Here is a 57,671-nt window from a genome sequence, read left to right as displayed (position 1 = left end):
TATTGCTAGGGTTCTGCGGACACCGCTGGAGAGGGAATACATGTTGAAGAAGTTCATGCTCGTCGCCGTGGCTGCTGCCGCTGTTGCTGCGAGCTTCGGCGTCGGAACTGCGTCAGCTGCGGCTCCGGCGGTGCTGGGGGGCGGATCCGGAATCATCGTCGACGATGCTGCCGAGTGCACTCTGACGACCATCGGCAACGACCGCGAAGGCCGCCTCGTCGGTATCACCGCCGGTCACTGCGGTGGAGCAGGCGCCACGATCGTGCCGGAGTACGACCCGTCGGCAGGCGTCGTCGGACGCATCGCGTTCTCCAACCCCGAGTACGACTACGCGGTGATCGAGTTCGATCGCGCCAAGGTCGTTCCGGTCAACCGGGTGGGCAACGTGACCATCACGCAGGTCGGTCCTCCCGCCTCGTTCCCCAACATCGTCTGCAAGGAAGGCCGCACCACCGGTAACACGTGCGGCGTCGCCTACGGGGACGTTCTGCAGTCGCAGGAGACCTGGTCGCAGCTGTGTGTCGTCGAAGGTGACTCCGGTAGCCCGGTCGTCGTCGGCACCACGCTCGTCGGCATGGTGAACGCGTACCTCGGTGTGGCGTGCTTCGGACCGCAGGTCGGTACCAACATCGACGCGATTCTGCGCCACATCGACGCAGGCAACGCCGTCGGAGCAGGTTTCGCCCCCATCCCCTGATCGGACTCTCCGAGTCGCCGATCGGGTCATCAGCGTTACAGATCATGCCACCGTGTCAGTTCGATTGACACGGTGGCATTTTCGTTCGTTGGGATCTCTCCCAGTCACTTGTGTAACGGCCGCCACAAAGAATTGCGTACTCTAACGCATCCTTCCTAGGCTGCACAGCACTGCGCGCGGTGTGTCGCGTGTGGTGCCTAGGGGGGGAACACACATGACATTGCTTGCGATGACTCCTGTTCAGGAGATGGAAAAGCCGTACGCGAAACGTTGGGCAGCGCTGGGGGTGCTGTGCCTGAGCCTGCTCGTCGTCGTCATGGCGAACACGTCGCTGTTGGTGGCGGCGCCTGCGATGACGCTGGATCTGAACCTGTCGAGCAGCGACCTTCAGTGGGTCATCGACGGATACACCGTGCCGTACGCGGCCTTGATGCTTCTGTTCGGCGTCATCGGCGATCGGTATTCTCGCAGAGGCGCACTCATCATCGGCCTGCTGATCTTCACGGCGGGTTCTCTCGCCGGCGCGCTGACCGGCGCCACGACAGGCGTGATTCTCGCTCGCATCGTCATGGGCGTCGCCGCTGCCATCGTCATGCCTGCCACGCTGTCGCTCCTGGTGGCGACGTTCCCCAAACGCGAACGGGCCACGGCCGTCACCATCTGGGCCGCCACGTCGGGTCTCGCCATCGCGATGGGTCCGCTGCTCGCCGGCTGGCTGCTCGAAAGCTATTGGTGGGGTTCGAGTTTCCTGATCAACATCCCGTTCACGATCATCGGGATCGCAGGCGCCGTCGCTTTGGTGCCGCCGTCACGTGCGGTGAACCCGGGCAGGATCGACTGGCTCGGAGGGCTGCTCTCCGTGCTCGCAGTGTCCACGGTGGTCTACGCGATCATCGAGGGCATGCACTTCGGTTGGAGCGTCGGACCCACGTACTTCGCGGTGGTGGGCGCGCTCAGTACCGCGGCGTTCGTCGCCTGGGAGCTTCGCCACCCGAGCCCACTTCTCGACGTCCGAGCGTTCTCGTCCCGCATCCTCAGCGGTGCCGTACTGGCCGTCCTGCTGTTCTTCCTCGTCACCTTCGGCGCGATCTACTATGTGGCCCAATATCTTCAGTTCGTACTCGACATGGGCCCGGTCTCGACCGGGGTGCACCTGCTCCCTCTGGCGGTCGCCGTGTTCGTCGGCTCGGGCATCACACAATGGCTGACGCCGCGAGTGGGCATGAAGTACACCGTCACGGCCGGCATGGTCGTCGGCACGCTGGCCGTGGTCTCGATGCTCGGAATCGACACCACCGCAACCTATGTCGACTTCGTTCCGGTTCTGGCACTACTGGGCCTCGGTATCGGCCTCAGCGTGTCGCCGTGCACCGACGCCATCATGGCCGAATTCCCCGAGAGCAAGCTCGGCGTCGCCGGCGGGCTCAACGACACTGCGCTGGAACTGGGCGGATCTCTCGGAATCGCCGTTCTCGGTTCGGTTCTCGCAACGACGTACCGCGGCGGCATCGTCGACTACCTCGCGGACTTCCCCGGCAAAGGAACCGACGGCCAGCCGACCGCGCAAGCCGCACAAGCGATCGAAGCGTCCGGCGACTCGGTGGCCGGGGCCGTGATCGTCGCAGACATCATGCGCGAGAACACCTTTCTCACCGGATACGCCGACAACCTGGTGATCACCGCGGTGAGCTCGTTCGCGAACGCCGTCGTGCACACATCTTTGATCGCAGCCGTGGTCTTCGCCATCGGGACCGTCGTGGTCGGCGTGTTGCTGCCCGGCCGCACCCCGCGCGTCGTGCCTACCGTCCGCACTGCATTCGATCCCGACGCAGCCAAGGAAGTTGCCGAGCTGGAGCATCTCCTCGAGCAACCGTCGGCCCCGGACGCCGTGGTGAAGAAACCTCGGAAAGAGGTTGCGCCCGAGGCGTCGACGCAGGATCCGGTGGCAATCGAAGTGGTCGACGACGAACTCACCCGACCCAGCATCTACCAGCTCGCCGCCAAGGTCTACGAGGTCCAGGCCGCCACCGAGGAGGAAGCTGCCCTCGCAGCGTCGGACCATCTCACCATCCACCACCTCGCCCTGGCCGACATCGCTCGCAAGCGCCGCGAAACCGCAGAAGAAGAACTGGACGCGGCGCTGGACCTCGCGGAACTTCCGGTCATGAAACGGGCACCCAAGCCCGTCGTCCGGGAAGATCAGCTGAACATCTACCAGTACGGCGACTCCGTCCGCCGCAAGTGCACCGACCTGAAAGAGCGCTCGAGCTCCGTCTGGTCCATGCCGCTCTAGTACAGGGATTGCGTCCCACCCCCATCGCTCGAAAACGCCTCACACGCTGTCTGTTCGTGTGAACGGACGATTCGAGCGATGGGGTCACGCGCTAGATCAGTACCGCACCATCGGATGCGGAACCGACGAGCTTGGCGTACTTGGCCAGGACACCGCGGGTGTAGCGGGGCGGTAGAGGTGCCCAACCTTCCTTGCGGGATTCGAGTTCAGCGTCGTCGACGAGGAGGTCGAGGGTTCCCTTTCCGACGTCGAGGCGAATCCGGTCACCGTCGCGAACGAAGGCGATGGGTCCGGCGTCGACGGCTTCCGGCGCGACATGTCCGACGCACAGTCCCGTTGTACCGCCGGAGAATCGGCCGTCGGTCAGCAACAGGACGTCCTTACCGAGTCCCGCGCCCTTGATGGCACCGGTGATCGCGAGCATTTCTCGCATTCCCGGTCCGCCCTTGGGGCCTTCGTATCGGATGACGACGACATCGCCCGCGGAGATCGTGCCGTCCTCCAACGCATCCATCGCGGCGCGTTCGCGCTCGAAAACTCGTGCAGTGCCGACGAACACGTCCGAGTCGAAACCTGCCGACTTGACGACGGCGCCGCCCGGGGCCAGTGAACCTTCGAGGATGGTGATGCCGCCGGTCGGGTGAATCGGCTCTTCCAGCGCACGCAGCACCTTGCCGTCGGGGTCCGGCGGCGCAATGTGAGCGAGGTTCTCGGCCACGGTCTTTCCGGTGACCGTCAGGCAGTCGCCGTGCATGAGCCCGGCGTCGAGCAGCGCCTTCATGACGACGGGAACTCCGCCGATGGCGTCGACATCGGTCATGACGTGCTTGCCGAACGGCTTGACGTCCGCGAGGTGCGGCACCTTGGAGCCGATGCGCCGGAAGTCGTCGAGCGTCAGTTCCACTTCGGCCTCGTGGGCGATGGCGAGAAGGTGGAGCACGGCGTTGGTCGATCCGCCGAAGGCCATGACGACGGCGATCGCGTTCTCGAATGCCTTCTTCGTCATGATGTCTCGCGCAGTGATACCGCGTCGGAGAAGTTCGACGACGGCTTCGCCGCTGGCACGGGCGTACCCGTCGCGTCGACGATCGGGTGCAGGCGGAGAAGCGCTGCCGGGCAACGACATTCCCAAAGCTTCAGCGGCACTGGCCATGGTGTTGGCCGTGTACATGCCGCCGCAGGCGCCTTCGCCCGGACAGATTGCGCGTTCGATGGTGTCGACATCCTCGCGGGACATCAGGCCACGAGAGCACGCACCGACAGCCTCGAACGCGTCGATGATGGTCACCTGGTGCTCACTGCCGTCGGACAGCGTCGCGAAACCCGGAAGCGTCGAACCGGCGTACAGGAACACACTCGCGAGATTCAATCGCGCTGCGGCCATCAACATTCCGGGAAGCGACTTGTCACACCCGGCCAGAAGCACCGAGCCGTCGAGGCGCTCCGCGCTGACCACCGTCTCCACACTGTCCGCAATGACCTCACGCGAGACCAACGAGAAATGCATTCCCTCGTGACCCATCGAGATACCGTCGGAGACGGAGATGGTGCCGAACTCGAGCGGATACCCGCCCGCCGTGTGGACCCCCTCCTTGACCGCCTTCGCGAGGCGCTCCAAGGACAAATTGCACGGAGTGATCTCGTTCCACGACGACGCGACGCCGATCTGGGACTTCCCCCAGTCCTCGTCACCCATCCCCACCGCGCGCAACATTCCTCGCGCAGCGGTCTTCTCCAAACCATCGGTGACGTCGCGGCTCCGCGGTTTGACGTCCGGCGAATCGTTCTCGGTCGACATAGCTCTCCTGACCTGATCTCGGATATGGGCTGTATCCGTAACGGTCAGCCTAATCCGGGTCGTTCCGCAGGCTCCACTCCTGGCCTAATCCGGGTCGTTCCGCAGGCTCCACTCCTGGCCTAATCCGGGTCGTTCCGCAGGCTCCACTCCTGGCCTAATCCGGGTCGTTCCGCAGGCTCCACTCCTGGCCTAATCCGGGTCGTTCCGCAGGCTCCACTCCTGCCTCCAATGGGTCGTTCCGCAGGCTCCACTCCTGGCCTAATCGGGGTCGTTCCGCAGGCTCCACTCCTGCCCCCTAAATCTGCTCCCTCGGGCTCAGCGCCGGGGACGACGGGTCGCAGCTGTAGGTGGGGTTCTTTCGAGACGGACTCCTGACCATGACTGCGGCGATGAGGGAACCCACGACGAGCAGGCCGGCGCAGACGATCATGGCCGTGTGGAAGCCGTCGGAGAAGGTCTGGGGCCGGTCGTAGTCGGCGCCCGCGATTCCGACGAGGCCAGGTAGAGCGGCCACGGCCAGGAGCTGGCTGGTTCTGGCGACGGCATTGTTGACACCGGATGCTGTTCCTGCGCGGTCGGTGGACACGGCTCCCAGGACGGCGCCGGTGAGCGGCGCGACCAGGATCGACAAGCCGAGGCCGAAGACGACGACGGCAGGAAGCACGTCGACGAGGTATGTCGATGCCGGCCTAACTCCCGCCGCCGATCCAGTCGTTCCTGCAGCCTCCACTCCCGCCGCGGCCGGCGAGATACGGAGCATCAGCAGCAGTCCGGCGGCGGCGACCAACGGCCCGACAGTCATCGGCACACGGGGCCCGATGCGCTGCGCCACCCGTCCGGCCCGCGCGGAGAGCACGAGCATCAGAGCGGTGATCGGCAGAGTCGCCACACCTGCGGCGATCGGCGAATAGTCGAGCGCCAACTGAAGTTGCAGGATCAGCAGGAAGAACACTCCGCCGAGCGCCGCATACACGGCGAACGTCACCAGGTTGGCCGCCAGGAAGACACGGGACGCGAACAACGACGGCGGAATCAGCGGATTGGATGTCCGCAACTCGACGACGACGAACGCTCCGACCGCGAGTACGCCCGCCGCCACGACCCACCACGATGCGTCGATGAAGCCGTAGGTGAGCAGGCCGAGCGCGAGGGCGACGACACCTGCACCGGGGAGATCGAGTTTCCCCTCCGCGTGAGGGTCGCGGCTCTCGGGCACGTGCTTGACGGCCACCAGGACGACGGCGACAGCCAGCGGAATGTTCAGCAGGAAGACCGATCGCCACCCGGCCACGTCGACCAACCACCCGCCCAGCAGAGGCCCGACGGCGGACGCGACACCGCCGAGACCGGACCACACGCCGATGGCGGCGCCCCGGTCGTCGGGATGAATGGACGCGGAGATCAACGCGAGGCTTCCCGGCGTCAGCAACGCCGCGCCGACGCCCTGCAGCAATCGCGCGGCGACGAGTACCTCGATGTTCGGCGCCAGACCGCACAGGACCGAGGCGACGGCGAACCAGATCGTGCCCCAGACGAAGACCGTCCGTCTGCCGAGGCGATCGCCGAGCGCACCGCCGAGCAGGATGAACGACGCCAACGTCAGGGTGTAGGCGCTGACGGTCCACTGCAGTCCCGAGACGCCGGATCCGAGATCCCGGCCGATGTCGGGCAGCGCCACGTTCACGACGGTCGCGTCGAGCATCGCCAGCGAGGACCCCAGAACCGTCGCGGCGACGATCCAGCGTCCCCTCGGAGTCTTCAATCGGACCGAATCGGACCCCGTCATGGAAGCACCGTCATGAAAGCACCGTCATGACGGAAGTCTTGCACCGATCTACAGATCTTCGACGCAGACGACGAAGTTGCGTTCCGGATAACGGAAACCGCTCGTCGCCTGGAGATCGCAGGAGTCGACGTCGGTGGTTCCACTGAGGATCTCCACGACGCGGACGGAATCGAACCCGGGCGATCCGCAGTCGATACGCTCGGGATCGTCGTCCATCGGAATGTCCATGCAGCCGCCGATGACCCAGTCGATGTCCAGGCACAGTGCGCCCTGCTCGATGTCCGCGTACGTCTCGTAGTAGTACTGGTCTGCGTCGGAGATGCACTCGGCGTTTGTGGGAGCCTTGCCGATCACCTTGTAGTTCGAGTCGGCGCTTCCGCACGCGGCATTGTCGATGGTGGCGTCGTCGACAGTTCCCCCGAGGTCGACGCATTCACCGATCTCGACGTCGATGTCGACGTCACCGCCCATGTCCTCACCTTCCTGCGCCGGCGCTTCGCCCGTCGTGGGCGCAGACGAGCTGGTCTGGGTGGTCGAGGTGACGAGTTCGTCGGCGGCCGGGATCGCCCGCGGAGTGACGGTGCTGCTACAGCCTGCGAGCACGACAGCGCTACATGCCAGCACAGCAATCGCTGCGCCGCGAAACTTCTCACTGAGGGAGAGCATTGACCGTTCCTTAGTTCTATGAAGGTGAGGACCCGAGCACGACAAGAATCGGATCAAAAATATCCCGTCCGTCCCGATTTCGTGAGACCAGGTGTGGCTCGAGTGAACGCTGAGGCGGACATTCACGATTACCTGCAGCGAAAGAAGGTACTCCTCGGCGGTTCCACTAGGGCAGTATTGCTCTCGTGGACCTCCCGATCGCGTGGCCGCTGCAACCGATGCTGGCCAAAGCCGCCAAGACCGTCCCCGCACAGCCCGAGGGCGGAGAGCCCGCATGGTCGTACGAGCCCAAGTGGGACGGCTTCCGTGCCATCGTCTTCCGCGACGGCGACGAGGTGATCCTCGGGTCGCGTGGCGGCAAGGACCTCGCCCGCTACTTCCCCGAGCTGGTCTCGGCCGTCCTGGCGGAACTGCCGGACAAGATCGTCGTCGACGGTGAGATCGTCGTGCCGCGGGAGCGGGACGGGCGTACGAGGCTGGACTGGGACGCGTTGTCCGAGCGCATCCACCCCGCCGATTCGCGAGTGCGCATGCTCGCGGAGAAGACACCGTCGATGTTCGTCGCGTTCGATCTTCTGGCGATCGGTTCGACCGACCTGACGGGTGAGCCGTTCTCCGTCCGTCGGGCAAAGCTGCTCGAGGTGATGGCAGGCGGTGATCGCTGCCAGGTCACCAGCACGACGGACGACGCGGCGACCGCGCAGGATTGGTTCGAGCGTTTCGAAGGCGCTGGGCTGGATGGAGTCGTTGCCAAGAAACTGGACGGGCTGTACCTGCCGAACAAGCGCGAGATGATCAAGATCAAACACGCCAGAACGGCCGACTGCGCGTTGATCGGATACCGAGTGCACAAATCCGGCAACGGAATCGGATCGTTGCTGCTCGGCCTGTACGACAACGGCGAGCTTCGGATGATCGGCGGCGCGTCGGCGTTCACCGACAAGCGGCGCGTCGAAATCCTCGAAGAACTGCAGCCGTTGCGCACCGGGGAAGAACCGAAATCGGCCGAAGCCAACCGGTGGACGTCGAACAAGGACCGCAGTTGGGTGCCGCTGCGCATCGAGCGGGTCATCGAGGTCGCCTACGACCAGATGGAAGGCGAGCGTCTGCGGCACGCCGCACGCTTCCTACGGTGGCGACCGGACCGGGATCCGAAGTCCTGCACCTACGAACAGCTGGAAGTGCCCGTCAGCTACGACGTGGCCGACGTGATCGCCGGGGGCAAATAAGATGGCAGCGAAGACACCGCCCGCGTTCGTGCAGGCAGGTGACCGCGAGGTACGAGTCTCGAGCCCCGACCGCGTGATCTACGAGGCAACGGACATCACGCCGGAGATCACGAAACTGCAGGTGTGCGAGTACTTCGCCGCCGTCGGTGAACCACTGTTGAGAGCGATCGGCACTCGACCGACCGCGATGGAACGGTGGCCCGACGGTTTCCGCGACGGGATGCGTCTCGCCCTCGGCCCGCAGGACAAGGAGGGCGACGGCTTCTATCAGAAGCGGCTGCCCAAGGGCGCTCCCGACTGGATCGAGACCGTGAAGATCGCCTTCCCCAGCCGCCGGACCGCGGAGGAACTGTGCCCCGGTGAACCGGCGTCCGCAGTGTGGGCCGCGCAGATGGGCACGTTGACGTTCCATCCCTGGCCGGTGCGACGCCCGGACGTCGACCATCCCGACGAGTTGCGGCTCGATCTCGACCCGCAGCCCGGGACGACGTTCGCCGACGCGCAGCGCGTGGCCGAGGTGACCCGTGAACTGCTGGAGGAGTTGGGGCTGAAGGGATACCCCAAGACCAGCGGCAACCGCGGCATCCACATCTACGTCAGGATCACGCCGTCGTACACGTTCGAGCAGGTGCGGCACGCCGCCATCGGGCTGGGACGTGAGCTGGAGCGCCGCGACGACGGGGTCACGACCAACTGGTGGAAGGAAGAGCGCGGGGAACGGATCTTCCTGGACTTCAACCAGAACAACCGGGATCGGACCATCGCGAGCGCGTGGAGCCTACGGGCGAAGACCGGTGCGCCCGTGAGCACGCCGATGACGTGGGCGCACCTGGCCGGGATCTCCGACCCTCGCGAGTACAACCTGGTGACGATCCCCGACTACCTGTCCGACGGCGATCCGTGGGCGGACATGGACGAGCAGGCCTACTCGCTGGACCCGCTGCTGGAACTCTGGGAGACCCTGCCGGGCGGCGAACTCAACTTCCCGCCCGACTACCCCAAGATGCCCGGCGAACCTCCTCGCGTTCAACCGTCGAAAAAAGTTGCCGAGCACTGGGACGACGACGGCAACCGTCTGTGAGTGGAGCCGCGTCACGTCGAGGAGGTGCGGAGCTGCGTCAGTTCCCGGATGAGCGAGGCGGCATCGTAGGGCCCGGTGTGCCGGATCAAGTCGGTGTCCCCGCGGCCGAGATAGAACGTCGGCGTGCCCTCGACGTCGCTCGACGCGGCGTCGAGCTCGTCGTCCTCCACTCGAACCACGTAATCGCCGGTACGTAGGTCCTCGGAGAACCGGTCCATGTCGAGACCGAGATCCTCGGCGTAGTCGTCGATGTCGTCGGGAGTGAGTGCGTCGCTGTTCGCGAACAGGACGTCCGCCATCTCCCAGAACTTCCCCTGCGCCGACGCGGCTTCGCTGGCGTGGGCTGCGTAGCGCGCGTGCGGGTGGTAATCGTCGAGGGGCAAGTGCCGGAAGATGTATCGGACGTCGTCACCGAAGTGGGCTCGGACCTCCTTGATGCTTCCGGTGGCCTTGCTGCAGAACGGGCATTCGAAATCGCCGTACTCGACGATGGTCAAGGGTGCATCGACGGGACCACGGATGTGATCGCGCTTGGCGTTCACCGGTCGCAGGATCCGATGCGACACCTCCTGCTTGGGCGGATGGATGCGCGCGTCGATACGGAACAGCAGCCAGCCGAGCAGCGCCGCCACCACGGACGCGGCCAGCACGCCGACGCGTGCCTGGTCGGCGAGGAATTCGTCGTCGAGCGCGAGGTCGACGATGAACAGCGAGATCGTGAATCCGATTCCGGACAGTGCAGCACCGCCCGCGATGTGCGAGATCGTCAGACCGGGCGCCAGCGCCGACGGTTTCATCCTGGCGAAAATGGCTGCTGCACCCGTGATTCCGATGAGCTTGCCGACGACGAGTCCGACGACGATGCCCCACGTCAACGGCGACGTGGCGGCGGCACGCAGGGTCTCGCCGCTGAGGACGACGCCCGCATTGGCGAGCGCGAAGATCGGCACGATCAGGAACGCGGTGTAGGGCTGATACAACCGCATCAGACGCTCGTTGACGGACACGGCCTGGTCCAGGCCCAGCCTCGCGGCGCGGGCGTACTCGGGATTGGGTGACTGGCGGAACGCTCGGGTGAGGTCGGCTGCGCGTTCCACTTCGCTGCGCCTCGGCGGGTAGACCGGCAGGATGAGTGCGATCATGACGCCGGCGAGAGTGGCGTGCACGCCCGACTCGTGGAAGGCCACCCAGGTGGCCAGTGCGACGACCAGATAACCGATCCCGCGCCACACCTGCATTCGTCGGAGCAGCGCGATCGCGGCCAGACCGACGAACGCCAGAATCAACGGAACGATCTCGACCTTGTCGGTGTAGAAGAACGCGATGATGGCCAGCGCGCCGACGTCGTCGGCGACGGCGAGCGTCAGCAGGAAGATGCGTAGGCGGGCGGCCTTCTTCGGTCCGATGACGGCCAGTGCGCCGAGAACGAACGCGGTGTCGGTGGAGATGACGACGCCCCAGGCGCCTGCGGCCTCACCGGATGGATTGAGGATCAGGAACAGAACAGCGGGGATGGCGAGACCCGCGAGCGCCGCGACGATCGGGATGCTCGCGCGTGAGCGATCGGTGAGCTCGCCCATCGCGAATTCGCGTTTGACCTCCAGGCCGACGACGAAGAAGAACAACGCCATCAAGCCGTCGTTGACCCAGTGCGCGAGGTCGAGCGAGATGCCGTGGCCACCCACGGTGATCGAGAGTTCGGTGTGCCAGAAGCTCTGATAGGTGTCGCCGAAAGGCGAGTTGGCCCACAGGAGTGCGAGTAGGGTCGCCCCGAGAAGGAAACCCGCGGCAAGGGTCTCGCTACCCCCTGCACCGCGAGTTGCGGCACCGTGTCCCGGGCCGAGGGAGTCGGTGATGCGCTGGGCCAACCGTCGCACGGGTGAGACGGTCGGTGTCATGTCGGCCATCAGGCGCGGGGTCCGGGGATTGCAAGCGTGCTCATCGGTTGAAGAAATCCCCTCGATCGGTGGTCCAGCTGGTGGACCTGACTCTCCGCAGCGTGTGTTCGGTCGCTGCGCACACCACGCAACGCGCCGACGGTAGGAAAGCTTCCACCGTTACGGCACCTCGTGACCGTATCGTGACTACTCTGTTATCTCCGACGTACCGAAACCGACGGGAAACCGTCATATTCGCAGTCGAGCATTGGTGGGCCTGAAGTCGACCAAGGCACCTGAGCAATGAAAGTCGGGATCATGCGTGCTTTGATCTGCCGCAAATGCGGTCAGAAACTCTCGTTCGAGAACTCGCTGTGCCTCAGCTGCCACAGTGCGCTGGGATTCCACCTTCCCACCCGCGCCCTGCTGCCGCTCCCGGACACGGACGGTGACGGCGCCGCCGAGATCGACATCACCACACCCGGCAGCGATGTCGATGTCACCTGGAAGGTGTGCGCCAACCTGAGCACGGCCAGGTGCAACTGGCTCGTCGACACCTCGACCGGCGAGGAACTCTGCTTCTCGTGCCGACTCACCAGGACGCGCCCCGCGGACGACGACGTCGACGCGATGGTCGCCTACGCCGACGCGGAGACGAACAAGCGTCGGGTCATCCTCGAGCTCACCGAGCTGGGTCTCCCGATCGACGGGCGTGACAAGGACCCGGAGACCGGTCTCGCCTTCGACCTGCTGTCGAGCGCCAACACGCAGGTGATGACCGGGCACGCCAACGGACTGGTGACGCTCGACCTGGCCGAGGGCGACGACGTCCACCGCGAACAGCTCCGAGTGTCGATGTCCGAGCCGTACCGCACTCTCGTCGGACACTTCCGGCACGAGATCGGCCATTACTTCCAGATGGTCCTCGTCGGAACGGGCGAACACCGACCGCGGTTCGAGGAACTGTTCGGCGACCCGGACACCGACTACCAGGCCGCCCTGGACCGGCACTACAACGAGGGTGCGCCGGAGAACTGGGAGGACGATTACGTCTCGTCCTACGCGACGATGCACCCGGCGGAGGACTGGGCCGAGACGTTCGCCCACTACCTGCACATTCGTGACACGCTCGACACCGCGGCAGCCTTCGGTATGGCCCCGGCCGGATCGACGCTGGACAGCCCACTACCGGGCGACGTCGGTTTCGACCAGATCGTGGAGTGGTGGCTACCGCTGTCCTGGGCGCTCAACCAGATCAACCGCTCGATGGGCCACCAGGATCTGTACCCGTTCGTGTTGCCGCCCACAGTGCTGGACAAAATGCGATACGTGCACCAGCTCATCGCGCCCAGCGAACTCTGAGTCGTAAAATCTCGGCGGAGGTGGTTCTCATCAGTGAGCAGGTTCTCGGCGCGGACGTCACCACGACGACCGGAGCCGACTTCGATCTGAGTCAGCGCCTGGCGGCGGTGGCCAGGGAACTTCGCCGCGAGCACGGAGACCCCGACCGGACACTGGCGGCCATCACCGAATCGGCCGTCATGAACGTCCCGGCCGCCGAAGCAGCGAGCATCACGACGGTGCTCCGCGGCAAATTCGTCCACAGCGCCGCACTGACCGGTGACCTCGCCGGTCAGTGCGACGCAATTCAGCAGCAGATCGGCGAAGGGCCGTGCCTGGAGTCGGCCGTCGAGCAGCGGACCATCCGGATCGACGACATGGATTCCGACCGACGCTGGCCACGGTTCGCTGCCGCCGCGTCGGCGCTGGGAGTGCGCAGCATGATCTGCTTCCAGCTGTACGTCGAGGGCTACAACTTCGGTGCGCTCAACCTGCACTCCACCCGTCACGACGCGTTCGGGGAGGACGCCGAGTCGATCGGCTCGCTGTTCGCCGCGCACGCTGCCATCGCGTTCTCCAGCGCCAAGGAGGAACAGCAGATTCGTGCCGCGCTGACCTCACGCGACATCATCGGCCAGGCCAAGGGCATGCTGATGGAGCGCTACAAGTTGGGTGCTCAGGAGGCGTTCGCGCTGCTCTCCAGGCTCTCGCAGGAGACCAACACGCGTCTGGCCGAACTGGCGGGCAAGGTCGTCGCCGACGCCGAGAGCTACGCCGGAGTGGAGCCTGCAGGAACGACCAGGAAGAGGGCCGTGGAGCCTGCAGGAACGACCAGGAAGAGGGCCGTGGAGCCAGGAGCGAAAAAGAAGGCCGAAGGCTGATCGGTATCGGTCAGAGCCCGGTACGTTCCACCGGAAGCCGCAGCAGCAGACTTCGCGCGCAGTCGACCGTCAGCTGCGGGTCGTGGCTCAGGACGTAGGAGAATCGCCGGTTCATGTCCGGTCCGGTATCTCCCATGTCCTTGGCCGCCAGTACCGCCGAGAAGTGCGGCGACAGCACCACCACCACCCATTCGAGCCGTACCGGGTCGTCGGGGTCGAGGTCTGCTCCGCGCACGCGCGGCGCGGGCTCGGGATCGATGCCCGCGGCGAGTGCGCCGACGAGGGCTGCCCTCGTCGCCATGACCTCCCAGCGACGCGCGGTCAGCGGCGTGAAATGTTCCCGGCTCTCGAACGAGCCGAGGATGACGGCGGTCTGCAGGCTCTGGCCGGCAATGGACTCCAGCCCCTTGCTGACCTCCACCAGAAGACGCTTGGTCGACGGCTTGGAATCGCGTCCCGCCGCGGCCAGTTGGTACGGCGAGGAACGTGGAAGCGAGCCGCGCTCGGGTGACGTGCGGAAATCCAACGGTGACAGTCGCTTCGACGGCTCCACCGGAACGGGGTTCTGCTCGGTGAAGAACCGGCCCTGCCCGACGCGTGCGCCCAGCGCGATGGCGGTCCCGACGGCGTCCTCGGTGTCGATTCCTTCCGCCATGACGATCGCGCCCGTGCGTTCGGTGTACGCGGCGACGGCGTTGACGACGCGGGCGGTGAACCGGCTCGGACGTTGGGTGATCAAGCTGCGATCGAGTTTGACCACGTCGGGTTCGAGGAGCGGCAGCAGTGCCAGCGATTCCGGCTTCACACCGACATGGTCGACGGCGATTGCCCATCCGAGCTTGCGGACGTCGGCCACCGCGCGCAGCAACTGCGCGGGTCGACGAATGAGTGAGGTCTCGTCCAGCTGCAGGACGGCGGAACCTGCGTCGACGTCTCCGCGGTCGGGGAGGTACGGCAGTGTGTCCGGGTCGATGGCGATGAACAGCGGCAGACCCTGAAGCGAATCGAGGCGTGCGGCACCCTCGACGGCGCCGGCCCAGCGAACGAGGTCGAGGTCGACGGTCATGTCCATCGCCCGCGCCGCGGACGCGAGGGCCGCAGGCTCGCGGAACGCCGAATCCTCGGGTCCCATGACGATGGCTTCGTAACCGATCACCTCACGGGTCATCAGGTCGACGATGGGGGCGAAGTCGGTGTGCAGACTGTCCGGTCCGAGCAGATCCTCGAGTGCGCCGCCGCGATAGGTGCGCGTCGCGGTCTCACCGCTGGTCATTCTGTCGCTCATCTCAGTCCCACTCATATCAAACCCTCACGTCGTGCGACCGATTCCGGTCTTCCGGTCGGCTCCGCCGACTCGCTCCGTGCGGACGACTCCGCAGCGAACACTTCGAGTATCACATCTTCGTCGACGTAACCGCCCATACGGACCAGTCCGTCGGTGGCTCCGATGGCGTCGTGCACCTGGTCACCGGTCTGTGGATAGTCTGCGACGAGGTGTCGCCAGTGCACCGCGAGGAGCGTGCCTCCCGGCTCGAGATGCGCCACTGCCTGGCCCAGGGCAGCGCGTAGGTCAGCAGGGCCGAGGTAGTACCCGACCTCGCTGAGCACGATCAGATCGAACGGGCCGATCTCGTCGAACTCGTCCCACGAGTCCGTGAGCGACCATTCGCGCAACTGCACCCGGCCGCCGGACTCGCCGGTGCGCGCGTCGAGACGAGCCCTGGTGGTCTCCAGCGCCGAGGCGACGATGTCGGTGGACGTCAGGTCGTCGCAGCGGCTGGACAGCTTCTCGGTCAGTATTCCGACGGAACAGCCCGGTTCGAGCGCGCGGCGATATCGCGGTTCGGTCAGCGCAGCCAACGTCAGAGCGTATTTACGCTCCTCGTACCAGTTGTCGCCCAGCCGGAACGGATCGACGTTGCCGTCGTAGACGTCGTCGAAATAGTCCTTCTGCAGAGTGCCGTCCGTCATGCGAACACCACCTCCTCGGATCGAAGCAAACGCGCCAGAATGTGCGGCGGAAGTACCGCCCGGTCGGCGGGATCGTCCGACAGATCCTGGATCTGAGACGTGAACCGGTGTGCCGCGGCTTTTTTCGCCTGGGCAGTGCGATCGTCCAGAGTGATCCCCAGCGCGCGACCCCAGGGAACCTCGGGATGATCCGGCCACGCCCAGTGCCACATCCACACCGGGTACTCGAGCACCGCGATCCCGACGCGTCTCGACGCCGTCAGGCATGCCCGCGCCGTCGCCTCGTGATCGGGATGACGATCGCCGCGCCACGGCGTCAGGCACCAGGTGCCCTGTCCACCGGACAACAGCTCGGTGAGCGCCCGCGCGAGCTCGTCCTCGTGCGCGGCGACGTCGCCGTCGGGAAAGCCGAGCCGGATCGGGTCGACGTCGAGACCGAGTTCGGTCAGAGCGCGCCTCGCTTCACGCGGCCGCTCGTCGATCAGTTGCGCCTCGGACATCGTCGGAGACCCGGGATGCGACGCGCCGCCGTCGGTGACGGCCACGACGGACACCCGGATGCCCGACGCGGCGGCGAGCGACATCAGGCCACCGACACCGAGCACTTCGTCGTCAGGATGGGGCGCGACGACGATCATCTCGCGGCATCGACCGAGATCGAGCGGCGGAAACGACGGTGTCCATTGCTGCCACACCTCGAGCGGTGTGCCCGGGTCGACGGTGTCGAACGTTCTGGTTTCCTGCGTGTCGGTGTGTTCGGCGGCGGCTACCATGGCGACTCTTCCTTCGCGATCTCCTGGCCCAGCGCTGCGAGATCGCGCTCGGCATGGCTCTGGCGTAGAAAAACGGTCAGATCGGCGACGCGGCGTGCATGCTCACCGTTAGCGCACAGCGGGGCGGCGCCCAGCGCGCGGCCCACGCGGTCGATGGTGTCGGTAGCGGCGCTCTCGACGATCGCGCGGACGGTCCGTGCCCTGGTGCTGCCGCGGGCCTCGGAGTCGGTCGGATCGGCGTCGATCTCCGCAGCGGCGGTGGTCAACGCGGCCGACGCGGCACCGAGCGATGCCGCCACGGCGCCGAGATGAGCCATGGTGTGCGGATCGGAGCTCGACTGCGCTGCCGCGTGCAACGTGTCGGCGACAGCGCAGGCACTGCCGAACCACACCGCTGCCACGCCGAGCCCACCATGCCAGAAGCCCGGGCGTTCGACATACGACCCGACTTCGCCGACGGGAACTGCGTGTGCACCGTCAAAACGCACTGTCCCGGAATCGCTTCGAGACATCCCGACGGCGTGCCACGTGTTGGGAATCGGCGAGCACCAGTCCTGGGTCATATCGACGGCGAACAACCGCGATCGATCTCCGACGCGGGCGGTGACGAGGGCATTCGTGACGATATGAGCGCCCGAGCACCACGGTTTGACGCCGGTGAGCTTCCACCCGTTCTTGCCCTGCGCCGCCTCGAGCACCGGCGACGGTGGTTCCGCCGCCCAGACACCCCAGATCTGCCCGCGGCTCGGAGCAGGGCCGCCCAGTTCGGCGAGAATGGCCACTGCGTCGGCGTGGCCCTCGGCCAGACGCCCGAGAACCGTGTCCTCGCGGCCGAGCCCGGCGAGCGCCAACCAGCGAGTGTCGGTGAAACCCGAACCGGGGAGCGGCATTCCAGGTGCCTCGTCGGCGACGAATCGCTTGAGACGCTCGACGAGCGAGCTACCGTCGACCGTCATCGGGCGATGGCCAATTCGAGATCCTGCAGGTGAGCGGCAAACCCGTCGGGTGCCCGGCCGGAGCGCCTCGACGACGTCAGCACGGGCGAATCGCACGAGTACAGAACCGGTACGCCCGCGCGTTCGACCCGAGCCATCAGGTCGACGTCCTCGCCGGTGGTCAGTGCGCCGAATCCGCCGACGGTCCAGTACAAATCCGCGCGCAGTCCGAGATTGGTGCCGTGCACGTGGCGATGGCCGGACGTGTGGCGGTAGCCGGCGTCGTACACCAGAGTCAACGCGGGCGAATCCAGCTCGGTGACGACGGTCCCCGCCACGGCGTGCGCACCCTGCGCTGCGTGAGCGAGGTGCGATGAGATCCACTCCAGTCCGACGGTGCTGTCGGCGTCGGTCGTCGCGAACCAGGTGTTGTCCTGTGCTCGGCCTGCTGGTCCGGTGGCCGACAGGAAACCGGCTGCGCGGGCTGCTCCGACGTTGCGTCGCGCGACGGTGAGGACGGTCGCGTCGACCTTGTCGGCCCACGTCGCGGCGATATCGGCGGACGTGTCGGTGCAGGAATCGAGAACCACGACGAGGTCGACGTCGATGTCGACCTGCTCACACGACCTGACCAGCGCAGACAGGCACGAGTCCAGAAGTGCTTCCTCGTTGTGAACCGGCACAACCACCACAGCGCGCTCGATCGGCGCTTGCTTGTCGAACACTTCGACCCCCATCCGCGGAAGCCGTTCCGTCCCCATACGAGAGAACAGGCCCCGGGCCGCGGTGACCAGGGGCAACGATTCGTACAGGCGTCGGAGGCGGCATTGTGTGAGCCGCCGGTGGCTCGACGGAGAACTGACGGGTCGGATAGACCCGCTAGATGGTCCCCCGTAGTGGCACAATCCAAACATACGATCTCCGATCACGCTCACAGAAAGGTGCTCCGGTGGCAGGGTTCGGCGGATACGGGCGATATCGATCGACAGCGCTGCTCACGGGCTGCGTACTCGCTGGAGCAGCGGTGGCTCTCGTGTCGCCGTCGCACGCGTCGGCCGCCGAGTTGTCGTGCACAGCGCGACCCGGCGTCGACACCGTCGTCGTGGACGGCACCGCTGCGTGCGGATCGACCGTCGACGAGTTCTCCCGCGCTCTCGCACACGCACTCGACGCAGTGTCTTTCGCCCGCGCCGACGCGGGCGGATCCGCGCTGTCCGTCGCCCGGTCCGGTGGGGTGGCCGCCGCGGAAACGACGGCGGGCACCGTCGGCGCCGTGTCGATCGGCGGGGACTCCGTGTCGATCGTCTCTCCCGATCCAGGCGCTCTCGCGTTTGCGTTGTCGCTGACGAGGGGACAGACGTTCGTCGGAACAGTTGCCGAAGGCGTCAGCTGCCAGGCGGGCGCCGGATTCGCCGTCAACCTCAGCACCGGCCAGATCTGTGTTTCCGACGGGTCCACCACCTGGACCTCGATGCCGTGAGGCGTCGACAACCGTTATGTACCGCGATGAACGAGGGAGAACCGACGTGACCACCGAGCCTTCGGGACGCTACGAATTCTCTGAACGCGACGGGGCCGATGCGTTGCTGAGGATCGGCAAGGACTTGTGGTGGGCGGTGCTGCTCAGGGGCATCGTCGCCGTGATCTTCGGCATCGTGGCCCTCGTGTGGCCCGGCGTCACCGTCTGGGCACTCGTCGTCGTCTTCGGTGCCTACGCGATCGTCGACGGCATCTCCGCGATCATCCGAGCCGTCCAGTCGCGCCGCGTCGAATCCGGATGGGTGTGGTGGCTGCTCGGCGGCGTCGTCTCGCTCGTCGCCGGAATCGTGGCGTTCGTCTGGCCGGGCATCACCGCACTCGCAGCTGTTTTCGTCATCGGTATCTGGGCGATCATGGGTGGAATTCTCGAAATAGCCGGATCCATCCGCCTGCGAAAGGTCGCAGGCACATCGCCGGGCGCATCTCACTGGGGAATGCTTCTGTTCGCCGGCATCGTCGAGCTCCTGTTCGGCCTCGTACTGGTGTTCTCCCCGGTCAGCGGCATTCTGAGCATCGTGTGGTTGATCGGCGTATTCGCGGTACTGTTCGGCGTCCTGTTCGTCGTATCTGCATTTCAAGTACGGTCGGCGGCGAAGAAAGCGGGACTCCTCGGTCAGCCTGCCGAATGACCGTGCAGTCACCGCGACGATTGGCACTCGGTGGTACGGGTGTGTGTTAATTGCGGCGAGGACGTCGCGCGCCGGCACAGCACGGGCGCCCAGCAGAAGCCTGCACAGCACAGAAGGATGGATCGGAATACTCATGGCATTTCGTCGGACTGTCACACGCATCTCTCTGACAGCGGTGATCGCGGCCGTCGGTGCGGCCACCCTGGTATCGCCCGCCACCGCAGCGCCGTTGTGGCCCGGCGGCCCCGAAATCCCCGGCGTCGGATCATCCGATCAGGTTCTTCCTGTTGTTCCTGAACCGCAGATCCAGCGCCTCGCGCCCGCCAACTTCTCCGATCCGTCGATCACGCCCAACGGCGAGGTCGTCGGAGTCGCGCAGCCCATCGCCATTCGGTTCAACGAGGCCATTGCGGACCGCGGCGCCGCCGAGGCCGCCATTCGGATCACCACGAGTCCATCCGTCGACGGCCACTTCTACTGGATCAACGACACCCAGGTGCGGTGGTTGCCCAACGAGTTCTACCCGGCGCACACCCAGGTGACCGTCGAGGCCGGCGGTTCACGCGCGGACTTCTCCACCGGCGACTCGGTGATCACCACAGCCGACGACGCCACCAAGACCATCACCGTCACCCGCAACGGTGAGGTCGTCAGGACCATGCCCACCTCGTTCGGCAAGCCCGGTCACGAGACACCGAACGGCACCTACATCGTCGGCGAACGTGTCCGCGAGATGTACATGGACTCCTCGACCTACGGAGTGCCGGTGGATTCCCCCGAGGGATACCGCACCTACGTCGAGTACGCCACACGTATTTCGTACAGCGGCATCTTCGTCCACGCAGCGCCGTGGTCGGTGGAGTCCCAGGGTTACGAGAACGTCAGCCACGGCTGCCTCAACGTGAGCACCGAGGACGGCAAGTGGTTCTTCGAGAACTCGCAGAAGGGTGACCCCGTCGTCGTCACCGGCACGGCAGGCGGCACCCTCAGCGGCTCCGACGGCCTGGGGGACTGGAACCGTTAGCCCCCCACAGTGGGTTGTTTTCTTTTCGACGACCGACTGAGTTAGGGATTCGTTCACCAACCGTTCTCGGTAGGTGAGCACAGTCCCCGCAGTGAGTACTACAACGGAACGAGTGCTGCCCACAGCACGCCGGAAATCGTTCTTCGGCAGACCGTGGAGTGATTACGCACTCTTCCTGATTCTGCTGGGGCCCAACCTGGCCCTGCTGGTGGTGTTCACCTACCGGCCGCTCGTCGAGAATTTCCAGTTCAGCTTCTACGACTGGAATCTGTCCTCGCCTACGTCGACGTTCATCGGATTCGCGAACTATCGAGAATGGTTCTCGCGGGACGACACGTGGACCATCGTGTCCAACACCGTCATCTTCACCATTGCCGCCGTCGTCGGTTCACTGGTACTCGGCCTGGTGCTGGCCATACTTCTGGACCGAAAGCTACGGGGCCGCAATTTCGTTCGGTCTGCCGTGTTCGCGCCGTTCGTGATCTCCGGCGCGGCGATCGGTATCGCCTTCCAGTTCGTGTTCGACCCCAACTTCGGCCTGGTGCAGGATCTGCTGCAGCGCATCGGATTCTCGTCACCGGACTTCTATCAGGACCCCACGTGGGCACTGTTCATGATCACGGTGACCTACCTGTGGAAGAACCTCGGTTACACCTTCGTCATCTACCTCGCCGCGCTGCAGGGGACACGCAAGGAGTTGATGGAGGCCGCCGAGATCGACCGCGCGTCGAAGTGGACGACGTTTCGCAAAGTTCTGCTGCCGCAACTGCGTCCGACGACGTTCTTCCTGTCCATCACCGTGCTCCTGAACTCGCTGCAGGTCTTCGACATCATCAACGTCATGACCCGAGGTGGGCCGCTCGGCAACGGCACCACGACGATGGTCTTCCAGGTGTACGAGGAGACTTTCCGCAACTTCCGAGCGGGTTACGGTGCGACGGTCGCGACGATCATGTTCGTGATCCTCCTGATCGTCACGCTCGTGCAGGTTCGCATCATGGATCGAGACGATCAGCGATGACCGTGACATCGAAACCCGACACCTCCCAGGCGCCTCGTAGCGCACCGAAGGATCCACAGCGTCAGCGCAGCCTGTCGACGGTGTTCGGTTACATTGCAATGGTTCTCGTGCTGTTGATGATCGGGCTGCCGCTGTTCTGGATCCTCGTCACCTCGTTCAAGGAACGCGGCGACATCTACGTCCAACCCGTCACCTGGTGGCCGGGTTCCTTCCGGCCGGAGAACTACACCGAGGCGACGACGGAGGTTCCGTTCTTCACGTACCTGCGCAACTCGGTGATCATCACCAGTGTCGTGGCATCGATCAAGTTCGTTCTCGGCGTTCTCAGTGCATACGGCTTGGTGTTCCTGCGCTTCCCCGGCAAGAACATCGTGTTCCTGGTGATCATCGCCGCCCTCATGGTGCCCAATCAGATCACCGTCATCTCCAACTACTCGCTGATCTCCGAGTTGGGATGGCGAAACACGTTCCAGGGCATCATTATCCCGCTTGCCGGCGTCGCCTTCGGGACCTTCCTGATGCGCAATCACTTTCTGTCGCTGCCCGCCGAGATCATCGAAGCGGCACGAATGGACGGAGCAGGCCCTTTCCGGCTGCTGTTCCGGGTGGTGCTCCCACTTTCCGGACCGACCATGGTGGCGTTCGCGATCATCACGATCGTGAACGAGTGGAACGAGTACCTCTGGCCGTTCCTGATGTCCGACGATTCGTCCGTCGCACCGCTACCGGTGGGCCTGACGCTGCTGCAGAACAGTGAGGGATACACCAACTGGGGCGCAGTGATGGCGGCGACCATCCTGACCATCCTTCCGATTCTCGTCGTTTTCCTTGCCCTGCAACGCCACATGATCAAAGGCCTCACCTCCGGTGCGGTCAAAGGTTGATTCGCTCTACCTCGTCAGGAGAAAGAAACACATGGCCAACATCAATCGCCGCGGATTCCTCACGCTCACCGGTGCAGCGGCCGCTGCCGCCGCCCTGGCTGCGTGCAGCAGCCCGGGAACCAGCTCGTCCGGATCCGAAGGATCGGGCGACGCGAACACCATCAACTTCTGGTCCAGCCACCCCGGCAAGTCGCAGGAGTTCGAGCGCGAGCTCATCTCCCGCTTCCAGGCCGAGAACCCCGGTCTGACGGTCAATCTCATCGATGGTGGCAAGAACTACGAGGAAGTGGCGCAGAAGTTCAACGCCTCGCTGTCCGGCAACGACGTCCCCGACGTGGTGGTCCTCTCCGACGTGTGGTGGTTCAACTTCGCGCTCACCGGCGCTATCGAGCCGCTCGATCAACACTTCTCCGCCGCGGGTGTGGATTCCAGCGACTACGTCGATTCTCTTCTTGCGGACTACAACTGGAACGGCAACCACTGGGCGCTGCCGTACGCACGCTCGACCCCGCTGTTCTACTACAACAAGGACGTCTGGGCGCAGGCGGGACTTCCGGATCGCGGACCGGCCAGCTGGCAGGAATTCGACGAGTGGGGCCCGCGCATCCAAGCCGTCGTCGGGGGTGGCAAGCTGGCCCACGGCTGGGGCAATGCGGTGGACTACCTGGGGTGGACATTCGAGGGCCCCATCTGGACGTTCGGCGGTGCGTACTCCGACGGCTTCACCCTGAAGTTCGACGACCCCAACACCCTTGCCGCCGGCCAGTTCCTCAAGGACATGATCCACACCAAGAAGTACGCGGCCGTCTCCAACGACATCGCCAACGACTTCGGTGCGGGAATCATCGCGTCGACGATCGCGTCCACCGGCGACCTGTCCGGCATCACCCAGAACGCGGCGTTCGACTTCGGCACGGCATTCCTGCCTGCAGCCGACGGACAACCGGGCTGCCCGACGGGTGGAGCCGGCCTCGCCATCCCGTCGAAGATCTCGGAGGAGCGCAAGGTCAATGCGCTGAAGTTCATCGACTTCTTCACCAATGCAGCGAGTACGTCGTACTTCTCGCAGAACACCGGGTACATGCCGGTCCGTAAGTCCGCGCAGGAGGATCCGAGCGAGATCGAGTTCCTCGCCGCCAACCCGAACGCCAAGACGGCCGTCGACCAGCTCGCTCGGACGCGGTCGCAGGACTACGCACGTGTCTTCGTTCCCGGTGGTGACAAGATCATCGGTACGGGCCTCGAGCAGATCGCACTGCAGAATGCCGATGTCGCAACGACGTTCGCCGGTGTTCAGGATCAGCTGCAGCAGATCATCGACCGCCAGATCACCCCGAACCTCCCGTCGTAATGGCAGGGGTTCACTACGCGGGCGTATCGCACCGCTACCCGGGGGCGGACACGCTGGCCGTCGACTCGCTCGAACTCGATATCGCCGACGGTGAATTCATTGTTCTCGTCGGCCCGTCGGGGTGCGGCAAGTCGACGAGCCTGCGGATGCTGGCCGGTCTGGAATCGGTCGAGAGCGGCCACATCGACATCGGCGGCGTCGACGTCACGTCGCTCGCTCCTCGTGAGCGGGACGTGGCGATGGTGTTCCAGAACTACGCGCTGTACCCCAACATGACCGTCGGGGACAACATGGGTTTCGCGCTCCGCAACGCCGGAATGAGCAAGGCGGACACAGCTGCTCGTGTGCTCGACGCGGCGAGGATGCTGGAACTCGAGCCCCTGCTGAACCGTAAACCCGGCAAGCTGTCGGGTGGTCAGCGTCAGCGGGTGGCGATGGGCCGTGCGATCGTCCGGCAGCCCAAGGTGTTCTGCATGGACGAGCCGCTGTCCAACCTCGACGCCAAACTGCGCGTCAGTACCCGGGCGCAGATCGCCGGATTGCAGAAGCGGCTCGGCACCACGACGGTGTACGTGACGCACGATCAGGTCGAGGCCATGACGATGGGTGACCGAGTCGCGGTACTGCAGGCAGGCAAGTTGCAGCAGATCGCGTCGCCGCGGGAGCTGTACGACAACCCCGTCAACACGTTCGTCGCGTCGTTCATCGGCTCGCCCGGGATGAACCTGATCGACGCCCCGGTCGTCGACGGCGCCGCCGTGCTCGGCGACGTGTGCATCCCTGCTCCCACGCAGGATCCCCGCGTGACGGTCGGAATCCGGCCGGAATCGTGGAGCTTGCGGGAACGATCATCGGCGCAGTCGTGGGATCTCGTCGGGAAGGGTGTTGGAGCTGTTGCGGTGGCGGTCGAACTGATCGAGGAGCTGGGCGCCGAGTCGTTCCTGTACGGCGCTCCACCGCTCGGTTCGGACTGGAGCACGCAGTCCGGCCGGGTGTCGGTACGCGTCGACCGCCGGTTGTCCGTCGGGTTGGCCGAGACCGTTCTGCTCGTCCCGAAGCTCGACGAGGTGTTCTTCTTCTCCGCTACGACGGGTGATCGGCTGTAGCGGGCTGCCCCAGATCCACCGGCAGCGACGCCCAGCCGTGCAGGACTCGGGTGTCGCGGCGAACTCCCTCACCTGCGAGCCGCAGGTGAGGGAGTTCGCCGAACACATCTGGAATCGTCAGTTGAGACGTGGGTTGTTGAAGTACGGTCCGCCGAACTGACGTACACCCGCGTAGTAGGTCTGAGCTAACGCCCCGCATTGCCCGCGTTGAAACGCAAGGAACCAAGCCGAGTATTGGTTGTTGCACCACAAGCTCATTCTGTTGACGAAATTGACGTCGCAGGCCTGGCGCCCCTTTTCGCCAGGCCCGTACCACATGTCGTCGTAACAGTAGTCGTGGCTGTCACAGGCAGACTTGAAATTGAAATAAACTGGTTTAGTGCCACTGTCAGGCGAGAATGTGCAGCCATTTGGCCGGTAGCCAGCTGGTACCGCAGAGGCCGTGGGGGTGAGCAGGACGGCGAAACCGACGCTCATCAGCAGCGCGATGAACAGTATCGAACTTCGACGGAGAAACACCGCGAGCGTGCGCGTGGACGTCGCATCGACTCGATCTGGTGGGGTGGCACTGTCCATTCGTTCTCCTTTGCCGGGCTGCTGGGTTGCAGTGTGGCGAAAGTGAAGCACTCCATGCCACTGGTGCGCTATATGGCGTTCGAATGACAGTGGAGGGTGAACTGGCTTCCGCGGATTCGAGCTGTACATCGTCGACACAATTGTCGAATTCTGGTGATTCGAGTGCCCACTTGGGCGATTGTTGTGGTGTATCTTTTCGGCATGGATGAGGGGGTCGTGGCGATAGTCGTCGCCATTGTTGCATTCTTATCGACGATGGCGGTGACCTTCACCGGTGCCTGGATTGCGCGTCGCGACCGCCGTGCAAACCTAGAGCGCGATATTCAGGTGTTGAAAGCCCTATGCGATCTAGGCGGCAACACCGAGAAGCTTGCGCGCTTGGTCCATCGGCAGATCGAGGATATTGGTGTCGAATTAGCTGTCCGGCAGAAGTATTCGCGTTTGATAGCGTCGGCGGCGTTCATCGTGATCCTGACGGTGTCGGCTATCGCCGCGGGTCTGTCGGTGCCGAGTAGTGAGATGCGGTCGGTCACTGTTACGGCACTGGTGTTGGCCGTGATGGTTCTCGTAGGCGTCTCCGTTGTGCAATACGGACAGTGTCGCCACAGTCGCATCGCCGCACGTGGCGAGTACCGGCAGCGCGATCTGGCAATCGAAGGGACTCAGGGCATCCACTCCTCCGAACCACCGCACCTAGCATCTGTTGACAGCGTCGCGTTGGAGTCATGACGCTTCACTGTGTCAATCAAAGTGCGCTGCTCGGCGTCGAAGTCGACAGGACTCCGTGAGTTGCTATCAGCAAGTACGTCGCGACCGCAGTACTTACGAGAATGACGAACGCAATCCACGGCGTGGTGGCGAATGTGGACGCCGAGGCCATTGCTGCCAGGAGATTGAGAAAGGCATGCGGTGGACGCGTGACCCTCAGGCGGCCCGTCAGCGGGTCGAAATCTGCTCCCAACTTGGACGGAGCACCGACGGTGCGAATTCCATTCGACGATATCCGTGCTACGTCGATAAGCGCGCAAACGGAGAAACCGAGTGCCATCCATGTCGTCACGGCAGTTGCACCGTCTGACAACACAAAGACGGTGGCTGCTGTCAGCGCGGTCAGCGATAGTTGCAGAGCCGCCAGAACAGCCAGGTATCGGAAAGTGAACTCAACTCCGTAGCGTGTGGATGCAGATGGACGAACTCCAAGCGCTAATGCAGTGGTGCGGCTCTCGGCTTCGAGGTCGGTTTCGAGATCTTTCAGATTCCCGGCGAAAACGTTCAGGATCGTGAAATTCAGCCCCAGAATCAAAGACAATAGGACATCTCGAAATTCACTTCGGTCGTCCAGCATCCCCAGGGTTATCCAGAGCGGTAGCCCCATGGTGAAGCCGTACAGAAAGTCCATGGCCAACGGGTGGATGCGACTGGCCGTCTTCTGGTGGACGTTTCCGTACGTGACCAGTGAGACCAAAACGAGTACCAGAGTCTGTTGTGCAATACCGTCAACCGCCAGAATCGCAGTGGCCGTCAGGACGGTTACTTCGATCATCAGCCAGCATCGTGCGGTAGTTCTCGATAATTCGCCTGTCAGCAGCGGCTGCTGTGTACGGCGTGGATCGAGGCGGTCGGAATCCATGTCGGCCAAGTTGTTCAGTTGGCAGATGTATGCGTGGAAAAAGAACCCCCACAGCACGATACCGATCCAGGCCGAGATTGCCGGTTGTGCGATGAGAAGGCCGCAGGTCAAGGGCAGCGATGTCGACAGGAATGCTCTGGCTCGACTAGCGCGTAGAAAAAGGCCGATCATGTTCTCTTTCTCCGTGTTTCGGCTTGTGAGTAGCGCACAAAGCGGCGGGCGGTGGAGAGAATGAGCACCGTGACCAGAAGGGCCAGCGCAAGGTAGACAATGGGACCGCTCTCTTGGAGCTGCTGCCGGACTGGGTCAAGGTAGTGCTTGAAATACTTTGCAGCGGTGATATAGCCGGTCATTACAGCAAGATTGCCGGTCACGTTGACCGTACTGACCAGCAGAGCTGACGTGCGAGACAGTCCGATTGCTGCCATGACAGGCGTTGCCGAGTAGACGGCGGATATGGCAAGAAGCCACCGAGAATCTAGCCGGCGGCGAAGAGCTTCTACGCGACAACCGACTACAGGTGCGACCCCGAGCGCGAACACTCTCGCGAAGAAGAACACCGATAGGTCCAGTGCGACTCTGCTGACAGTAGCAACGAGAACCAGAACCGCAACCTTTACAGTAGACGAGTCTGTCCATGCAATGAGGACAGTGTCCCAAGTAGGCCGGGCGAAGACGTACAGCAGAGACACCTGGCCCACTCCAGAAGGTAAGAAGAGGAGTGCAGATATTCGGGCGGCGCTCAGTCCTACGATCGTTACCGTCAAGCACGCGCGAATTGCTGTCATGATCGACGAGGTTCACGAACAAGCGTTGCGCGTTCTCCGCCGTCCACAAAAGATACCTCTACGAAGCCCGACCTCACGTACGCTTCGAACGTCCGCGTGTTGCGGACAGCCACCACGCATACGAGCCGATAACCGTATCGGTCGGCGTAGCGGACGAGCTCGAGGCAGAGATCGCGGGCTCTCCCCTGGCGGTCTGTAGAATTCGGCGCACATAAGTTGAAGATGAACAAGCCGGGAACATCATCGACGGATTCGCGAGGGAGCTTGATCCTGCTTCGCCGATGAGCGCTCAACCGCCTGATTCCGACGAATGGGCCGGATTTGTCGTCGCGTAAGTAAAAGTGTGGCCAGACGAGGAGTTCGGTGGCCGACTTCACGATTCCGAGGCATCCTGCCCGCTCGAACGCGCGAGTAAGCGCGCGCACACGGAGAATATATGACGTGACGTCTGCGCGGCGCAGATCGGTGGAGACAATAGTGGATCGAAAGCTACGCACCGGTCGGCTCTGCGATTCTTACGGTGCACAACGACTCTCGCGCTTCAGCGAGGCCGAGAAGAGTGCGGAAGCCGACCGATCGAGCACCGACTATGGCTGTCTCGAAGAACGATCGAGCGAGGATCAGCGAGGTGCGCACGCTCCCTGATCGGTAGGCTGCGTCAGCCAGTTCAGCACCGGAAAGCTCACCGGAGAGCGGCCACGCCCCGACACCGAGACCTCGTGTCAGCGTCAGCCTGACAGGAATGGAAGAAATTCCGTTGTCGTAGTCTTCGGCCATGTCCGCCACATCGTCCATCAGCTGAAGGCCCGCACAGTACGACATGAAAGCATCCAGTACGGCGTCACGACTGCGCTCGTTCATCGAGTGAAGCGCGAGGTGTGTAGGAAGCGATACAGGTGCGGATTTCCAGCTGAGCATCGTGATGTCGTCACCGGTGATCGGGGCGAGCGAGCGGTTGGACTTCCATTCCCACACCTGCGCAACCGAGTACTGGCGGTAGTAGATCGGATGCATTTTCTGCACCGCGACACTGTCGAAAGTGCGACCTAGGCGTTCGATGTACAACCGAAGAAACTCGGGCGCCGCAAGGACCAATGCGTGGTCGACGAATCGATCGTCGAGAAGGCGGTCCATGCAAGAGAAGTATGCGTGTCCGAGCGCAAGTGTGGTCGCTAGATCTCGACACTGCTCCAGAGATATGCTGCCCGATTCGAGTCCACACGCGATCGGGAAATGGAAGAAACCACTGTTGACGCCGAACAACTTAAGATCGTTTCCGGGGCGGATGTACTGAACTACCTCAGGAAGCTCAGCACTCACCAGGGTGAGCGCAGTCTCGGCGACGTCATGTGCCGAGCACCGGCTCCCTGCTATTGTCATCCAATCCTGATCGGTTCGTGTCATATCGGAGAAGCCTCTGAATGTAGTAGAAGAATAGGACCGATCCCGCCCCTGCCAGTCCGAGCGTCAAGGGGGTCGCCAAGACCGAACTCGAGCACACCGCAAACAACATATAGAACGCGTACTTGGGTCGCTTGATGTCGCCGGTAGCCATACCGTACCTTCGGAGATTTCGAATGTGCCCGAAGAAGAGACAACAACCAGCTGCGCAAGCAATGCCGGTGCATACCGACACAATCATCGGCCAGCCCGTACGAGTGGCCGGATCCATCACGGAAGTGGCGATGCCGGCCGTCGACGCTACTTGCAGCGTAGCGGCAACGAACAGGAACTTTCGTGTCAGCATGATTCGACCGTGGTCGTCGACTGTGCATCCCAATGCATGTGCAGTAGTGCGTGACCCAGCGTTCCGGTCGGCGTGGAAGTCTTTGAAATTTCCGGCGACCAGGTTGAGTAAACTGACAACGAAGCCGAAGCCTGCGATAGCGGCGATGCGTTCTGGTGACATATGGGACCCGAACAGGCCGGACGCGGCAGCCAGGAGCAGAGCCATCGTCAGCCCGTACGTCAAATCCATGGCTAGAGGATGCACGCGTAAGGACGTCTTTTGAAAAGTGTTTCCGTAGATGGTCAAAACGAGCGCCGCCAGCGCCAGAATCTGAGACTGGAGTGTAATCGGGGCAATGAACAACGCTACGACAAGAATGATCAGGTCTGCAAGGACCCAGTACGTGGCTTGCAGCGGACTGACAGCGCCTGAGACCAATGGGCTCAGTGAGCGCTGAGGATTTGCACTGTCGCTGGCGATATCAGCGAGATCATTGACCTTGCAGGACATTAGGTAGAACAGTGTGACCCAGCCAGAGGCTGCACACACCGCAAGCACCGGTGAAGCCGGGTCGATCCACAACACGCAGGGGATCGCGTGCGCCCACGCGATCCCTGACCGTCCGATTCGCAGATAGCTCCGCATGGATGTCATTCGCCGAAGCGCCGTCCAGTGCGACCGGCAACAATTACCAGCCGTCGGCACCGTCCATTCGTGCAGATCGGCGATTGAGATCATGGCCTGACCGAGTACTGACCTCGACGATGTCCGCTGCGCTTCGCTCGAGGAGTTGAAGGCTGTAATTCTGGTCCGGTGTAGTTTCGTCGGTCATCGGTATCCCCCATCGAATGTAGCCGAACTCGGTCGACTCGGTTGTCGTAGATACAGGAGAGTAGCTCAGATGGCTTTCGATGCAACTAATTCGAACGCATGACACTACGGGTGATCAGCTGTCGCAGGTTCTCCCAGATCCACCGGTAAGGACGCCCAGCCGTGCAGGACTCGGGTGTCGCGGCGAATGCCCTCACCTGCGAGCCGCAGGTGGGGGAATCTGTCGAACAACGTCTTCAGGCCCACTTCGGTTTCGGCTCTGGCCAGCGACGCCCCGAGGCAGTAGTGGCGGCCGCCGGAGAACGAGAGATGCTTGTTCGCATTCGCTCGGGTGACGTCGAACGTGTATGGATCGTCGAACACATTGGGGTCTCGGTTCGCGCCGGCGAGGACGAGAATCACCAGCGCGCCTTCCGAGACCGGCACTCCTTCGATCGTTACGTCGTGCTTTGCCATCCGTGCGGTCAGCTGAACGGGTGATTCGAGGCGAAGCATCTCGTCCACGGCCGTCGGCCAGTGCGACGGGTCGTTGCGCAGAATTTCGAGTTGGTTCGGGTTGTCGAGCAGGAGCCGGATCCCGCTGCCGAGTAGGTTCACGGTTGTTTCGAAGCCCGCTGCGAGTACGAGGCCCGCCGTTGCCCGCAGTTCCTCGTCGTCGAGTCCGACGCCGTCGTCCTCGGCCCTGATCAGCTGGCTCATCAGGTCGTCACCGGGGTTGCGCCGTAGTTCGGCAAGGTGATCGTCGAGCCATGCGTCGAACTGTGCCAGGCCGTCCTCGACGCGGTTGAACTGCTCCCAGGACAGCCCGATGTCCAGGCTCGGGGCGGCCATCTCCCCGAACTCAAGAACCCGCTGTCGATCTTTCGCCGGAACTCCGAGGATGGTGCTGATGACCGCCACGGGCAACTGCGCACAGTACTCACTGACGATATCGACGTTCGGCGGCCCGGAGACCAACTCGTCGAGCAGAACGTTTGCCTTGTCCTGCACCATTTCTCGCATCCGCGCGACAGCTCGCGGGGTGAAGACCGAGGTCACGAGCTTGCGGTAGCGCGTGTGCTCGGGTGGTTCCACCGATAGCAACGACGGCGGCTTCAAGGGGTGTAGTGCTGTACTGCGGGTCTTTCGTTCGATCCAGCGCAGCGGGGCAGGAAGATTGGCGCCGATCTCGGTGACTCGGAGGTCGTCCGAGCGCAGCAGGTCGTGGACCACGCGGTGGGTGACCGTGATGTTGGAGATTCGCGTCTTGACGAGGGGACCGGTGGCGCGAATCTTCTCGAACACCTGCCGCGGATTCGCGCGGGTCTCCGGATCGACAACCAGCTTGGCCTGCAGGTCACCGGCCTTGGCGGCCTTCTTGGCCCCGTACCGCACGAGACCGTGTGCTGCGATCCACCTGATTCTGTTCTTCACGTCGTCCCCCTCCGTTGTGAGTGGAAATGTAGGCCAGGGGGCAGGAGCGGAGCCTGCGGAGCGACCCGAAGGCACTACATTTCCACTCACGTGGTTACCAGATCCTGACCCGCTCCTGTGGATCCAAGTACAACGCATCGCCCGGCTTCACATCGAACGCTTCGTGAAAACTGTCCAGATTGCGCACTACGCCGTTGCAGCGGAACTCGGGCGGCGAGTGCGGATCGACCGCAAGCCTGCGAATCGCCTCCTCGTCGCGTGCCTTCGTTCGCCATACCTGCGACCAGCCGAAGAACACTCGCTGCAGACCGGTCAGCCCGTCGAGCACCGGAGCGTCCTTGCCGTCCAGCGCGATCTTGTACGCGGCGACAGCGATGGACAGGCCACCGAGGTCGCCGATGTTCTCACCGATCGTGAACTCGCCGTTGACCTTGTGGCCGGGGAGCGCTTTCGGTTCGAACTGGTTGTACTGGTCGATCAGTGCGGTGGTGCGCTTGCCGAATTCGGTTCTGTCCGAATCGGTCCACCAGTCCACGAGGTTGCCGTCGCCGTCGTACTTGGCGCCCTGGTCGTCGAAACCGTGGCCGATCTCGTGGCCGATGACGGCTCCGATTCCACCGTAGTTCGCGGCGTCGTCGGCACCGGAGTCGAAGAACGGGGGCTGGAGAATCGCTGCGGGAAAGACGATTTCGTTGAGGCCGGGGTTGTAGTACGCGTTCACGGTCTGCGGCGTCATGAACCACTCGTCGCGATCCACCTCGCCGCCGAGCTTGTCCAGATCACGTTGGTATTCGGCGACGTATCCGCGTCGGTAGTTGCCCACCAGGTCGCTCGCGTCGATCTCCACGGCGGAGTAGTCGCGCCAGCGATCCGGGTACCCGATCTTCGGGGTGAACTTCTCGAGCTTGTCCAGTGCCTTCTGCCTGGTCTCCGGGCTCATCCACTCGAGATCGGTGATGTTGCGACGGTAGGCCTCACGCAGATTCGCGACGAGAACCTCCATGCGCGCCTTGGCATCCGCGGGGAAGTGACGCTCGACGTAGAGCTTGCCGACGGACTCGCCGAGCAGGTCCTGCACCAGCGAGACACCGCGCTTCCAGCGCTCCCGGTTCTCCTCGGTGCCGCTCAGCTTCTTTCCGTAGAACGCGAAGTTCTCGTCGACCAGCGCGGCAGTCAGGTACGGCGCACGGCCGTGCACGATGCGCCAGGCGAGCCACGCTTTCCAGTCCTCGATGTCCTCGGACACCCACAGTCCGGTGAACGTGGACAGGAACGGAGGCTGCCGCACGACGATCTCGGCGAACTGCTCCGTGGTACCGCCGAGTCCGGAAATCCATGCGGTCCAGTTGAATCCGGGTTCGTTCTTCACGAGAGTGTCGAAGTCGACCAGGTTGTAGCTCTTCTCCGCGTCACGACGCGCGACGACGTCCCAGTGGCCCGCGGCGAGCTTCTTCTCGAGGTCGACGACCTTCCGGGCGTCGTAGGAGAGCCCGGCGATCGAGAACATCTTCTCGATGTGCGCGACGTAGGCGTCGCGGATGTCGGCGTACCCCTCCTCGCGGTAGTACGACTCGTCGGGCAGACCGATGCCGGACTGCGAGAAATGCACGAGGTATCGGGAGGAATCCTTGGCGTCGGTGTCGACGTAGTGGCCGATGGCGCCGCCGATCCCGGTGCGCTGCAACGAACCGAGTACCTCGGCGAGGGTGACCAGGTCACCCGCATCGGCGACGGCAGCGAGCTCGTCGGCGATGGGCGTCAGGCCGGCTTCCTCGACGGCGTCGGCATCGAGGAAACTCGAGTAGAGGTCACCGATCTTCTGTGCGTCGGTTCCGACCGGGGGGTGCGACGCCGCGCTCTCCTGGATGATCGTGCGTACGTCCTCTTCCGCCTTGTCGTACAGCGTCCGAAACGCGCCGTCGACGGCCCGGTCCGCAGGAATGGCGTACTCGTCCAGCCATTTGCCGTTGACGTGAACGAACAGATCGTCCTGCGCGCGAGTGCCCGCGTCCGTGTAGCTGAGGTCGATACCAGAGTTCGCCTGTCCAGAATCCACAACTGTCATGCATTCCATCTTTACACTCATCGCCAGAAAGTGGCCTTCGAGTCGTGACTGCAGAGGCAGGAGCTCGTCCATGGTGGTGCACGTCAGGGAACTGCGGAAGACCTTCGGCGCGTCGCTCGCCCTGGCGGGCCTGGATCTGAGTGTCGAGCAGGGCGAAGTGCACGGCTTTCTCGGACCGAACGGTGCGGGAAAATCGACCACCATCCGCGTGTTGCTGGGGCTCGTTCGTGCCACCTCCGGGGAGGTGTCGGTGTTCGGGAAGGACCCCTGGGCCGACTCGGTGGAGTTGCATCGCCGCCTGGCATACGTTCCGGGGGACGTCACGCTGTGGCCGTCGTTGACCGGTGGTGAGGTGATCGACGTCCTCGCGCGGATGCGCGGTGGCCTCGATCCACGGCGACGTGCGGACCTGCTGGAGCGGTTCTCGCTCGATCCGACGAAGAAGACCCGCACGTACTCCAAGGGAAACCGCCAGAAGGTCGCGCTCGTCTCGGCGTTCTCGTCGAACGCAGAACTGCTTCTGCTCGACGAGCCCACATCCGGTCTGGACCCGCTCATGGAGCAGGTCTTCGCCGAATGCGTCGCCGACGCGTCGGCCCGCGGCGCGACGGTGCTGCTGTCCTCGCACATCCTGTCGGAGGTCGAGAAGCTGTGCGAGCGAGTGACGATCATCCGTGAGGGCAGAACGGTCGACACGGGATCGCTGAAGGACATGAGGCATCTGACGCACACGACGGTCACCGTCGTCGTCGAGACCCTGCCCGATGCTGGTCTGCCCAATGCCGGTGTGCCCGGGGTGATCGAGGTCGACAGGCACCGCCTGACCTGCCGGGTGCCGTCCGCTGAACTGCCGGAGTTGATGACGAGGCTGGCTGCGCTGGGGATCACCAGCATCGTCAGCTCGCCGCCCACGCTGGAGGACCTGTTCCTGAAGTACTACGCGGCGCAGTCGTGAACGGGACGGCGGCGCTGCTCCGGTTGTTCGCCCGACGCGACCGGGTGATCCTGCCGCTGTGGGTGCTGGCCATCGGCTTGGTGCCGTTGCTCTACGCCGTCAGTTTCGAAGGCCTCTACCCGACGGCGGCAGATCGGCAGGCGTTCTACGAGGCAACCGCACACACACCCGCCGAGCTGGCGTTGGTCGGACCGATCTTCGGCGACGATCTGGGCGCGCTGGTGACCTGGCGCTCCGGAATTCTGTTGACGCTCGTCCCTCTCGCAGCGCTGCTGACGGTCGTCCGGCACACCCGGGCGGAAGAAGTCACAGGCCGCACCGAGCTGGTGGGTTCGACGGCGATCGGCCGACGCGCCGGGCTGTGCGCGGCGATGGCCTTGGCGACGACGGGTGTGGTGCTGACGGCGGCGATCGCCGCGACAGCGCTCGCGGCCTCGGGATTCCCGGTGGGCGGCAGCGTCGCGTTCGGGCTGTCGATCGCCGCGGTGGGCGTCGTGTTCGTCGGGGTCGCTGCCGTTGCCGCGCAGGTCGGGTCCAACGCGCGTGCGGCGCGCGGTTACGCGATCTCGGTGCTGGCGGCGGCGTTCGTGCTGCGGGCCGTCGGTGATGCGGGAGCATCAGGAACTTCAGGGTCTTCCGGGACGCTGTCGTGGCTGTCGCCGATCGGGTGGTCGTCACAGCTACGACCGTTCGCCGACGAACGGTGGTGGGTACTGGTGCTTCCAGCTGCAGCGGCGACGGTCGCAGCCGGGCTCGCGTTCGCGCTGGCACTTCGGCGTGACCTGGGCGCCGGTCTGGTGGCGGTGCGCGACGGCAAGCCGTCAACGTCGATGCAGGGTGTGTTCGGCTTGGCGTGGCGCGCGCAACGCGGCACCCTGCTGGCGTGGACCGTCGGACTCGCGGTGATCGCGGCCGTGCTGGGCAGTGCCGCGGACAGCGTGCAGGGCCAGCTGGGTGAAAGCGCGGCAATCGGCGACGCGCTGAGCAAGTTCGGTGGGTCCTCTCTGGTCGACTCGTTCCTGGCGACGGCCCTGAGCATCCTCGGAATCGGTGCGGCGGCCATGTCCATCTCGTCGGTGTTGCGCGTGCACGCCGACGAGGAGTCGTCGATCGCGGAGGTGGTACTGGCCGGGAGTGTCGGGCGCACTCGGTGGCTGGTGAGCACACTCGTGTTCGCGCTCGGTGGCCCGGCCGTCGCGATGACGGTCGTCGGCTTCGCGGCAGGGGTTCCGTACGGGATGTCGGTGGGCGACGTCCGGTCGGTGCTGCCGGGAGTGCTCGCCGGGGCGGTGAGCCAACTGCCCGCAGTGTGGGTCCTGACGGCGTCGGGCATCGTTCTGTTCGGGTTCGTCCCTCGGTTCTCGGCGGCCGTCTGGGGTCTGTTGGCTGTGTTCGTGATGCTGGGGCAGGTGGGAACGGTGGTCGGTCTTCCCCAGCTGGTGCTCGATCTGTCTCCGTTCACGCACCTGCCGCATCTTCCCGGCGGTGCCGTCGAGGTGGTGCCACTGGTGTGGCTCGTTGCCGTGTCGGCAGTCGGCCTCGTGGCCGGGGTCGTCGCCTTCGAGCACCGCGATCTTCGTGGTTGAGCCCGAGCGGTTACCATCTCTCGCAACCGGACCGCGGAGTTGGTTCCATATATTCGGGCGCAAAGGAGACGTGCTGGTGACGTTTCTGCGCAGATGGTGGCGTCAGTCCTACAGCTACGACTGGATGGTCCATTACTTCGACGGGCACGGTGCACTCACTGCGTACCGGGTGGGCGTCGGTTTGAGCTGTTTGTGTTTCGGCCTCGCCGCCATCACGACGTACCTCACTGCGGTTCCTCCCACCTCGACGGTGGCCGATGCCGTGATCATCGGTGGAACCGTCTCGTCTTTCGCCTTGGGGCTGCTCTGGATTCGCGGGCCGTGGCCGTACGAGCACCGCTCGCTGATGTTCGTGATCTACGCCGACGTCGGGACCACTCTCGCGTTGCTGTCCTACGGCTCGATCCAGATGTCGTTTCCCGGATGCGCGCTGTTGGCCGCCACCGGTGTCTACGTGCAGATCTTTCACAGTCCGCGGGTGCTGTTGATGCATCTCGGATGGTCGGCGTGCACCGTCGCGCTGATGTTCGTGCTGATCATGACGACCCCGCACTTGGACCACGGTCTGGCGGTATCGCAGCTGGTGGTGTTGCTGCCGGTGATGTTCGCGGCGCCGGTGTTTCTGCAGTCGGTGTTGCTCAGTCTTCGGATCGACGCCGACGGCGCCAGAACCGACCCGTTGACCGGGCTGCAGAACCGGCGCGGGCTCGACGAGAAGGTCGCTCAGTTCCTCGGTGCTGCACCCGACGTGTCCGTGATGGTCATCGACGTCGACCGGTTCAAGTCGATCAACGACCGGTTCGGCCACCAGGCGGGCGACGTGGCGTTGCAGCTCATCGCCCGGCGGCTCCGCGTCGACGATCTGCTCGTTGCGCGTACCGGCGGTGAGGAGTTCGCCGTGGTCGCCAAGGTGGGTCTGGAACAGGCCAGATCGATCGCCGAGTGGTTGCGCAGTCGACTGCACTCACCGCAGGACGCATGCCCTCTGACGGTCAGTGTCGGGCTCGCACATGTCAGGCCCACCGAATCCGACCCGGTTCGGACCGTCACCGGGTTGATGCGCCGGGCCGACGTCGCGATGTACGAGGCGAAGCATCGGGGCGGCAATCAGGTCGTGGACATCGGTTCCCTCCGCACGTGAGCACCCGGCAGGGGAACCGACGTGCGGAGGGACTCGCTAGCGGTATCGGTCCTCGATGTTCTGCTGGAATCTGTCGCTGCACTGGTCCTGGGCGGACTGGCTGCTGCCTGCGTCGTTCATGCAGTCGACGAACTCCTGCCCGCCGACGTTGCTGAACCAGCTGACACCGAAGGCGATCAGCGCAACGGACAGCGCTGCGGCGACGAAGCCCAGAATGATCGCGACCAACGACACGGTTCCGTTGGTCGCGGCGCCCTTCTTCACTCGCGATCTCGCCACGAACCCCAACGCCACCGCAAGCAGGCCGAGAATGATCCCGCCGACGACCGACCAGAACGTCAGTACGCCGATGATCGCCGCGACGAGCGCCACCGTGCCCAGAGTGTTCTTCGGCGTCGACGGCGGGTACTGCCCGGGCTGCTGGTAGCCACCCGACTGGTAGCCCCCGGACTGGTAGCCACCGGGCTGATACTCACCCGTCGGGTAGTTGCCGGGTGGCGGGGGATATCCGCTCGCCGGTGGTGGGTAGTTGCCGGGCGGTGGCGGGTAGTCACCGGGCGGTCGCGGGTAGTCACCGGGCGGTCGCGGGTAGTCACCCGATGGCTGATTGCCGGGTTGCTGGTCTCCAGGTGGCGGATAGGTCATGTGGTGTCCCCCCGTTGTGGTTGCGTGAATGGTGTCGAAGGCAGCGTGTCAGAAGCCGAGGCGGGAGTGCATTTCCCAGACCAGGATTTCCGCGTGTTCGTACGACTGGATGCGCTGCCCACCGGAATCGCTCATCCGTATGGCGTCCCCTTCGTACAGTTCCCCGACTCCCTCGACCTGCACGGTGCCCTGTGCGACGAAGACGTGGAGGAACGGGGCTTCGGGGAGCGTGATGGGCCGTTCGGGTTGTAGGCGAGCGACGTGCAGTGCTGCCGCCTTCTGATTGATTCTGATCGCGGCGTGGCCGTCGTGCTTCTTCATTCCGGATGCGACGGGTACCAATCCGCCGCGTAACAATTCGTCGTCCACCTCGAGTTGCTCGTAACCGGGATCGAGACCGGGCGTGTCCGGAACAACCCACATCTGGACGAATCTGACCGGCTCCTGGTGGGTGTCACCGCTGATGCGCCAGGAATCGTTCTTCTCGGAATGCATGATGCCGCGGCCTGCGCTCATCCGTTGCGCCAGACCGGGATAGATGACGCCGGAGTGTCCGATCGAATCCTGGTGAACCAGTGACCCTTTTGTCACCCAGGTCACGATCTCCATGTCCTTGTGTGGGTGGCTGTCGAATCCTTGCCCGGGAGAGACGATGTCGTCGTTGTTGACGAGCAGCAGGCCGTGGTGGGTGTTGTCCGGGTCGTAGTGCTGGCCGAAGGAGAAGGAATGTTTCGAGTCCAGCCATGCCACACGGGTTTTCAGGCGATCACCGGCGCGATGGATGTCGATGTGCGGGATCGAGGGTTGGTGCGGACTACGTCGTGGAGCGGACATGAGACCACTCTACGGAGCGCGCTCGAACCTCGGAACTGTCCTCGCATAACTTTCGCGCGACGAAAGGGGCCATGTGTGAGCGAATGCGACGCTGGGTAAGGGTCGATAGGGTTCGGGTGCATCGAACTGCGGTGCACATCGAACTGCGGTGCACATCGGACTGCGGGGCACATCGAACTTCGGGCATACCGAGCGAAGGCGGCACACTTTTCATGATCGAGTCGACGGGCGTGACCACGGTGGATCTCGAGACGGCACTGCTCACCTGGATTCCGCAGCAGCGTTGGTTCGCCGCGAAGGGCACACCGGTCGTTTCCCTCGACATCGTCGAACGCGTGCGCATCGGCGCCCGTTCCGACGTGACGGCCGAGCATCTGCTGGTGGACATCGGGCTCGACGCTCCGCTCGCGCAGAGTCCACAGGTGCAGCGGTATCAGGTTCCGTTGGGGTTTCGCAGCAGCGCCCCCGACGAGGTGGCTGCCTGGCAACTTCCGCTTCCGGATTACGACGTCGTCGTGTACGACGGTTTGCGGGATCCGGCGATCATCTCGCTGTACGGTGACGCGCTTGCGGACTCGGCGTCGATCGGGCGCATCGAATTCGAGACGCTCGCCGACGATTCGGTGGATTCCGGGTTGGCCGGTCGAGTACTGGGTGCAGAACAGTCCAATACGTCGGTTGTGCTCGGCGAAGTGCTGCTGCTCAAGCTTTTTCGTCGTATTTCACCGGGTGTGAACCCCGATATCGAGCTGCATCGAGCGCTGGCGGAAGCCGGCTGCGGCAACGTCGCGCCGCTGCGTGGGTGGATTCAGACGGAAGAGTTCGGCGATCTGTCGATGCTGGGGATGGCGCAGGATTTCGTCGTCGACTCGGCCGAGGGGTGGACGACTGCCCTTGCGTCCGTCGCGGATCTGATCGCCGGGGGCGAGTCCGACGGATTCGCGGTGGAGTCGTTCGAACTGGGCAAGGCCGTTGCGCACGTCCACGCGGATCTGGCGACGGAGTTGGGAACGTCGAGGCGTCCGGCAGCCGAGGTGGTACAGGAGATCACCGAGCGGGTCGAGGCGGCGGCGCTGGTGGTGCCGGAGTTGGCCGAGTGCCTGCCTGCAGCCCGTGAACTGATCGCTCGCGCTCGCTCGGGTGAGACGACGGTGCAACGCATCCACGGCGACCTTCATCTCGGTCAGGTACTGCGGACACCGCTGACGTGGCTGCTGATCGATTTCGAGGGGGAACCGTCCAAGTCGCTGGAGGAACGTCGACGGCCGGACAGTCCGTTGCGGGACGTCGCGGGCATGCTGCGGTCCTTCGACTACGCCGCACACCATCTGCTCGTGGATGGTGCCGGGCCGGACGGAGCCGGGCTGGACGAGGCAGTTGCGTCGAGGTGGGTGGAGCAGAACTCCGCTGCGTTCTGCGAGGGGTATGCCTCGGTGACCGGGGAGGATCCGCGCGCCACCGAGGCGCTGCTGGGTGCGTACGAGTTGGACAAAGCCGCCTACGAAGCGGTGTACGAAGCGCGCAACCGGCCTACCTGGCTGGAGATCCCGATGCGGGCGGTACGACGACTGGCGCCGCCCGCCCGCACCTGACGATCCCTACTCGGTCGGTGCGCCCAGTCGCCCGGCTTGGTAGTCCTCGAACGCCTGCACGACCTCGGACTTGGTGTTCATGACGAACGGTCCGGCCATCGCGACGGGCTCACGGATCGGCTTGCCGCCGAGCACGAAGATCTCCATCGACTCTCCACGCGGATCGGCGGCGAGGTCGATGACGTCGCCCCTGCCGAACAGCGCGGTCTGGCCCATGCGGATCGGCCTGCCTGCCGATGCACTCCCGACGGATCCGTCCCCGCCGACGGTGCCCGAACCGGCCAGCACGTAAGCCAGTGCGTTGAACTCCGGGTTCCACGGGAGGGACAGTGCTGCGCCCGGTGCGACCGTGATGTGCGTGAGCGCGATCGGGGTGTACGTCGATCCCGGACCCGGGTGTCCTGCCACGTCACCGGCGATCACGCGGATCAGCGCTCCGCCGTCACTGCTGGACAACAGTGCGACCTTGTTGCCCGTGATGTCCTGGTACCGCGGAGTCGCCAGTTTGTTCGCTCGCGGAAGGTTCACCCACAACTGCACCCCGTGGAACAGTCCACCGGACATCACCAGGTGCTCCGGCGGCGCTTCGATGTGCAGGATGCCCGCACCGGCCGTCATCCACTGGGTGTCGCCGCCGCCGATGGTTCCGCCGCCGCCGTGGGAATCCTTGTGTTCCATGATCCCGTCGATCATGTAGGTCACCGTCTCGAAACCACGGTGCGGGTGCCACGGAGTTCCCTTCGGCTCACCGGGCGCGTAATTCACCTCGCCCATCTGGTCCATGTGAATGAACGGATCGAGCGAGGAAAGGTCGATACCCGCGAACGCCCGACGAACCGGGAACCCTTCACCCTCGAACCCTGTGGGCGCCGTGGTGACGGTCTTGACCGGCCGGGCCACCGCCGTGGCGTCGGGAAGGGGGATGCGGGGGAGGGCAAGGATGTTGTCGACCGTGACAGCGGGCATGGTGGGCTCCTCGACGATGCAGTCGGCTGGTTTTCCGCCGGCTGAATTTAGTTGCTTAGTCAACTACTGCTGCCGAGTGTAACGGCCACGAAGACGATCTATTCCCCCGCTACCCTGTACTGCATGTCGGCACTTCGAGACGCTGCGTTCGCAGCCACCATCGCCTCGGTTCCGGATCTCGAAGACCTCGTCGGCGAGCCGTCGGAACTCGTACGAACCAAGGTCGGGCACGTGGTCACCCCCGGGGTCCGAGCGTTCCTGGACGACGCCCGCTTCCTGCTCTTCGCGACGTCGGATGCCGACGGCAACTGCGACGTCAGTCCGCGGGGAGATGCGCGCGGCGCTCTGCTGCATCTCGACGACCGGACGTTCGTGATCGGAGATCGTCCGGGCAACCGGCGAGTGGACAACTTCCGCAACGTCCTCGCCAACCCGCACGTCGGAATGCTGTTCGTGGTGCCTGGTGCATCGCACACACTCCGGGTCAACGGCCGCGCCACGCTGACGGTGGCGCCCGAGATCCTCGACCTGCTCGAGGGCGAGGAGGCACGGCCCAAGCTCGGTGTGGTCGTCGAGGTAGAAGAGATATTCGCGCACTGCCCCAAGGCTTTCCAGCGTTCAGGGCTGTGGGACAGCGCGCAGTGGGTCGACCCGTCGTCCCTTCCCAGCTCCCGCGACATGACTGCGGAACTCAAAGCGGCAACACGCGTTTCGGTGTGACCGCTCAGGCATGCGTGACGAGAAGGGGGAGTCGGTGTGGAGTAGGCGAGCGTTTCTGACGACTCTGCTCATCGCTCCGACGCTCACCGTTGCGGTGTCACCGTCCGCCTCGGCCCAGGATGCGACGGGTCTCGGTGACAGCATGGATCTGGGTGACGTCTTCATCGCGGCGGGCAAGCCGACGGAGCATCTGCTGGTCGTTCTGGACGTACGCGCCGACGGCACCGTCGGTCTTGTCCTTCCTCGCGCCGAGGTGGGGCAGGGTCTGACGACGTCGCTGGCGATGCTCGTCGCCGACGAGCTCGACGTACCCGTTTCGGCCGTGCGCGCGACCCTTGCCGATGCCCGTCCCGAACTGCTGTTCGGCCAGATGACTGGTAGCTCCAACTCGATCCGCTCGATGTACTGGCCGGTGCGTCACGCGGCGGCGGGTGTGCGGGCACGTCTGATCGCGGCGGCCGCGGCGGCGTGGACGGTGCTTCCCGACGCGATTTCGCTACGCGAGGGTGTTCTCACCGCTCGGGACGGTCGGTCGATGGGGATCGGATCCGTTGCCGTGGCCGCAGCCGACCCGTTGCTGCGTGTCGTCTCCGGTCCGCCCAAGCCGCAGAAGAGTCTCGCCGGGACAGGCAGGCTCGACGCACGCGCCATGGTGACGGGCGCGCACGAGTACGCTCTCGACCTCGACGTGCCGGGCGCACTTCCCGTTGTCGTCAAGCGTCCCCCGACGATCGGCGCCCGCGTGGACGGCGTCGACGAAGCGAGCCTGCGAGGACTTCCCGGTGTGGTCGACGTCGCCGTGATCCCGACGGGTGTCGCGATCATGGCCGAGACCTTCGGCCAGGCCATCGAGGCTGCCGCGGCGGCGCAGGTCACGTGGACGGCAGGCGCCGTCGACGACGAGAACGACGAGTCCATCCGAGCTCGGCTGCACGGCGCCGTCGAACCGTTCGACACGGCAGGTGATCTCGAGGCCCGTTTCGATTTCGCGTTCGTGTCGCACGCGCCGATGGAAACCAATTCTGCTGTAGCAGATGTGCGTTCGGATTCGGCCGAGGTCTGGGCCTCGATGCAGACACCGATCATCGCGAAGCAGACCATCGCCCGCGCGCTCGGCCTGCCCGTGTCGAGTGTGACCGTGCACGTGGTTTCCGGGGGTGGATCGTTCGGTCGCAGACTGTTCTTCGACGCGCCGTTGGAGGCCGCTCGAATCTCGAAGGCCATGGGCAGGCCGGTTCGGTTGATGTGGACGAGGGTCGACGACATGCGTCACGGCCGGGCCCGTGCGGCGTCCCATCACAGGTTCGCCGTCCGCACCGACGGTCGGACGGTATCGTCGTTCGATCATCGAATCGCTTCTGTTGCAACGGACTTCTCGCACGGGTTCGGTGAGGCGTTGACCGCCGGAAGCGGTGGATCGGGACGGTCGGTGTACGCGCGGACCGTGGTCACCCCCTACCGATTCGGCGGGGTGCAGGAGTCACTGCGTGAAGTGGACCTGCCGATGAACACCGGCAGTTGGCGATCGGTGTTCTCCGCCACCAGTCGAGGCGCCGCGGAAATCGTCGTCGACCGGGTCGCGGCGCGACTGGGCATCGACCCGGTCGAGTTCCGTCGCGCACACCTCGAGGATCCACGCCACAGAGCGGTGCTCGACGCCGCCGCGTCCTCCAGCGGGTGGGGTGACCCACTACCCGCAGGAGTGGCTCGGGGAATCGGGTTCCATGCCGAGTACCGGTCGTGCGCGGCGGTCGTGGTGGAGATCGATGCGGTGGATCCGGAGCGGCCACGCGTCCGGCGTGCGGTGATCGCTGTGGACGTGGGTACGGTGATCAATCCGCTCGGATTGGAGGCGCAGATGCTCGGTGGCCTCACCGACGCCATCTCGACGACACTGTCCGCGGGCCTGCACATCGAGGCCGGGCTTCCGTTGGAGGGTAGCTTCTCGCAGTTCCACTACGCCAGGCAGCGAGATTCGCCGCTGGACGTTCAGGTGGTCGTCGTCGACGGTGGCGGCGAGCCGGGAGGTGCAGGCGAGCTGGGGGTGCCTCCCGCCGTCGGGGCCGTCGCGAACGCCTACGAGAAGGCCACCGGACGTGACATCACGTCGTTTCCCCTGCGGTTCGCCGTCGACTTCGAACCGTTCCCCCGATGACTACCGCTGCCACGGAAGGTGCACCTGTATGACGGACTCTCGCTCATGACCGACTTCGTGGTGAACGGTCGACCGGTGTCCGTCGATGCCCCGGGCGATCTTGCGTTGCTGTGGGCGCTGCGGGACAAGCTGGGCATCAGGGGACCGAAGTACGGGTGCGGCATCGGGGTGTGCCACGCCTGCACGAGCCACCTCGACGGCGAGGAGATCCTGCCGTGTGTCACGCCGCTGGCCGAGGCCGAGGGCCGCGAGGTCACCACCATCGAAGGTCTGGCCGACGGCGACCGCCTGCATCCGGTTCAGCAGGCCTGGCTGGACGAGGACGTAGCCCAGTGCGGTTACTGCCAGCCGGGGCAGATCATGGCCGCGGTCGCTTTGCTTCGTCGTACTCCCGAGCCGACCGACGAGGACATCGACCGCATCGAGAACGTGTGCCGCTGCGGCACGTACTTCCGGATTCGACGCGCCATCGCGCGAGCCGCCGAACTGGGTGGAGAAGGGTGAGAGGGCGGCAGGGCGTCGGCCACGGATGTCCGATTCGGGGTGGATTCGACCCGCACTTCGGCTGCCCAGTACGGTAAGGGGCGACACGGGAGGTAGGCAGTTATGGAAAGTATCGGCGCGTTCATCGGAATCGTCGTGGTCGTTCTGACGATCGTCTTGGTTGTTTTCGGGTGCGCGATGCTGTTCCTGGCGTCCGTGAAGCCTGATCTGTTCAACTTCGATCTCACGCGTGGCAAGCGCGCCAAGGCGGAGAAGAACACCCGTTCCAAGTAATTCGGGCCCTTCTACGGTGACATAGGCCATAGTGCGGGACCGAATGTCGTAGGTCTGCGGTTGTATGGATTCATGAGCAGCAGGGTCGACACGCATACCGGAGTCGATACCTGCGGGCCGCGGCTCAAGGCCAGGTTTCTCGGTGAATCGGCCACCGCGCAATTCGTCAGATTCGTTGTCGTCGGCGCGTCCAGCAATGCGCTGTATGCCGCGCTGTTCGTGGCTCTCGCGACGTTCGGGTCGTTCGTCGCCAACATCGTCGGTATCGCCGCCAGCACCGTGTTGGCCAACGAACTGCATCGTCGCCACACCTTCCACGCCGCGGAGCGTGTCGGCTGGTTCCAGACTCAGTGGGAAGCAGGCGGCCTCGCGCTCGTCGGGTTGGCACTCGGTACTGCCGCACTCGCCGCGGTGCACGTGCTGTTCCCCGGCTCGTCCGCTCTGGTCCAGATAATCGCGGTCATCGCCGTGAGCGCAGCCACCGGCGCTCTCCGCTTTCTCGCCCTCCGCGGGTGGGTTTTCTAGCTCTCACCACGTAGTTCACCTGCCCGGCTATAGGCTGGCTGGCCATGAGCAGGTGGTTCACCGAGACGATCGTCGACAACGGTCGATTACCGCTGTTCTTCCTGCTCGTGTCGTTTCTGCTGGCCTTCCTGTTCATCCGCTTCAGCGTTCGCATGATCCGGGCCGAGGTCTCCTGGTGGCCGGGCAACGTCACCCCGGGTGGGATGCACATCCACCACGTGATGTTCGGGCTGATCATGGTGCTGATCTCGGGTTTCTCGCTGGTCGCGATCGCGAACTACCACACCCCGGTCGCCAACTGCATCCTCGCGAGCGTCTTCGGCGTCGGTAGCGCGTTGATGCTCGACGAGTTCGCACTGATCCTGCATCTGCGTGACGTGTACTGGGCGGAGGAAGGTCGAGCGTCGATCGACGCGGTCTTCGTTGCGGTCGCCATCACCGGGCTGTACCTGCTGGGGGTGCATCCGATCGGTTTCGCCGGCGACTTCGACGCCTATCAGCAGGATCGTTCGTTGGTCACGCTCGCTCTCGTGCTCGGCGGGCTCGCGTTCCAGTTGGCGCTCGCCGCGGTCACGTTGCTCAAGGGCAAACTGTGGACGGGACTCGTCGGGTTGTTCTTCGTGCCGTTGTTGATCGTCGGCGCGTCGAGGCTCGGGCGGCCGGGTTCTCCCTGGGCGCGGTGGAGGTACGCGGACAAGCCGAGCAAACAAGCCAAAGCGTGGTCGCGTGAGAAGCGATTCCGTGAGCCGATGATCCACGCGAAGATCGTTGTGCAGGAGGCACTGTCCGGCCGCTTCGGAGTCCCGGTGAACATCGCCCCGGTGGACATCGCCCCGGTGCAGGAACTGCCTGTCGCGGCGACGCCCCAGGCGCCGAAACCTCCGTTGCCGAACCGAGTGTTGGCGACGATCCGGTGGCGCAGCACGCGCCGACGTCTGCGCAGGCCTCCGGTGTGGCGCCTTCCGACCCTGCTGGTGCTGTTCTTTCTGATCCTCGCACTCGTTCTCGTCGTCGTCGACGCCGAACTCGCGGGCAGCGACGGAAACGTCACGGTCGATTCGAGTCTCGACATCGGTGCGACGGCAACACTTCTGGCCGTCATTGCGGGAGGAATGATCACCCTCACCGGTCTGGTGTTCACGGCCATAACCCTGGCCATGCAGTTCGGCGCGTCACAGATCTCGGTGCGTGTGGTTCCGATGCTTCAACAGGAAGCCATCATGCGATGGTCCATCGGAATGTTCCTGTCCACCTTCGTGTTCGCCATCGTCATCGCCTCGGACATCGCGCTGTCCGGTCAGTCGTCGTCGCCGGTACTGTCGACGTCGATCGCGATTCTGCTGTCGTTCGTCAGTGCGTTCCTGTTCATCGGGCTGGTGGCCCGGGTCGGGATGATCCTGAACTCGTCCCGGTTACTGCGCTGGCTCGCTGCCCAGGGCAGAACCTCGATCGTTCGAATGTATCCGGCAGTCAGGGAATCAGCCCCGACGACATCGGCGGACAGTGCAGTGGTGCCGGAGCCGGACGATGGAGCGTCCTCGCCCGAGGAGACGTCGACGGTGAGGTTGACGCAACTCTCACCGGACGGACGAGTGCTGCTGGCGGTGAACCTGGCCGGCATCCAACGCATGGCATCGTCCTGGGGAGTGACCGTGCAGCTGATGCCGACCATCGGCGAATTCGTCGCCCAGGACGCCGTCCTGTTCCGCGTCGAAGGACCGCAACTGCGGGTTCGTCCGCACAAGCTCATGGCGGCCCTCGTCTTCGGAGACACGCACAGCCCGACGGTGAGCCCTGCTGCCGCCCTGCAGGCCATCGTCGACATCGCGTTGAAAGCCTTGTCCCCGGCCATCAACGACCCAGGACGTGCGGTACAGGCAATGGATCACCTGGAGGACCTGCTGATGACACTCGCACCGCGAGTGCACGCAGAAGCCGAGGACTCTGCGCTCACCCGCGTCCGAGGAACGCGTCGGACATGGGGTGATTACGTCGCAGTCGCTACCGACGAGATCCGACACTTCAGCCGCGGTTCGACCCAGGTGCAGCGTCGACTCCGGTCGTTGTTCGAAACCCTGAGGGCCGCATGCCCGCCGGATCAACACCCACCGCTGCTCGCGCGGCTGAGCGCGCTCGACGCTCAGGTGGCGCGGGAGTGGTCGGGCAGTCTCGACGTCGGCCTCGCCAGCGTGGCCGATCCCCAGGGCTTGGGTTCGGAGATGGGGGCGATGGGCCGAATCCTCCCGCTGAGGCTGGGAGTGGAGCCTGCGGAATGACCCGGGGGCTGGGAGTGGAGCCTGCGGAATGACCCGGGGGCTGGGAGTGGCGCCTGCGGAATGACCCGGGGGGCACCTGCCACCCTTTTTACGAACTCCGCATACTCGTTCAAAGGTGAACAGGCGTGGCAGGTCGATAAAAAGGGTGCCAAGTCGCGCAGACGGGGTGGCGGTGTCGGGTGGCGCCGGCACGACGGTGTGAGCCTGCCCAAAGTCCCCACGGGCAGGCTTGCTACATCTAACAGAATTTCCGGCAGCTGGCGTTTCGACCGGTCGAGCACACCTACGCTCTCGTAGGTATTCGATTCGAGGAGGCATGTCCATGGTCAGGGAACTGACACAGCTGGAGCTGCTGCAGGAGCTGGTTCCGGTTGCGGAAGACAACGTGAACCGGCATCTGTCGATGGCGAAGGAGTGGCATCCCCACGATTACGTGCCGTGGGACGAGGGCCGCAATTTCGCGGAGTTGGGCGGCGTCGACTACGACCCGGAGCAGAGCAGGCTGTCGGACGTGGCACAGGCCGCGATGGTCACCAACTTGCTCACCGAGGACAATCTGCCGTCGTATCACCGCGAGATCGCCGAGAACTTCTCGCAGGACGGCGCCTGGGGTACCTGGGTCGGCCGGTGGACCGCCGAGGAGAACCGTCACGGCATCGTCATGCGTGATTACCTGGTCGTCAGCCGAGGCGTGGATCCCGTCGCGCTCGAAGAGGCTCGCATGATCCACATGACCAACGGGTTCGCCTCTCCCGCCGGTTCGCACACGGGGCTGCTGCATTCGGTGTCCTACGTGACGTTCCAGGAGCTGGCGACGCGCGTGTCGCATCGCAACACCGGCAAGGTCTGCGAGGACCCCATTGCCGACCGCATGCTGCAGCGCATCGCGGCGGACGAGAACCTGCACATGATCTTCTACCGGAACATCTGCGGCGCCGCGATGGACATCGCGCCGGATCAGACGTTGAACGCGGTGTCGGACATCGTGACGAACTTCCAGATGCCCGGCGCTGGGATGCCGAACTTCCGCCGCAACGGTGTGTTGATGGCCAAGCACGGCATCTACGACCTGCGCCAGCACCTCGAAGAGGTCGTGTGGCCGGTACTGCGCAAGTGGCGAGTGTTCGAGCGCGAGGACTTCACCGGCGAGGGCGAGAACAAGCGTGAGGAACTCGCTGTGTTCCTCGACGACCTCGAGAAGCAGGCGACGAAGTTCGAGGAGATGCGCGACCGTTCGCTGGCTCGTGATGCGGCCAAGGCGGAGAAGGCACAGAAGGCGTCCTGATCCCCGCTCGCTTGCACCCTGGGGCCGTACCGAACACGGGAGTTCGCACTGAACACGACAGCCGAGAAACTGTCCAGCCTCGCCGAGAAACTCGACCGGGCGCACAGTCCAGGTAGCGAGAGGGCGATCGCCAAGAGAGCCGCTGCCGGTTTACCCGGTCCGCGAGATCGCATCGACGCGCTCCTCGACCCGGGCAGTTTCATCGAGTACGGCGCGTTGATGCGGGCTCCGGGCAGCCCGAAGAATCCGTACGGCGACGGCGTCGTCACCGGCCGCGGAACTGTCGGGGGCAGGCCTGTTGTCGTGTATTCGCACGACAACACCGTGTTCGGTGGCTCGCTCGGAGAGATGTTCGGCCGCAAGGTCGTTGCGATGATGGAGTTGGCCGCGAAGACGGCGTGTCCGATCATCGGTATCAACGATTCCGGTGGCGCCCGGGTGCAGGACGCCGTGACGTCGTTGGCTTTCTACTCCGAGATCGGGCGCCGCCAGCGGTTGCTGTCCGGATTGGCTCCGCAGATCTCCATCATGCTCGGCAAGTGTGCTGGTGGTGCCGCGTATTCGCCGGCGTGCACCGACTTCGTCGTCGCAGTCCAGGACCAGTCGTACATGTTCGTCACCGGACCGGACGTTCTGAAAGCGGTCACCGGGGAGGATATCTCGGCGGAGGACCTCGGTGGCGCGAGGAAGCAGGCCGGCTACGGCACGGTGCATCACGTCGCCGATTCCGAGGCCGACGCGTTCGTGTGGGTGAAGACGCTCCTGGGCTACCTGCCGAGCAACTGCCACGAGGGCGCACCCATCGTGAACCCCGGTCTGGAACCGACTGTCACGGAATCGGATCTGAGCCTCGATTCCTTTCTGCCGGACTCGGACAACACCGCCTACGACATGCACGACGTCATGATGAAGGTCTTCGACGACGGCGAGTTTCTCGAGGTCGGTGCGCTGTACGCACCCAACGTCATCACTGCCTTCACCCGAGTGGACGGCAGAACCGTCGGAGTCGTCGCGAACCAACCGACGTATCTCAGTGGAGCACTGGACATCGCCAGTTCGGAGAAGGCAGCGCGCTTCATCTACATCTGCGACGCCTACGCCATCCCGATCGTGTTCCTCGTCGACATCCCCGGCTATCTGCCCGGCTTGGAACAGGAGCGAGCCGGCGTCATCTATCGGGGCGCCAAACTGCTTGCCGCAGTGATCGAATCGACCGTACCGAAAGTGACCGTCGTCATCCGAAAAGCCTACGGAGGCGGGTACGCAGTCATGGGTTCGAAGAACCTCGGTGCCGATCTGAACTTCGCCTGGCCGACGGCACGGATCGCGGTCATGGGTGCCGAGGGTGCCGTCGGGTTGCTGAAGCGCCGGGAGATCGAGGCAGCGGGCGAGGACGGCCCGCGGGTGCGTCAGGACTTCATCGATTTCTACAACGAGTACGTCGCGACGCCGTACACCGCTGCCGAGCGTGGGTACATCGATGCCGTCATCGAACCGTCGCAGACCCGGCTCGACATCAGGCGCGCGCTGAAACTGCTCGCGGACAAGACTCCCGAGCCTCTCCCACCTCGGCGTCGATCGCTGCTGCGGCCGGTGTGAGCACGAACATGAGTGGAGGGACCCGCATCGGAGCGTCGGCGATCGTCGTTCTGGCGTTCGTGTTCGGCGCGGGCACTGCCGGGATCGCGGGAGCGGCCCCTTCTCCGGACGTCACGACGGAGACCGTCGGTGTCGGACCCGAGGCGTCGACGCGGAACGAAGCGTTGCTGTACGCCCAGCTGCATCCCGACGCCGCACCGGCGGGGTCCAACGACTTCGGCTGCGTTCCGTCCGAGGAACATCCGGAACCCGTTGTGCTGGTGCACGGCACGTACAGCACTGCGTACGGAACCTTCGCGTCGTTGTCACCGGCACTGAAGGCGCAGGGCTACTGCGTGTTCGCTCTGAACTACGGGGAGGAGGCGACGAGCGCGGCCGGACTTCTGCAGCGACGTGGAGTCGCTTCTGTGGCCCGGTCCGCACACGAGCTGAGCGTCTTCGTCGACGGTGTCCTGGAACGGACCGGGGCAGAGAAAGTCGACATCGTCGGTCATTCGCAGGGTGCACTGGTGGCTCGACAGTATCTCCGGTTCGGCGACGGAGCGCCGAAAGTAGTTTCGGTGGTCAGTCTTTCGGGTTCCAATCACGGAACCACCCTCGGTGGCCGAACGGACCTGGCGCCCGACCCGAACCTCGGCGCCGTCCTCGGCCAGGCTGCAGTGGATCAGACGCGAGGATCACCGTTCCTCGAGGCGCTCGACGCAGGTGGTGACACCGAACCGGGCGTCGACTACACGGTCGTCGCCTCTACCGGCGACACAACCGTCACCCCGTGGGAGTCGACGTTTCTCACTGCAGGACCAGGGGCGAGTGTTCGGAACATCACGTTGCCTCAGCCCGTGGGCCACTCTTCCGTGCCGTACGCACCGGAGGTGCTGGAGATCGTCTCGGATGCGCTTCAGGGCTGAGTCGTCGTGCGATACCGATGCACTGGGCGGCCTGCGCGCCCGTACTCCAGGCGAACGGTCAGGACACCAACGGACGAATAGTGTTCGAGGTAGCGCCGAGCACTGACCCTCGACAGACCCGCGAGCTCGGCGCACTCGGTCGCCGATACTTCACGGCCGTTTCGAACGGCCTCGAGCACGAGCTGTCCAGTTTCCTGACTCAGGCCCTTCGGTAGTACGACGGGCTCGGCCGGTCGTGCTACGCCGAACAAGGAGTCGATGGTCGACTGGTCCATCGTGGTCGGATCTGCCAGCGCGCGAGCCCTGCGCAGATAGTTGTCCAGTTTCTCCACGAGCTGCGGATACTCGAACGGTTTGACGAGGTAGTCGGACGCACCGCCGTGCAAAGCTTTGCCGACGGCATCGAGTTCCAGCGCCGCTGTGACGACTATGACGGCGACGTCGTAGCCTTCACCCCGAAGCTGCTGCAGCGCAGTGAGTCCCGACGTGTCCGGGAGGTAGACGTCGAGCAGTACGAGATCTGGTTCGAGCTCGCGAACTGCTGCCACGGCATCGGCGGCGGTATGGACGATTCGAACGGTCCTGAAGCCAGGAGTGGCGTCGACGAAGCGACGGTGTATTTCGGCGACCATGAAGTCGTCGTCGACGACGAGCACCTTGCGCGGCGGGGACTGGTCAACCATCGGTGTCGATCCTATCGACTTCGGTTGGAATGAACACCGTGAACCGCGCCCCGCCGGTGGTCGGTGAGTCGTCGACCACCGCCGTGCCTCCGTGTTGGGTACTGACGATTCGTACCAGCGCGAGGCCGATACCGCGACCGCCAGGAGTGTCGGGTTTGGATGTCACGCCGCGTGCAAAGATCTCGTCGTGCATGCTCACGGGAACGCCTGGGCCGGAATCAGACACCTCGATTTCGATGCCGTCGGAATCGTCGATGAGTACCGTGACCCTGGCGCCGTGGACCGAGGTCGACGCTTCGACGGCGTTGTCGACGAGGTTGCCCAGGACGGTGATGATGTCGGTCGCGAGCATCGGGTCCAGAGCCGAAAGGTGAGAATCGGGTTCTAGTTCGAGAACGATCCCCGTCTCGGCGGCGAGGGAAGTCTTGGCAATGAGAAGCGCTGCGACCGCGGGGTCGGACACGGCGTGCGTGACGGCGTCGCTGATCTCGGCGCGCCGGCGAGTGAGGGCGCCGACGAAATCCGTTACCGCGGAATGGTCACCCAGTTGATTGAGTCCGGAAATGGTGTGCAGCTGGTTGGCGAACTCGTGGGTCTGCGCGCGCAGCGTGTCGGTGACGGATTTGTGCGAGGAGAGTTGGCTCTGCAACCTGGCCAACTCGGTACTGTCGCGCATCGTGGTGACCGTCCCAATGCGGTGTCCCCGGCTCGATGCTTTACGGCGACTCAGAACCAGAACCTTCGACGCAGTGGCGAGTACGACGTCGCCGCTGTCCTGTTCGTCCATGAGGTATTCACGCACCGCCGGTTCGATTATCACGTCGTCGACGGTGCGCCCCACTGCGGCGGTTCCGCTCGAGCCGAGGAGTTCGGCTGCACTGTCGTTGAAGACCGTGATGACCCCGTCCGGGTTCACCGCGACCACACCTTCGCGAATGTTGTGCAGCAGCGCTTCTCGGTGATCGGCCAGGCTTGCGATCTCGGCGATCTCCAGTCCTCGTGTGTGCATCTTGATCCGCCTCGCCAACAGCAACGAGCCGGCCAGGCCGAGGCCGGCACCGATTCCGAGATACAGGAGCAGCGGCGCCCCGGCCTCGCCGATGAGATGCCACGTCGACGGGTACGACGAGCTGACCGCCACAACGGCACGGACGTCACCGTTCGGAGAAAGAACGGGTACGTGGCCTGCGATCGCGCGTCGGCCGTCGATGTCGACGTCACCACTCCACGCCCGACCGCTGGCGGCGTCGCCGTCCAGTTCGTCGCGCTGCCCGACGCGATCCGGCGTCGACGACGCAATGATTCGGCCACTGGGTAGGACGATGTCCGCCAGAGTGGCACCCGAGAGATCCACGGCCCTGTCGACTTCCGGGGCCAGCACGCGGTCGGCCTCGAGTGAGTCCAGCTGCTCACGCACGACGGGTGTGGATGCGAGATTTTCTGCTACCGCAACCATGCGTCCGCCCTGGCTGTCGCGGAACTCCGTTCCCGATTGGTGGACCGAGACCCCGGCGACGGCGACGAGCACGACCGCGACGACGACCAACTGCAACAGCAGGACCTGCTGCGCCAGGCTCCTGGCACCGGGTCGTCGTCGAGTCATGCTCTTCATGATGGCGGTCGGCTCAGACGGATGCGAGTACGAACACGACGCAGGACAGCGCGAATCCGACCAGTGAGATGAGCGTCTTGATGACACTCCACGTCTTGAAGGTCGTCGGAACGTCCATTCCGAGCAACTTGCCGATGAGCCAGAAGCTCGCATCGTTCACGTGCGGGAAGATCGACGAACCTGCAGCCAGGGCCAGGATCATCGCGACGGTCTGGACCGGGTTCAATCCTGCGGCCATGATCGATGCGCCGAGCAGTCCTGCGGACGTGGTGATCGCAACCGTTGCGGTTCCGAGTGCGATCCGCAGAATCGCGGCGACGATGAACGTGGAAAGAATCAACGGGAGACCCAGGTCGCGCAGGGTCTCGGCCAGGGCGTCGCCGATGCCGCTTGCCAATAGCACTGCGCCGAACATGCCGCCTGCACCGGTGATGAGGACGACGGGTGCGATCGGTTTGAGGGCGTTGTCGAGCAGATCTTCGACGAATGTCGCGGTGCGTCCGCGTCGTAGCGCGAGCACGTAGATGGACACGAGAACGGTGATGAGTAGTGCGACCGGCGTCGATCCGATGACCTGAGGGATGGTGACCCACGGCGAGTTCTCGTCCAGACTGCCCGTCCGCGCGGCGGTGGTGACGGCGGTGTTGGCGAAGATCAGCAGCAGCGGGAGCATCAGGAGGGCGACGATGGTGCTCGGCTTCGGCGGATTCTCCACGGTCTCCACCTGTGGTCCGCCGCTCAGTAGATCGGGGACCGGCAGGTTGATTCGCTTGCCGATGAACGTTCCGTACAGGTGCCCTGCAATGAACCAGGTGGGGACCGCGACGACTATGCCGATGAGAATGGTCAGGCCGACGTCGCCGCCGAGAAGAATGGTCGACGCCACCGCGCCCGGGTGCGGCGGGAGGAAGACATGCATGGTCGAGAGTGCTGCCGCGGCGGGCAGTGCATAGAGCAGCACGCTACCGCCGAGCTTGCGGGCGACGCTGAAGATGATGGGCAGCATTACCATGAACGCTGCGTCGAAAAAGATCGGAAAGCCGAACAACAGTGATGCGACGCCGAGCGCGAGCGGTGCACGTTTGTCGCCGAATCGTCGAATCAAGGCGTCGGACAATGATTGTGCGCCGCCGCTGATCTCCGCGAGACGACCGAACATCGCGCCGAGTCCGACGAGCAGTGCGACTTCGCCGAGCGTCGTGCCGAACCCGTCGATCAGCACGTCCTGTATCTCCGAGATCGGAATCCGAGCCGCGAAAGCTGTTGCGATGGAAACGATCACGAGAGCAAGAAGAGGATGCAGCTTGACCTTGATGATCAACAGCAGCAGAACCACGATGGCGACGACGGCTATGGACAGCAGTGCCGTTGTGGAAAGGGTTTGGACCCAGTCGTCCACGAGAAGTCCTTCCGTATTTTTCGGGCGCAGCGGAGTGTCCGCATGGCAGTGTTCATCGGCCGGCGTCGGGCCGGGGAGGGGCAGGGTTTCCTCGTTACCGAGGCACACCCAGTTCGCCGAGGGTGCTCTTCATCCGAACATCCTCGGCTGCAAGAAATTCGGAGAATCGGTCACCGGCGAGGAACGAGTCGATCCAGCCGTGCTCGACGGTTGCGCGGTGCCAATCGTCGGTATCGCGCATGCGGGCGAGCATGTCGATCAGGTCGGCGCGGACTTGATCGGGGATGTCCGGTGGAGCAACGAACCCGCGCCAGTTGGTGAACACGAGATCGATGCCGGAATCGATGAGAGTCGGTGTGTCGCCGGACGGATTCGACGCAGCGAGCACGCGGAGCGACCCTGCGCTGATCTGGTCGATGTACTCACCGGCCCCCGCGATGGCGACATCGACACTGCCGTCGATCGCCGCCGTCAGAAGATCCCCTGCACCGTCGTATTCGACGATGTGGAGGTCTCTGGTGTCGAGGCCGACAGCTCGGGCCAGTTCCAACGCGAAGACGTAGTCCGGACCGCCGACCGCCGAACCGACCCCGACGGTGAGAGTGGCGGGGTCGGCGTGCCAACGGTCGACGAACTGTTCGACGGTCTGCAGCGGCGCGCTCGATCGAACGATGAGCGCTTCGGGTTCGTCGACGAGCCGCGCGAGCGCCGTCGTGTCCGACAGACCCCACGGTGACCTGTCTACGTGTGCCGCACCCACCACGCCGACTCCGACCATGCCGAGAAGCGACACGTTTCCGCTTTCACGCATCACCCTCGCGAGCGCAACCGATCCGCCGCCGCCGACTACGTTGAACTTCTCGATGGGCCCGCTCAGCTCGTGGTTCTCGCAGATGCGTGCGACCGTGCGAGCGGTGACGTCGTATCCGCCGCCCGGAGTGTTGGGGATGAGCATGCGGAGATCCGACGGCGGCGGGTCCGCGGCCAGAGCGCAGCCGGCCGACAGCGCTATCGGCAACAAAGCCATAGCGGTCAGTGCGCGTCTACGCGTCATCGGATTCGGTCGGTTCGTCATCGCCCGTTCATCTTGACCCACCGTCGTGATCGCCGTCACGCATAGGAAACCAATGGACACAAAGGTCTTTGTGGTCGTGCGGGGGTCACTGGCGGCGGAGCCGCACGCGGGGGTCACTGGCGGCGGAGCCGCACGCGGGGGTCACTGGCGGCGGAGCCGCATAATGAAGAGTGACCGAATTCTGGGACCGCATTTCCGCGGTGAGTCCTGATCCACCCGTCTGGATCGTCCAAGTGGCAGCGCTGGTCGCTCTGGCGATCGTGTTGATCCCGCAGACGTGGAGGGTTGCGCGCAATGTCGTGACGATCGCCCACGAGGGTGCTCATCTGTTCGTTGCTCTGATCACCGGCAGGCAACTGGTGGGACTGCGATTGCACTCGGATACGTCGGGCGTCGCGATTTCGAAGGGCAAGCCGACGGGCCTCGGGGTCATCGCGATGACCTTCGCGGGATATGTCGGGCCGTCGCTGCTCGGCCTCGGGGCGGCGTTCGTACTGGGCACGCAGCGCGCGTCGGCGGTGCTGTGGATCGGAATCGTCTCGATCGCACTGATGCTGTCGATGATCCGCAACGTCTACGGAGCGTTGTCGTTGGTCGTGGTCGGTGCGGCGCTGTTCGCGGTGTCCTGGTGGGGAACCGGCGAGCAGCAGGTGGCCGCCGCGTACTTCATCACCCTGTTCTTGCTGATCGCCGGACCACGGCCCGTCCTCGAACTGCAACGCTCACGCAGTCGAGGACGGGCACGCGATTCCGACGCCGATCAGTTGGCTCGCCTGACGTTCCTACCGGGAATCGTCTGGGTGGGCCTGTTCCTGCTGGTTACGTCCGGCTGTCTTGCAGTGGGCGCGTGGCGGATTCTGGCTCCGGTGCAGTGACCGGGGCGTCGCTTCCTGGGGTTTCCGGTGCGGTGAAGTAGAACATCGCGCGCCTGGCGTCGACTTGCTGCTCGGTCATCGCCAGCTGGCCTCGTCCGCGGGAGAAGAACGCGGTCAGCCAGGAGATCACGGTGGTGAGGCGGCTGCGG

At 64.5% G+C, this 57,671-nt stretch carries 51 protein-coding genes and 1 pseudogene; 28 read left to right on the top strand and 24 right to left on the bottom strand.

Annotated elements, in window-relative coordinates; genetic code table 11:
• The first annotated feature begins 40 nt into the window (after nucleotides 1-40).
• A complete protein-coding gene (locus CH290_RS19030; RefSeq protein ID WP_019666917.1) occupies nucleotides 41-697 on the top strand; it encodes a S1 family peptidase in 657 nt (218 codons plus the stop codon).
• Nucleotides 698-911: 214 nt separating this feature from the next.
• Nucleotides 912-2,990: an MFS transporter gene (locus CH290_RS19025; RefSeq protein WP_033189015.1), complete on the top strand. Its 2,079-nt coding sequence runs from the start codon at nucleotides 912-914 to the stop codon at nucleotides 2,988-2,990.
• A gap of 91 nt (nucleotides 2,991-3,081) precedes the next feature.
• Here CH290_RS19025 and ilvD read toward each other — a convergent pair whose 3' ends face one another.
• The 3 genes from ilvD to lppU form a co-directional block, all read right to left on the bottom strand.
• Nucleotides 3,082-4,788, bottom strand: coding sequence for a dihydroxy-acid dehydratase (ilvD, locus tag CH290_RS19020; RefSeq protein WP_019666915.1), 1,707 nt, complete (start codon nucleotides 4,786-4,788; stop codon nucleotides 3,082-3,084).
• Nucleotides 4,789-5,083: 295 nt separating this feature from the next.
• Entirely contained in the window at nucleotides 5,084-6,574 is a 1,491-nt protein-coding gene (locus tag CH290_RS19015; protein WP_033189779.1) for an MFS transporter, read from the bottom strand.
• A 48-nt stretch (nucleotides 6,575-6,622) separates the two neighbouring features.
• Nucleotides 6,623-7,240 carry an LppU family putative lipoprotein gene (gene lppU, locus CH290_RS19010; RefSeq protein ID WP_019666913.1) on the bottom strand — a complete coding sequence of 206 codons (618 nt, stop codon included), beginning with the start codon at nucleotides 7,238-7,240 and terminating at the stop codon, nucleotides 6,623-6,625.
• Nucleotides 7,241-7,425: 185 nt separating this feature from the next.
• Here lppU and CH290_RS19005 point away from each other — a divergent pair, with 185 nt between their 5' ends.
• Nucleotides 7,426-8,469, top strand: coding sequence for an ATP-dependent DNA ligase (locus CH290_RS19005; protein WP_033189778.1), 1,044 nt, complete (start codon nucleotides 7,426-7,428; stop codon nucleotides 8,467-8,469).
• 1 nt (nucleotide 8,470) lies between these two features.
• On the top strand, nucleotides 8,471-9,550 hold the full coding sequence (locus tag CH290_RS19000) for a DNA polymerase domain-containing protein (RefSeq protein ID WP_019666911.1): 1,080 nt from the start codon (nucleotides 8,471-8,473) through the stop codon (nucleotides 9,548-9,550).
• 11 nt (nucleotides 9,551-9,561) lie between these two features.
• On the opposite strand, the gene nhaA is transcribed toward CH290_RS19000, so the two are convergent.
• Nucleotides 9,562-11,457 (bottom strand): Na+/H+ antiporter NhaA, encoded by a 1,896-nt coding sequence (gene nhaA, locus CH290_RS18995; protein ID WP_033189777.1) that lies wholly within the window; start codon nucleotides 11,455-11,457, stop codon nucleotides 9,562-9,564.
• 288 nt (nucleotides 11,458-11,745) lie between these two features.
• On the opposite strand from nhaA, the gene CH290_RS18990 reads away from it, so the two are divergent.
• Nucleotides 11,746-12,789, top strand: a complete 1,044-nt coding sequence (locus tag CH290_RS18990; RefSeq protein ID WP_026348104.1) for a zinc-binding metallopeptidase family protein — start codon at nucleotides 11,746-11,748, stop codon at nucleotides 12,787-12,789.
• Between the two features lie 20 nt (nucleotides 12,790-12,809).
• Nucleotides 12,810-13,649, top strand: coding sequence for a GAF and ANTAR domain-containing protein (locus CH290_RS18985; protein WP_052060125.1), 840 nt, complete (start codon nucleotides 12,810-12,812; stop codon nucleotides 13,647-13,649).
• Between the two features lie 10 nt (nucleotides 13,650-13,659).
• On the opposite strand, the gene CH290_RS18980 is transcribed toward CH290_RS18985, so the two are convergent.
• The 5 genes from CH290_RS18980 to CH290_RS18960 are packed head-to-tail and all read right to left on the bottom strand — an operon-like array spanning nucleotide 13,660 to nucleotide 18,053.
• Nucleotides 13,660-14,934, bottom strand: coding sequence for an EAL domain-containing protein (locus tag CH290_RS18980; RefSeq protein WP_020112413.1), 1,275 nt, complete (start codon nucleotides 14,932-14,934; stop codon nucleotides 13,660-13,662).
• An 11-nt stretch (nucleotides 14,935-14,945) separates the two neighbouring features.
• Complete coding sequence (locus CH290_RS18975; RefSeq protein WP_033189776.1) at nucleotides 14,946-15,620, bottom strand: class I SAM-dependent DNA methyltransferase; 675 nt, start codon at nucleotides 15,618-15,620, stop codon at nucleotides 14,946-14,948.
• Nucleotides 15,617-16,393 (bottom strand): PIG-L deacetylase family protein, encoded by a 777-nt coding sequence (locus tag CH290_RS18970; RefSeq protein ID WP_019666905.1) that lies wholly within the window; start codon nucleotides 16,391-16,393, stop codon nucleotides 15,617-15,619. The genes CH290_RS18975 and CH290_RS18970 overlap by 4 nt, the downstream gene beginning before the upstream one ends.
• Nucleotides 16,387-17,349: an acyl-CoA dehydrogenase family protein gene (locus tag CH290_RS18965; protein WP_033189775.1), complete on the bottom strand. Its 963-nt coding sequence runs from the start codon at nucleotides 17,347-17,349 to the stop codon at nucleotides 16,387-16,389. The genes CH290_RS18970 and CH290_RS18965 overlap by 7 nt, the downstream gene beginning before the upstream one ends.
• On the bottom strand, nucleotides 17,346-18,053 hold the full coding sequence (locus tag CH290_RS18960; RefSeq protein ID WP_371828327.1) for a glycosyltransferase family 2 protein: 708 nt from the start codon (nucleotides 18,051-18,053) through the stop codon (nucleotides 17,346-17,348). The genes CH290_RS18965 and CH290_RS18960 overlap by 4 nt, the downstream gene beginning before the upstream one ends.
• Nucleotides 18,054-18,277: 224 nt before the next feature.
• Here CH290_RS18960 and CH290_RS18955 point away from each other — a divergent pair, with 224 nt between their 5' ends.
• The 7 genes from CH290_RS18955 (at nucleotide 18,278) to CH290_RS18925 (ending at nucleotide 24,882) form a co-directional block, all read left to right on the top strand.
• Nucleotides 18,278-18,808 carry a DUF6764 family protein gene (locus tag CH290_RS18955; RefSeq protein ID WP_019666902.1) on the top strand — a complete coding sequence of 177 codons (531 nt, stop codon included), beginning with the start codon at nucleotides 18,278-18,280 and terminating at the stop codon, nucleotides 18,806-18,808.
• A gap of 16 nt (nucleotides 18,809-18,824) precedes the next feature.
• A complete protein-coding gene (locus tag CH290_RS18950; RefSeq protein ID WP_019666901.1) occupies nucleotides 18,825-19,496 on the top strand; it encodes an HdeD family acid-resistance protein in 672 nt (223 codons plus the stop codon).
• 133 nt (nucleotides 19,497-19,629) lie between these two features.
• The gene (locus CH290_RS18945) at nucleotides 19,630-20,520 is read left to right on the top strand and encodes a L,D-transpeptidase (protein WP_033189774.1); all 891 of its coding nucleotides are present in this window, start codon (nucleotides 19,630-19,632) and stop codon (nucleotides 20,518-20,520) included.
• A 112-nt stretch (nucleotides 20,521-20,632) separates the two neighbouring features.
• Complete coding sequence (locus tag CH290_RS18940; RefSeq protein WP_019666899.1) at nucleotides 20,633-21,541, top strand: carbohydrate ABC transporter permease; 909 nt, start codon at nucleotides 20,633-20,635, stop codon at nucleotides 21,539-21,541.
• Nucleotides 21,538-22,425 (top strand): carbohydrate ABC transporter permease, encoded by an 888-nt coding sequence (locus CH290_RS18935; protein WP_019666898.1) that lies wholly within the window; start codon nucleotides 21,538-21,540, stop codon nucleotides 22,423-22,425. Before CH290_RS18940 ends, CH290_RS18935 begins: the two co-directional genes overlap by 4 nt.
• Nucleotides 22,426-22,456: 31 nt before the next feature.
• Nucleotides 22,457-23,776 carry an ABC transporter substrate-binding protein gene (locus CH290_RS18930; protein WP_020112408.1) on the top strand — a complete coding sequence of 440 codons (1,320 nt, stop codon included), beginning with the start codon at nucleotides 22,457-22,459 and terminating at the stop codon, nucleotides 23,774-23,776.
• Complete coding sequence (locus CH290_RS18925; protein WP_033189773.1) at nucleotides 23,776-24,882, top strand: ABC transporter ATP-binding protein; 1,107 nt, start codon at nucleotides 23,776-23,778, stop codon at nucleotides 24,880-24,882. The genes CH290_RS18930 and CH290_RS18925 overlap by 1 nt, the downstream gene beginning before the upstream one ends.
• Before the next feature lie 117 nt (nucleotides 24,883-24,999).
• On the opposite strand, the gene CH290_RS18920 is transcribed toward CH290_RS18925, so the two are convergent.
• Nucleotides 25,000-25,458 carry a phospholipase A2 gene (locus tag CH290_RS18920; protein ID WP_170947488.1) on the bottom strand — a complete coding sequence of 153 codons (459 nt, stop codon included), beginning with the start codon at nucleotides 25,456-25,458 and terminating at the stop codon, nucleotides 25,000-25,002.
• Between the two features lie 201 nt (nucleotides 25,459-25,659).
• Between CH290_RS18920 and CH290_RS18915 the strand changes: the two genes are divergently transcribed.
• The gene (locus CH290_RS18915) at nucleotides 25,660-26,187 is read left to right on the top strand and encodes a hypothetical protein (protein WP_141216233.1); all 528 of its coding nucleotides are present in this window, start codon (nucleotides 25,660-25,662) and stop codon (nucleotides 26,185-26,187) included.
• A 16-nt stretch (nucleotides 26,188-26,203) separates the two neighbouring features.
• Here CH290_RS18915 and CH290_RS18910 read toward each other — a convergent pair whose 3' ends face one another.
• From CH290_RS18910 to CH290_RS18885, 6 genes are all read right to left on the bottom strand, one after another.
• Nucleotides 26,204-27,259 (bottom strand): UbiA family prenyltransferase, encoded by a 1,056-nt coding sequence (locus CH290_RS18910; protein ID WP_080748749.1) that lies wholly within the window; start codon nucleotides 27,257-27,259, stop codon nucleotides 26,204-26,206.
• Nucleotides 27,256-27,516 carry a hypothetical protein gene (locus tag CH290_RS30000; protein WP_141216232.1) on the bottom strand — a complete coding sequence of 87 codons (261 nt, stop codon included), beginning with the start codon at nucleotides 27,514-27,516 and terminating at the stop codon, nucleotides 27,256-27,258. The genes CH290_RS18910 and CH290_RS30000 overlap by 4 nt, the downstream gene beginning before the upstream one ends.
• 849 nt (nucleotides 27,517-28,365) lie before the next feature.
• Nucleotides 28,366-29,010: a hypothetical protein gene (locus CH290_RS18900; protein ID WP_033189768.1), complete on the bottom strand. Its 645-nt coding sequence runs from the start codon at nucleotides 29,008-29,010 to the stop codon at nucleotides 28,366-28,368.
• 211 nt (nucleotides 29,011-29,221) lie between these two features.
• Nucleotides 29,222-30,343, bottom strand: coding sequence for a UbiA family prenyltransferase (locus tag CH290_RS18895; RefSeq protein ID WP_080748748.1), 1,122 nt, complete (start codon nucleotides 30,341-30,343; stop codon nucleotides 29,222-29,224).
• A 198-nt stretch (nucleotides 30,344-30,541) separates the two neighbouring features.
• A complete protein-coding gene (locus CH290_RS18890; RefSeq protein WP_033189766.1) occupies nucleotides 30,542-31,849 on the bottom strand; it encodes a cytochrome P450 in 1,308 nt (435 codons plus the stop codon).
• Nucleotides 31,850-31,943: 94 nt separating this feature from the next.
• Nucleotides 31,944-33,923 (bottom strand): M13 family metallopeptidase, encoded by a 1,980-nt coding sequence (locus tag CH290_RS18885; protein ID WP_371828337.1) that lies wholly within the window; start codon nucleotides 33,921-33,923, stop codon nucleotides 31,944-31,946.
• Nucleotides 33,924-33,984: 61 nt separating this feature from the next.
• Here CH290_RS18885 and CH290_RS18880 point away from each other — a divergent pair, with 61 nt between their 5' ends.
• From CH290_RS18880 to CH290_RS18870, 3 genes are all read left to right on the top strand, one after another.
• A complete protein-coding gene (locus CH290_RS18880) occupies nucleotides 33,985-34,869 on the top strand; it encodes an ABC transporter ATP-binding protein (RefSeq protein WP_033189765.1) in 885 nt (294 codons plus the stop codon).
• A complete protein-coding gene (locus CH290_RS18875) occupies nucleotides 34,866-36,455 on the top strand; it encodes an ABC transporter permease (RefSeq protein WP_033189764.1) in 1,590 nt (529 codons plus the stop codon). The genes CH290_RS18880 and CH290_RS18875 overlap by 4 nt, the downstream gene beginning before the upstream one ends.
• A 76-nt stretch (nucleotides 36,456-36,531) precedes the next feature.
• On the top strand, nucleotides 36,532-37,596 hold the full coding sequence (locus tag CH290_RS18870; RefSeq protein WP_230621023.1) for a GGDEF domain-containing protein: 1,065 nt from the start codon (nucleotides 36,532-36,534) through the stop codon (nucleotides 37,594-37,596).
• 36 nt (nucleotides 37,597-37,632) lie between these two features.
• On the opposite strand, the gene CH290_RS30770 is transcribed toward CH290_RS18870, so the two are convergent.
• Both CH290_RS30770 and CH290_RS18860 read right to left on the bottom strand, forming a co-directional pair.
• On the bottom strand, nucleotides 37,633-38,241 hold the full coding sequence (locus CH290_RS30770) for a DUF4190 domain-containing protein (RefSeq protein WP_230621022.1): 609 nt from the start codon (nucleotides 38,239-38,241) through the stop codon (nucleotides 37,633-37,635).
• 48 nt (nucleotides 38,242-38,289) lie between these two features.
• The gene (locus tag CH290_RS18860; RefSeq protein ID WP_033189762.1) at nucleotides 38,290-39,075 is read right to left on the bottom strand and encodes a pirin family protein; all 786 of its coding nucleotides are present in this window, start codon (nucleotides 39,073-39,075) and stop codon (nucleotides 38,290-38,292) included.
• Nucleotides 39,076-39,287: 212 nt separating this feature from the next.
• On the opposite strand from CH290_RS18860, the gene CH290_RS18855 reads away from it, so the two are divergent.
• Entirely contained in the window at nucleotides 39,288-40,667 is a 1,380-nt protein-coding gene (locus tag CH290_RS18855; protein WP_033189951.1) for a maltokinase N-terminal cap-like domain-containing protein, read from the top strand.
• Between the two features lie 6 nt (nucleotides 40,668-40,673).
• Here the strand turns inward: CH290_RS18855 and CH290_RS18850 are convergent, their stop codons facing one another.
• Complete coding sequence (locus CH290_RS18850) at nucleotides 40,674-41,633, bottom strand: pirin family protein (RefSeq protein WP_020112398.1); 960 nt, start codon at nucleotides 41,631-41,633, stop codon at nucleotides 40,674-40,676.
• 123 nt (nucleotides 41,634-41,756) lie between these two features.
• On the opposite strand from CH290_RS18850, the gene CH290_RS18845 reads away from it, so the two are divergent.
• The 9 genes from CH290_RS18845 to CH290_RS18810 all read left to right on the top strand — a co-directional run bounded on the left by CH290_RS18845 (nucleotide 41,757) and on the right by CH290_RS18810 (nucleotide 51,878).
• On the top strand, nucleotides 41,757-42,353 hold the full coding sequence (locus CH290_RS18845; RefSeq protein WP_033189761.1) for an MSMEG_1061 family FMN-dependent PPOX-type flavoprotein: 597 nt from the start codon (nucleotides 41,757-41,759) through the stop codon (nucleotides 42,351-42,353).
• A gap of 10 nt (nucleotides 42,354-42,363) precedes the next feature.
• A complete protein-coding gene (locus tag CH290_RS18840) occupies nucleotides 42,364-44,508 on the top strand; it encodes a molybdopterin cofactor-binding domain-containing protein (RefSeq protein ID WP_033189760.1) in 2,145 nt (714 codons plus the stop codon).
• A 45-nt stretch (nucleotides 44,509-44,553) separates the two neighbouring features.
• The gene (locus tag CH290_RS18835; RefSeq protein ID WP_026348098.1) at nucleotides 44,554-45,012 is read left to right on the top strand and encodes a (2Fe-2S)-binding protein; all 459 of its coding nucleotides are present in this window, start codon (nucleotides 44,554-44,556) and stop codon (nucleotides 45,010-45,012) included.
• A 102-nt stretch (nucleotides 45,013-45,114) separates the two neighbouring features.
• Nucleotides 45,115-45,285: a hypothetical protein gene (locus CH290_RS30315; protein WP_019666883.1), complete on the top strand. Its 171-nt coding sequence runs from the start codon at nucleotides 45,115-45,117 to the stop codon at nucleotides 45,283-45,285.
• Nucleotides 45,286-45,357: 72 nt separating this feature from the next.
• Nucleotides 45,358-45,810, top strand: coding sequence for a GtrA family protein (locus tag CH290_RS18830; protein ID WP_033189759.1), 453 nt, complete (start codon nucleotides 45,358-45,360; stop codon nucleotides 45,808-45,810).
• Between the two features lie 44 nt (nucleotides 45,811-45,854).
• Entirely contained in the window at nucleotides 45,855-48,086 is a 2,232-nt protein-coding gene (locus CH290_RS18825) for a DUF2254 family protein (RefSeq protein WP_033189758.1), read from the top strand.
• A 322-nt stretch (nucleotides 48,087-48,408) separates the two neighbouring features.
• Nucleotides 48,409-49,371 (top strand): acyl-ACP desaturase, encoded by a 963-nt coding sequence (locus CH290_RS18820; RefSeq protein ID WP_026348097.1) that lies wholly within the window; start codon nucleotides 48,409-48,411, stop codon nucleotides 49,369-49,371.
• A 48-nt stretch (nucleotides 49,372-49,419) separates the two neighbouring features.
• Nucleotides 49,420-50,970 (top strand): acyl-CoA carboxylase subunit beta, encoded by a 1,551-nt coding sequence (locus CH290_RS18815; RefSeq protein WP_170947489.1) that lies wholly within the window; start codon nucleotides 49,420-49,422, stop codon nucleotides 50,968-50,970.
• 8 nt (nucleotides 50,971-50,978) lie between these two features.
• Nucleotides 50,979-51,878, top strand: a complete 900-nt coding sequence (locus CH290_RS18810) for a lipase family alpha/beta hydrolase (protein WP_230621021.1) — start codon at nucleotides 50,979-50,981, stop codon at nucleotides 51,876-51,878.
• Here CH290_RS18810 and CH290_RS18805 read toward each other — a convergent pair.
• The 4 genes from CH290_RS18805 to CH290_RS18790 all read right to left on the bottom strand — a co-directional run bounded on the left by CH290_RS18805 (nucleotide 51,869) and on the right by CH290_RS18790 (nucleotide 56,647).
• Nucleotides 51,869-52,561, bottom strand: a complete 693-nt coding sequence (locus CH290_RS18805) for a response regulator (RefSeq protein ID WP_020112390.1) — start codon at nucleotides 52,559-52,561, stop codon at nucleotides 51,869-51,871. The two genes, CH290_RS18810 and CH290_RS18805, sit on opposite strands and share 10 nt — an antisense overlap.
• A complete protein-coding gene (locus CH290_RS18800) occupies nucleotides 52,554-54,173 on the bottom strand; it encodes a sensor histidine kinase (protein WP_020112389.1) in 1,620 nt (539 codons plus the stop codon). The genes CH290_RS18805 and CH290_RS18800 overlap by 8 nt, the downstream gene beginning before the upstream one ends.
• 13 nt (nucleotides 54,174-54,186) lie before the next feature.
• Nucleotides 54,187-55,572, bottom strand: a complete 1,386-nt coding sequence (locus CH290_RS18795) for a GntP family permease (protein ID WP_033189755.1) — start codon at nucleotides 55,570-55,572, stop codon at nucleotides 54,187-54,189.
• A 94-nt stretch (nucleotides 55,573-55,666) separates the two neighbouring features.
• Nucleotides 55,667-56,647 carry a Bug family tripartite tricarboxylate transporter substrate binding protein gene (locus tag CH290_RS18790; protein WP_141216231.1) on the bottom strand — a complete coding sequence of 327 codons (981 nt, stop codon included), beginning with the start codon at nucleotides 56,645-56,647 and terminating at the stop codon, nucleotides 55,667-55,669.
• A gap of 170 nt (nucleotides 56,648-56,817) precedes the next feature.
• On the opposite strand from CH290_RS18790, the gene CH290_RS18785 reads away from it, so the two are divergent.
• Nucleotides 56,818-57,522: a M50 family metallopeptidase gene (locus tag CH290_RS18785; RefSeq protein ID WP_019666877.1), complete on the top strand. Its 705-nt coding sequence runs from the start codon at nucleotides 56,818-56,820 to the stop codon at nucleotides 57,520-57,522.
• Here CH290_RS18785 and CH290_RS30550 read toward each other — a convergent pair.
• Nucleotides 57,467-57,671, bottom strand: a pseudogene (locus tag CH290_RS30550) (NAD(P)/FAD-dependent oxidoreductase); the annotation flags it as partial. The gene CH290_RS18785 and the pseudogene CH290_RS30550 sit on opposite strands and share 56 nt — an antisense overlap.

Source organism: Rhodococcus sp. 06-156-4 (genome assembly GCF_002259345.1).
Lineage (GTDB): Bacteria > Actinomycetota > Actinomycetes > Mycobacteriales > Mycobacteriaceae > Rhodococcoides > Rhodococcoides fascians_E.
Note: the sequence above shows the minus strand (reverse complement) of the source record. Positions and strands in the feature narration are given on the sequence as shown.

Coding starts and splice junctions, on each gene's coding strand:
- CH290_RS18965 (WP_033189775.1), bottom strand. CDS start 17,349: ATGACGGTCGACGGTAGCTCGCTCGTCGAGCGTCTCAAGCGATTCGTC.
- nhaA (WP_033189777.1), bottom strand. CDS start 11,457: ATGGCCGACATGACACCGACCGTCTCACCCGTGCGACGGTTGGCCCAG.
- CH290_RS18810 (WP_230621021.1), top strand. CDS start 50,979: ATGAGTGGAGGGACCCGCATCGGAGCGTCGGCGATCGTCGTTCTGGCG.
- CH290_RS18885 (WP_371828337.1), bottom strand. CDS start 33,923: ATGGAATGCATGACAGTTGTGGATTCTGGACAGGCGAACTCTGGTATC.
- CH290_RS18935 (WP_019666898.1), top strand. CDS start 21,538: ATGACCGTGACATCGAAACCCGACACCTCCCAGGCGCCTCGTAGCGCA.
- CH290_RS18845 (WP_033189761.1), top strand. CDS start 41,757: ATGTCGGCACTTCGAGACGCTGCGTTCGCAGCCACCATCGCCTCGGTT.
- CH290_RS18860 (WP_033189762.1), bottom strand. CDS start 39,075: ATGTCCGCTCCACGACGTAGTCCGCACCAACCCTCGATCCCGCACATC.
- CH290_RS18980 (WP_020112413.1), bottom strand. CDS start 14,934: ATGAGCGACAGAATGACCAGCGGTGAGACCGCGACGCGCACCTATCGC.
- CH290_RS19025 (WP_033189015.1), top strand. CDS start 912: ATGACATTGCTTGCGATGACTCCTGTTCAGGAGATGGAAAAGCCGTAC.
- CH290_RS18915 (WP_141216233.1), top strand. CDS start 25,660: ATGGATGAGGGGGTCGTGGCGATAGTCGTCGCCATTGTTGCATTCTTA.
- CH290_RS30315 (WP_019666883.1), top strand. CDS start 45,115: ATGGAAAGTATCGGCGCGTTCATCGGAATCGTCGTGGTCGTTCTGACG.
- CH290_RS18855 (WP_033189951.1), top strand. CDS start 39,288: ATGATCGAGTCGACGGGCGTGACCACGGTGGATCTCGAGACGGCACTG.
- CH290_RS18945 (WP_033189774.1), top strand. CDS start 19,630: ATGGCATTTCGTCGGACTGTCACACGCATCTCTCTGACAGCGGTGATC.
- CH290_RS18825 (WP_033189758.1), top strand. CDS start 45,855: ATGAGCAGGTGGTTCACCGAGACGATCGTCGACAACGGTCGATTACCG.
- CH290_RS18835 (WP_026348098.1), top strand. CDS start 44,554: ATGACCGACTTCGTGGTGAACGGTCGACCGGTGTCCGTCGATGCCCCG.
- CH290_RS18990 (WP_026348104.1), top strand. CDS start 11,746: ATGCGTGCTTTGATCTGCCGCAAATGCGGTCAGAAACTCTCGTTCGAG.
- CH290_RS18880 (WP_033189765.1), top strand. CDS start 33,985: ATGGTGGTGCACGTCAGGGAACTGCGGAAGACCTTCGGCGCGTCGCTC.
- CH290_RS18895 (WP_080748748.1), bottom strand. CDS start 30,343: ATGATCTCAATCGCCGATCTGCACGAATGGACGGTGCCGACGGCTGGT.
- CH290_RS18950 (WP_019666901.1), top strand. CDS start 18,825: ATGTACCGCGATGAACGAGGGAGAACCGACGTGACCACCGAGCCTTCG.
- CH290_RS30000 (WP_141216232.1), bottom strand. CDS start 27,516: ATGGCAGCAATCGGACTGTCTCGCACGTCAGCTCTGCTGGTCAGTACG.
- CH290_RS18975 (WP_033189776.1), bottom strand. CDS start 15,620: ATGACGGACGGCACTCTGCAGAAGGACTATTTCGACGACGTCTACGAC.
- CH290_RS18805 (WP_020112390.1), bottom strand. CDS start 52,561: ATGGTTGACCAGTCCCCGCCGCGCAAGGTGCTCGTCGTCGACGACGAC.
- CH290_RS18790 (WP_141216231.1), bottom strand. CDS start 56,647: ATGACGAACCGACCGAATCCGATGACGCGTAGACGCGCACTGACCGCT.
- CH290_RS18820 (WP_026348097.1), top strand. CDS start 48,409: ATGGTCAGGGAACTGACACAGCTGGAGCTGCTGCAGGAGCTGGTTCCG.
- CH290_RS30770 (WP_230621022.1), bottom strand. CDS start 38,241: ATGACCTATCCGCCACCTGGAGACCAGCAACCCGGCAATCAGCCATCG.
- CH290_RS18920 (WP_170947488.1), bottom strand. CDS start 25,458: ATGGACAGTGCCACCCCACCAGATCGAGTCGATGCGACGTCCACGCGC.
- CH290_RS18970 (WP_019666905.1), bottom strand. CDS start 16,393: ATGGTAGCCGCCGCCGAACACACCGACACGCAGGAAACCAGAACGTTC.
- CH290_RS18840 (WP_033189760.1), top strand. CDS start 42,364: ATGCGTGACGAGAAGGGGGAGTCGGTGTGGAGTAGGCGAGCGTTTCTG.
- CH290_RS18800 (WP_020112389.1), bottom strand. CDS start 54,173: ATGAAGAGCATGACTCGACGACGACCCGGTGCCAGGAGCCTGGCGCAG.
- CH290_RS19015 (WP_033189779.1), bottom strand. CDS start 6,574: ATGACGGGGTCCGATTCGGTCCGATTGAAGACTCCGAGGGGACGCTGG.
- ilvD (WP_019666915.1), bottom strand. CDS start 4,788: ATGTCGACCGAGAACGATTCGCCGGACGTCAAACCGCGGAGCCGCGAC.
- CH290_RS18900 (WP_033189768.1), bottom strand. CDS start 29,010: ATGGACCGCCTTCTCGACGATCGATTCGTCGACCACGCATTGGTCCTT.
- CH290_RS19000 (WP_019666911.1), top strand. CDS start 8,471: ATGGCAGCGAAGACACCGCCCGCGTTCGTGCAGGCAGGTGACCGCGAG.
- CH290_RS18925 (WP_033189773.1), top strand. CDS start 23,776: ATGGCAGGGGTTCACTACGCGGGCGTATCGCACCGCTACCCGGGGGCG.
- CH290_RS19030 (WP_019666917.1), top strand. CDS start 41: ATGTTGAAGAAGTTCATGCTCGTCGCCGTGGCTGCTGCCGCTGTTGCT.
- lppU (WP_019666913.1), bottom strand. CDS start 7,240: ATGCTCTCCCTCAGTGAGAAGTTTCGCGGCGCAGCGATTGCTGTGCTG.
- CH290_RS18930 (WP_020112408.1), top strand. CDS start 22,457: ATGGCCAACATCAATCGCCGCGGATTCCTCACGCTCACCGGTGCAGCG.
- CH290_RS18830 (WP_033189759.1), top strand. CDS start 45,358: ATGAGCAGCAGGGTCGACACGCATACCGGAGTCGATACCTGCGGGCCG.
- CH290_RS18850 (WP_020112398.1), bottom strand. CDS start 41,633: ATGCCCGCTGTCACGGTCGACAACATCCTTGCCCTCCCCCGCATCCCC.
- CH290_RS18910 (WP_080748749.1), bottom strand. CDS start 27,259: ATGATCGGCCTTTTTCTACGCGCTAGTCGAGCCAGAGCATTCCTGTCG.